General features: G+C 54.2%; 65 protein-coding genes, 1 tRNA gene and 2 pseudogenes (1 of these 68 cut by a window edge). 31 read left to right on the top strand and 37 right to left on the bottom strand.

Features of this window, described 5'->3' with window-relative positions; all coding sequences use genetic code 11:
* The 4 genes from CF161_RS01350 to CF161_RS31905 all read right to left on the bottom strand — a co-directional run.
* Positions 1-134: the start of an arsenate reductase (azurin) large subunit gene (locus tag CF161_RS01350; RefSeq protein ID WP_020294746.1), read on the bottom strand. 2,350 nt of this gene lie to the left of the window's left edge; the window shows 134 of its 2,484 coding nt (coding positions 1-134); it begins with the start codon at positions 132-134; the stop codon falls past the left edge of the window.
* A gap of 13 nt (positions 135-147) precedes the next feature.
* Complete coding sequence (locus CF161_RS01345) at positions 148-666, bottom strand: arsenate reductase (azurin) small subunit (protein ID WP_020294745.1); 519 nt, start codon at positions 664-666, stop codon at positions 148-150.
* A gap of 197 nt (positions 667-863) precedes the next feature.
* Complete coding sequence (locus tag CF161_RS01340) at positions 864-1,949, bottom strand: NAD(P)/FAD-dependent oxidoreductase (RefSeq protein WP_020294744.1); 1,086 nt, start codon at positions 1,947-1,949, stop codon at positions 864-866.
* 37 nt (positions 1,950-1,986) lie between these two features.
* Positions 1,987-2,334 (bottom strand): helix-turn-helix transcriptional regulator, encoded by a 348-nt coding sequence (locus tag CF161_RS31905; RefSeq protein WP_084471594.1) that lies wholly within the window; start codon positions 2,332-2,334, stop codon positions 1,987-1,989.
* A 351-nt stretch (positions 2,335-2,685) separates the two neighbouring features.
* Between CF161_RS31905 and CF161_RS01335 the strand changes: the two genes are divergently transcribed.
* The 9 genes from CF161_RS01335 to CF161_RS01295 all read left to right on the top strand — a co-directional run bounded on the left by CF161_RS01335 (position 2,686) and on the right by CF161_RS01295 (position 9,123).
* Positions 2,686-3,099, top strand: coding sequence for an arsenate reductase ArsC (locus CF161_RS01335; RefSeq protein WP_043228327.1), 414 nt, complete (start codon positions 2,686-2,688; stop codon positions 3,097-3,099).
* 7 nt (positions 3,100-3,106) lie between these two features.
* On the top strand, positions 3,107-3,463 hold the full coding sequence (locus CF161_RS01330; protein WP_020294740.1) for a metalloregulator ArsR/SmtB family transcription factor: 357 nt from the start codon (positions 3,107-3,109) through the stop codon (positions 3,461-3,463).
* Between the two features lie 45 nt (positions 3,464-3,508).
* Positions 3,509-3,979, top strand: coding sequence for an arsenate reductase ArsC (locus CF161_RS01325; RefSeq protein ID WP_020294739.1), 471 nt, complete (start codon positions 3,509-3,511; stop codon positions 3,977-3,979).
* Between the two features lie 17 nt (positions 3,980-3,996).
* Positions 3,997-5,058 (top strand): ACR3 family arsenite efflux transporter, encoded by a 1,062-nt coding sequence (gene arsB / locus CF161_RS01320; RefSeq protein ID WP_020294738.1) that lies wholly within the window; start codon positions 3,997-3,999, stop codon positions 5,056-5,058.
* Between the two features lie 4 nt (positions 5,059-5,062).
* Positions 5,063-5,779 carry an arsenical resistance protein ArsH gene (gene arsH / locus CF161_RS01315; RefSeq protein ID WP_020294737.1) on the top strand — a complete coding sequence of 239 codons (717 nt, stop codon included), beginning with the start codon at positions 5,063-5,065 and terminating at the stop codon, positions 5,777-5,779.
* 13 nt (positions 5,780-5,792) lie between these two features.
* Positions 5,793-6,299: a cyclin-dependent kinase inhibitor 3 family protein gene (locus tag CF161_RS01310; RefSeq protein ID WP_043228325.1), complete on the top strand. Its 507-nt coding sequence runs from the start codon at positions 5,793-5,795 to the stop codon at positions 6,297-6,299.
* A 35-nt stretch (positions 6,300-6,334) separates the two neighbouring features.
* Positions 6,335-7,339, top strand: coding sequence for an ArsJ-associated glyceraldehyde-3-phosphate dehydrogenase (locus tag CF161_RS01305; RefSeq protein WP_020294735.1), 1,005 nt, complete (start codon positions 6,335-6,337; stop codon positions 7,337-7,339).
* 12 nt (positions 7,340-7,351) lie between these two features.
* Positions 7,352-8,587: an organoarsenical effux MFS transporter ArsJ gene (arsJ, locus tag CF161_RS01300; protein WP_020294734.1), complete on the top strand. Its 1,236-nt coding sequence runs from the start codon at positions 7,352-7,354 to the stop codon at positions 8,585-8,587.
* A 74-nt stretch (positions 8,588-8,661) separates the two neighbouring features.
* Positions 8,662-9,123 carry a hypothetical protein gene (locus CF161_RS01295; RefSeq protein WP_020294733.1) on the top strand — a complete coding sequence of 154 codons (462 nt, stop codon included), beginning with the start codon at positions 8,662-8,664 and terminating at the stop codon, positions 9,121-9,123.
* On the opposite strand, the gene CF161_RS01290 is transcribed toward CF161_RS01295, so the two are convergent.
* The 3 genes from CF161_RS01290 to CF161_RS01285 form a co-directional block, all read right to left on the bottom strand.
* The gene (locus CF161_RS01290; RefSeq protein ID WP_043228323.1) at positions 9,111-10,184 is read right to left on the bottom strand and encodes an ArsO family NAD(P)H-dependent flavin-containing monooxygenase; all 1,074 of its coding nucleotides are present in this window, start codon (positions 10,182-10,184) and stop codon (positions 9,111-9,113) included. The two genes, CF161_RS01295 and CF161_RS01290, sit on opposite strands and share 13 nt — an antisense overlap.
* 182 nt (positions 10,185-10,366) lie before the next feature.
* On the bottom strand, positions 10,367-10,531 hold the full coding sequence (locus CF161_RS31900; protein ID WP_020294731.1) for an MbcA/ParS/Xre antitoxin family protein: 165 nt from the start codon (positions 10,529-10,531) through the stop codon (positions 10,367-10,369).
* A 165-nt stretch (positions 10,532-10,696) separates the two neighbouring features.
* Entirely contained in the window at positions 10,697-11,791 is a 1,095-nt protein-coding gene (locus tag CF161_RS01285) for a DUF4238 domain-containing protein (protein WP_020294730.1), read from the bottom strand.
* 449 nt (positions 11,792-12,240) lie between these two features.
* Between CF161_RS01285 and CF161_RS01280 the strand changes: the two genes are divergently transcribed.
* On the top strand, positions 12,241-13,470 hold the full coding sequence (locus tag CF161_RS01280; RefSeq protein WP_043228321.1) for a HEPN-associated N-terminal domain-containing protein: 1,230 nt from the start codon (positions 12,241-12,243) through the stop codon (positions 13,468-13,470).
* 203 nt (positions 13,471-13,673) lie between these two features.
* On the opposite strand, the gene CF161_RS01275 is transcribed toward CF161_RS01280, so the two are convergent.
* The 7 genes from CF161_RS01275 to CF161_RS01250 all read right to left on the bottom strand — a co-directional run bounded on the left by CF161_RS01275 (position 13,674) and on the right by CF161_RS01250 (position 20,619).
* A complete protein-coding gene (locus tag CF161_RS01275; RefSeq protein WP_020294728.1) occupies positions 13,674-14,339 on the bottom strand; it encodes a histidine phosphatase family protein in 666 nt (221 codons plus the stop codon).
* Positions 14,340-14,797: 458 nt separating this feature from the next.
* Positions 14,798-15,826, bottom strand: a complete 1,029-nt coding sequence (locus CF161_RS01270; RefSeq protein WP_020294727.1) for an AAA family ATPase — start codon at positions 15,824-15,826, stop codon at positions 14,798-14,800.
* Positions 15,811-17,376 carry an ATP-dependent endonuclease gene (locus CF161_RS01265; protein WP_020294726.1) on the bottom strand — a complete coding sequence of 522 codons (1,566 nt, stop codon included), beginning with the start codon at positions 17,374-17,376 and terminating at the stop codon, positions 15,811-15,813. The genes CF161_RS01270 and CF161_RS01265 overlap by 16 nt, the downstream gene beginning before the upstream one ends.
* 924 nt (positions 17,377-18,300) lie before the next feature.
* Complete coding sequence (locus CF161_RS01260; RefSeq protein WP_020294725.1) at positions 18,301-18,543, bottom strand: hypothetical protein; 243 nt, start codon at positions 18,541-18,543, stop codon at positions 18,301-18,303.
* A gap of 170 nt (positions 18,544-18,713) precedes the next feature.
* Positions 18,714-19,067, bottom strand: a complete 354-nt coding sequence (locus tag CF161_RS01255) for a hypothetical protein (RefSeq protein WP_156882623.1) — start codon at positions 19,065-19,067, stop codon at positions 18,714-18,716.
* Positions 19,064-19,597, bottom strand: coding sequence for a hypothetical protein (locus CF161_RS32700; RefSeq protein WP_156882622.1), 534 nt, complete (start codon positions 19,595-19,597; stop codon positions 19,064-19,066). Before CF161_RS32700 ends, CF161_RS01255 begins: the two co-directional genes overlap by 4 nt.
* A 71-nt stretch (positions 19,598-19,668) precedes the next feature.
* Entirely contained in the window at positions 19,669-20,619 is a 951-nt protein-coding gene (locus tag CF161_RS01250) for a hypothetical protein (protein ID WP_043228317.1), read from the bottom strand.
* 229 nt (positions 20,620-20,848) lie between these two features.
* Here CF161_RS01250 and CF161_RS01245 point away from each other — a divergent pair, with 229 nt between their 5' ends.
* Positions 20,849-21,160: a hypothetical protein gene (locus tag CF161_RS01245; protein WP_156882621.1), complete on the top strand. Its 312-nt coding sequence runs from the start codon at positions 20,849-20,851 to the stop codon at positions 21,158-21,160.
* An 81-nt stretch (positions 21,161-21,241) separates the two neighbouring features.
* Here CF161_RS01245 and CF161_RS01240 read toward each other — a convergent pair whose 3' ends face one another.
* Together CF161_RS01240 and CF161_RS01235 are read right to left on the bottom strand one after the other, a co-directional pair.
* Positions 21,242-21,667, bottom strand: a complete 426-nt coding sequence (locus CF161_RS01240) for a hypothetical protein (protein ID WP_020294721.1) — start codon at positions 21,665-21,667, stop codon at positions 21,242-21,244.
* The gene (locus CF161_RS01235) at positions 21,664-21,954 is read right to left on the bottom strand and encodes a hypothetical protein (RefSeq protein WP_020294720.1); all 291 of its coding nucleotides are present in this window, start codon (positions 21,952-21,954) and stop codon (positions 21,664-21,666) included. Before CF161_RS01235 ends, CF161_RS01240 begins: the two co-directional genes overlap by 4 nt.
* Before the next feature lie 114 nt (positions 21,955-22,068).
* Between CF161_RS01235 and CF161_RS31740 the strand changes: the two genes are divergently transcribed.
* A complete protein-coding gene (locus CF161_RS31740; RefSeq protein ID WP_156882620.1) occupies positions 22,069-22,587 on the top strand; it encodes a hypothetical protein in 519 nt (172 codons plus the stop codon).
* Positions 22,588-22,625: 38 nt separating this feature from the next.
* On the opposite strand, the gene CF161_RS01225 is transcribed toward CF161_RS31740, so the two are convergent.
* The 3 genes from CF161_RS01225 to CF161_RS01215 all read right to left on the bottom strand — a co-directional run bounded on the left by CF161_RS01225 (position 22,626) and on the right by CF161_RS01215 (position 25,804).
* Complete coding sequence (locus tag CF161_RS01225) at positions 22,626-23,777, bottom strand: relaxase/mobilization nuclease domain-containing protein (RefSeq protein WP_020294718.1); 1,152 nt, start codon at positions 23,775-23,777, stop codon at positions 22,626-22,628.
* On the bottom strand, positions 23,774-24,067 hold the full coding sequence (locus CF161_RS01220; RefSeq protein WP_020294717.1) for a hypothetical protein: 294 nt from the start codon (positions 24,065-24,067) through the stop codon (positions 23,774-23,776). Before CF161_RS01220 ends, CF161_RS01225 begins: the two co-directional genes overlap by 4 nt.
* Positions 24,068-24,424: 357 nt before the next feature.
* Positions 24,425-25,804, bottom strand: coding sequence for a phage integrase (locus CF161_RS01215; RefSeq protein WP_020294716.1), 1,380 nt, complete (start codon positions 25,802-25,804; stop codon positions 24,425-24,427).
* A gap of 76 nt (positions 25,805-25,880) precedes the next feature.
* Here CF161_RS01215 and CF161_RS01210 point away from each other — a divergent pair.
* Positions 25,881-25,967, top strand: a tRNA-Leu gene (locus tag CF161_RS01210).
* A 467-nt stretch (positions 25,968-26,434) separates the two neighbouring features.
* Here CF161_RS01210 and CF161_RS01205 read toward each other — a convergent pair.
* Positions 26,435-27,086: pseudogene (locus CF161_RS01205) on the bottom strand (tyrosine-type recombinase/integrase); the annotation flags it as partial.
* Between the two features lie 59 nt (positions 27,087-27,145).
* On the opposite strand from CF161_RS01205, the gene CF161_RS31890 reads away from it, so the two are divergent.
* On the top strand, positions 27,146-27,598 hold the full coding sequence (locus tag CF161_RS31890; protein ID WP_371106489.1) for an acyl-CoA thioesterase: 453 nt from the start codon (positions 27,146-27,148) through the stop codon (positions 27,596-27,598).
* On the opposite strand, the gene CF161_RS33065 is transcribed toward CF161_RS31890, so the two are convergent.
* Positions 27,555-27,713 carry a hypothetical protein gene (locus tag CF161_RS33065; protein WP_177326740.1) on the bottom strand — a complete coding sequence of 53 codons (159 nt, stop codon included), beginning with the start codon at positions 27,711-27,713 and terminating at the stop codon, positions 27,555-27,557. The genes CF161_RS31890 and CF161_RS33065 overlap by 44 nt on opposite strands.
* A 154-nt stretch (positions 27,714-27,867) precedes the next feature.
* Between CF161_RS33065 and CF161_RS01200 the strand changes: the two genes are divergently transcribed.
* Entirely contained in the window at positions 27,868-28,248 is a 381-nt protein-coding gene (locus CF161_RS01200) for a hypothetical protein (protein ID WP_043228315.1), read from the top strand.
* Here CF161_RS01200 and CF161_RS32690 read toward each other — a convergent pair.
* Positions 28,226-28,399: a hypothetical protein gene (locus tag CF161_RS32690; protein WP_020294712.1), complete on the bottom strand. Its 174-nt coding sequence runs from the start codon at positions 28,397-28,399 to the stop codon at positions 28,226-28,228. The two genes, CF161_RS01200 and CF161_RS32690, sit on opposite strands and share 23 nt — an antisense overlap.
* Before the next feature lie 168 nt (positions 28,400-28,567).
* On the opposite strand from CF161_RS32690, the gene CF161_RS01195 reads away from it, so the two are divergent.
* From CF161_RS01195 to CF161_RS01175, 5 genes are all read left to right on the top strand, one after another.
* Positions 28,568-29,200, top strand: a complete 633-nt coding sequence (locus tag CF161_RS01195; RefSeq protein ID WP_043228313.1) for a hypothetical protein — start codon at positions 28,568-28,570, stop codon at positions 29,198-29,200.
* 155 nt (positions 29,201-29,355) lie between these two features.
* Positions 29,356-29,586 carry a hypothetical protein gene (locus CF161_RS01190; RefSeq protein WP_020294710.1) on the top strand — a complete coding sequence of 77 codons (231 nt, stop codon included), beginning with the start codon at positions 29,356-29,358 and terminating at the stop codon, positions 29,584-29,586.
* Between the two features lie 69 nt (positions 29,587-29,655).
* Complete coding sequence (locus CF161_RS01185) at positions 29,656-30,276, top strand: hypothetical protein (RefSeq protein ID WP_156882619.1); 621 nt, start codon at positions 29,656-29,658, stop codon at positions 30,274-30,276.
* A 480-nt stretch (positions 30,277-30,756) separates the two neighbouring features.
* Positions 30,757-31,227: an anti-virulence regulator CigR family protein gene (locus CF161_RS31885; RefSeq protein WP_084471590.1), complete on the top strand. Its 471-nt coding sequence runs from the start codon at positions 30,757-30,759 to the stop codon at positions 31,225-31,227.
* A 160-nt stretch (positions 31,228-31,387) separates the two neighbouring features.
* Positions 31,388-31,795, top strand: coding sequence for a DUF3224 domain-containing protein (locus tag CF161_RS01175; protein ID WP_020294706.1), 408 nt, complete (start codon positions 31,388-31,390; stop codon positions 31,793-31,795).
* A 149-nt stretch (positions 31,796-31,944) separates the two neighbouring features.
* On the opposite strand, the gene CF161_RS01170 is transcribed toward CF161_RS01175, so the two are convergent.
* On the bottom strand, positions 31,945-32,400 hold the full coding sequence (locus CF161_RS01170) for an isoprenylcysteine carboxylmethyltransferase family protein (RefSeq protein ID WP_020294705.1): 456 nt from the start codon (positions 32,398-32,400) through the stop codon (positions 31,945-31,947).
* A gap of 290 nt (positions 32,401-32,690) precedes the next feature.
* The gene (locus tag CF161_RS01165; protein WP_020294704.1) at positions 32,691-33,617 is read right to left on the bottom strand and encodes a LysR family transcriptional regulator; all 927 of its coding nucleotides are present in this window, start codon (positions 33,615-33,617) and stop codon (positions 32,691-32,693) included.
* Between the two features lie 160 nt (positions 33,618-33,777).
* Here CF161_RS01165 and CF161_RS01160 point away from each other — a divergent pair, with 160 nt between their 5' ends.
* Positions 33,778-34,788: an NAD(P)-dependent alcohol dehydrogenase gene (locus tag CF161_RS01160; protein WP_020294703.1), complete on the top strand. Its 1,011-nt coding sequence runs from the start codon at positions 33,778-33,780 to the stop codon at positions 34,786-34,788.
* 183 nt (positions 34,789-34,971) lie between these two features.
* Here CF161_RS01160 and CF161_RS33580 read toward each other — a convergent pair whose 3' ends face one another.
* The 6 genes and pseudogenes from CF161_RS33580 to CF161_RS01135 all read right to left on the bottom strand — a co-directional run bounded on the left by CF161_RS33580 (position 34,972) and on the right by CF161_RS01135 (position 41,918).
* Positions 34,972-35,727: a methyl-accepting chemotaxis protein gene (locus tag CF161_RS33580; protein ID WP_371106492.1), complete on the bottom strand. Its 756-nt coding sequence runs from the start codon at positions 35,725-35,727 to the stop codon at positions 34,972-34,974.
* Between the two features lie 102 nt (positions 35,728-35,829).
* A pseudogene (locus CF161_RS33575) lies at positions 35,830-36,642 on the bottom strand (cache domain-containing protein); the annotation flags it as partial.
* A gap of 59 nt (positions 36,643-36,701) precedes the next feature.
* Positions 36,702-37,955, bottom strand: coding sequence for an OprD family porin (locus CF161_RS01150; protein WP_020294701.1), 1,254 nt, complete (start codon positions 37,953-37,955; stop codon positions 36,702-36,704).
* Positions 37,956-38,040: 85 nt separating this feature from the next.
* Positions 38,041-39,345: a CitMHS family transporter gene (locus CF161_RS01145; RefSeq protein WP_020294700.1), complete on the bottom strand. Its 1,305-nt coding sequence runs from the start codon at positions 39,343-39,345 to the stop codon at positions 38,041-38,043.
* A 133-nt stretch (positions 39,346-39,478) separates the two neighbouring features.
* Positions 39,479-40,792, bottom strand: a complete 1,314-nt coding sequence (locus tag CF161_RS01140; protein ID WP_043228310.1) for a dicarboxylate/amino acid:cation symporter — start codon at positions 40,790-40,792, stop codon at positions 39,479-39,481.
* 43 nt (positions 40,793-40,835) lie between these two features.
* Positions 40,836-41,918, bottom strand: a complete 1,083-nt coding sequence (locus CF161_RS01135) for a 4-oxalomesaconate tautomerase (protein ID WP_043228308.1) — start codon at positions 41,916-41,918, stop codon at positions 40,836-40,838.
* A 165-nt stretch (positions 41,919-42,083) separates the two neighbouring features.
* On the opposite strand from CF161_RS01135, the gene CF161_RS01130 reads away from it, so the two are divergent.
* From CF161_RS01130 to CF161_RS01120, 3 genes are all read left to right on the top strand, one after another.
* Entirely contained in the window at positions 42,084-42,974 is an 891-nt protein-coding gene (locus CF161_RS01130; RefSeq protein WP_020294697.1) for a LysR family transcriptional regulator, read from the top strand.
* 269 nt (positions 42,975-43,243) lie between these two features.
* Complete coding sequence (locus tag CF161_RS01125; protein WP_020294696.1) at positions 43,244-43,705, top strand: hypothetical protein; 462 nt, start codon at positions 43,244-43,246, stop codon at positions 43,703-43,705.
* 414 nt (positions 43,706-44,119) lie between these two features.
* Positions 44,120-44,935, top strand: coding sequence for a monalysin family beta-barrel pore-forming toxin (locus CF161_RS01120; RefSeq protein WP_020294695.1), 816 nt, complete (start codon positions 44,120-44,122; stop codon positions 44,933-44,935).
* A gap of 375 nt (positions 44,936-45,310) precedes the next feature.
* Here the strand turns inward: CF161_RS01120 and CF161_RS01115 are convergent, their stop codons facing one another.
* Positions 45,311-45,739 (bottom strand): hypothetical protein, encoded by a 429-nt coding sequence (locus tag CF161_RS01115; RefSeq protein ID WP_020294694.1) that lies wholly within the window; start codon positions 45,737-45,739, stop codon positions 45,311-45,313.
* A gap of 161 nt (positions 45,740-45,900) precedes the next feature.
* Here CF161_RS01115 and CF161_RS33060 point away from each other — a divergent pair, with 161 nt between their 5' ends.
* From CF161_RS33060 to CF161_RS01100, 4 genes are all read left to right on the top strand, one after another.
* On the top strand, positions 45,901-46,077 hold the full coding sequence (locus CF161_RS33060) for a hypothetical protein (protein ID WP_020294693.1): 177 nt from the start codon (positions 45,901-45,903) through the stop codon (positions 46,075-46,077).
* 312 nt (positions 46,078-46,389) lie between these two features.
* Complete coding sequence (locus CF161_RS01110) at positions 46,390-46,776, top strand: DUF5329 domain-containing protein (protein WP_020294692.1); 387 nt, start codon at positions 46,390-46,392, stop codon at positions 46,774-46,776.
* Positions 46,777-47,237: 461 nt separating this feature from the next.
* A complete protein-coding gene (locus CF161_RS31735; RefSeq protein WP_020294691.1) occupies positions 47,238-47,567 on the top strand; it encodes a hypothetical protein in 330 nt (109 codons plus the stop codon).
* 176 nt (positions 47,568-47,743) lie between these two features.
* The gene (locus tag CF161_RS01100) at positions 47,744-47,938 is read left to right on the top strand and encodes a hypothetical protein (protein WP_020294690.1); all 195 of its coding nucleotides are present in this window, start codon (positions 47,744-47,746) and stop codon (positions 47,936-47,938) included.
* Positions 47,939-48,198: 260 nt separating this feature from the next.
* Here the strand turns inward: CF161_RS01100 and CF161_RS01095 are convergent, their stop codons facing one another.
* Positions 48,199-48,735, bottom strand: coding sequence for a GNAT family N-acetyltransferase (locus CF161_RS01095; RefSeq protein WP_020294689.1), 537 nt, complete (start codon positions 48,733-48,735; stop codon positions 48,199-48,201).
* A 286-nt stretch (positions 48,736-49,021) separates the two neighbouring features.
* Positions 49,022-49,588, bottom strand: a complete 567-nt coding sequence (locus CF161_RS01090; protein ID WP_020294688.1) for a hypothetical protein — start codon at positions 49,586-49,588, stop codon at positions 49,022-49,024.
* 191 nt (positions 49,589-49,779) lie between these two features.
* Here CF161_RS01090 and CF161_RS01085 point away from each other — a divergent pair, with 191 nt between their 5' ends.
* A complete protein-coding gene (locus CF161_RS01085) occupies positions 49,780-50,301 on the top strand; it encodes a GNAT family N-acetyltransferase (RefSeq protein WP_020294687.1) in 522 nt (173 codons plus the stop codon).
* 140 nt (positions 50,302-50,441) lie between these two features.
* Here the strand turns inward: CF161_RS01085 and CF161_RS01080 are convergent, their stop codons facing one another.
* Positions 50,442-50,915 (bottom strand): hypothetical protein, encoded by a 474-nt coding sequence (locus CF161_RS01080; protein ID WP_020294686.1) that lies wholly within the window; start codon positions 50,913-50,915, stop codon positions 50,442-50,444.
* 289 nt (positions 50,916-51,204) lie between these two features.
* On the opposite strand from CF161_RS01080, the gene CF161_RS01075 reads away from it, so the two are divergent.
* Positions 51,205-51,747 (top strand): sterol desaturase family protein, encoded by a 543-nt coding sequence (locus tag CF161_RS01075; RefSeq protein WP_020294685.1) that lies wholly within the window; start codon positions 51,205-51,207, stop codon positions 51,745-51,747.
* Positions 51,748-51,789: 42 nt separating this feature from the next.
* Here CF161_RS01075 and CF161_RS01070 read toward each other — a convergent pair whose 3' ends face one another.
* Entirely contained in the window at positions 51,790-52,395 is a 606-nt protein-coding gene (locus CF161_RS01070; RefSeq protein ID WP_020294684.1) for a hypothetical protein, read from the bottom strand.
* Between the two features lie 230 nt (positions 52,396-52,625).
* Between CF161_RS01070 and CF161_RS01065 the strand changes: the two genes are divergently transcribed.
* Positions 52,626-53,090, top strand: coding sequence for a VOC family protein (locus CF161_RS01065; protein WP_043228379.1), 465 nt, complete (start codon positions 52,626-52,628; stop codon positions 53,088-53,090).
* A 47-nt stretch (positions 53,091-53,137) separates the two neighbouring features.
* On the opposite strand, the gene CF161_RS01060 is transcribed toward CF161_RS01065, so the two are convergent.
* Complete coding sequence (locus CF161_RS01060; RefSeq protein ID WP_043228377.1) at positions 53,138-53,563, bottom strand: hypothetical protein; 426 nt, start codon at positions 53,561-53,563, stop codon at positions 53,138-53,140.
* Between the two features lie 108 nt (positions 53,564-53,671).
* Positions 53,672-54,217: a DUF4303 domain-containing protein gene (locus CF161_RS01055; protein WP_020294681.1), complete on the bottom strand. Its 546-nt coding sequence runs from the start codon at positions 54,215-54,217 to the stop codon at positions 53,672-53,674.
* Positions 54,218-54,244: the final 27 nt, after the last annotated feature.

The raw sequence follows: 54,244 nt of genomic DNA, 5'->3' as shown, positions 1-54,244 counted from the left end.
GCCCGTCCACCTTCCTGGTTCTCCGGCCATTTGTATACGTGATAGCCGCAACCCACGATGCAGAAGTGGCATGTCAGGTTGGTCTTTTGGGCATCCACAGGAGGCAGTGCCACACGATCTTTATTGGTTGCCATTTTAATCTCCTTATCACAGGAGGTTGGACTGACGCCCGTAGATCAACCCTTCGACGGCAACTGCACGTACCGAATCGTCTTTGGGGTTGTATTCGAGCACTACGCTGGGCAAGTTCTCGGTGGCCTGGCCGGAAACCATCTGACCAGTATTCTCAGGGTCGAAGATGCTGAAATGGCAGGGGCATTTGAACAATCGCCTCTCTGCGTCATAGGCAACGGGGCAGCCCATGTGTGTGCATAGGGTGCTGTACGCGACAATGTCGCGTTCCGGGCCGACGCCACCCGGAACGGGAGTGCCCATCTTGATCAATGCGCAAGGTGAAGCCGCGTCGGGATAGGAAAATAGGACTGGCGTGTTGACCTGCAATTGCTGCGCTTTGGTGAGCGCCTTCACTTGGTAGGGGAGATTGACTCGCCCCTCTACCGTTGGCTTTGGTGTTGCCGCTTGTGTGAGTTCGGGCAGCCCTATCGCCACGCTTGCAGCAACCCCGCCTCCCACTTTCAGGAAGAGTCTTCTGGATATCGATGCCATCTCTGCCTCCGCATTACGCTTGCGATGCAGTCGACCTCGCCTGGTTCGTAAGCGACTTTTCATTCAACCTATTCAGCATAGGATAGAAAGACCTGTTTTGCGGCCAAAGTGGCTTAGATATCGAACGAGTTCACAGGGCCTGCTATTGGCAATGCAAGGATCCGGTCAAGGGAGGTGTGCATCATTGCTTTGGTTGCTCATTGCTGCGCGGCTATCACCTGTTCTGGGTCTGTGGAACGCAGATGGCGTAGTAAATGTGGAAGGATGACTTCAGCGTCAGGCCCTACGCCTCTGAGGGTTGCTGAGGCGAAATTGCGTTGCTTTGGTAACCCCATAAAGTACAGGCCCGGGATGTGCAGTGCTCGTCCATCGCGCTGCATCAATCGCCCTCGATCTTCCGTCACCGCGAGGTCTTCAAGAAAGGAAATATTTGGGCGGAACCCCGTGGCGAAGACTAGGCAATCAACTGCTTCGTGGTGACCATCCGCCCAAACAACACCGGTTGGGGTTACTTGCCCGAACATCGACCGCTGATTGAATAGTCCTGACTTCAGTGCTTTTTTGTAAGTGCCGTCATCCAATACCGGCGTGCTCTGATCATTGAGCCAGCGAGTTCTTTCCAGGCCTGTCCATTTCAGCCAGGCGTGGAAATCCGCGCCGAGTAGCTTCTGCGGAAAGAATCGAATCGCCTCGCGCGTGGCAAGCGTGACCTCGGCCACCTTGGCTATCTCGTAAGCAATCTGCACTGCCGAGTTCGCCGCTCCAATCACTACGATGCGTTTTCTACTGAACATCTCCACATTCCGATACTCGGCACTGTGAAGGCGAACACCTTGGAAGCTTTCGAGCCCAGGAATGTCCGGTGTATAGGGACGACTGAATGCCCCTGATGCCACGATCAGCGCCCTGGTAAAGAAGCGCTGCCCATTGGCAGCCACTATCTGGAACCCCCCAGCTTCCTGATCCACCTTTATGACCTGTATCCCCGGAAGAATCGGTAACTGGAAGAAGCTGGCGTACTGCTCCAGGTAGCGCACTACTTCATCGCGGGAGGGGTAGTGCCCCGGTTCTCCAGGAAACGGCAGCCCCGGTAGTGAGGAGTATGCTGCCGGCGAGAACAGTTCGAGGCTGTCGTAGTAGTTATGCCAGTTACCACCTGGTTGCCGCTGCTCATCCAGGATCAGGAAGTCGAGTCCCTGCTGTTTCAAATGCCAGCCACAGGCCAGTCCTGCCTGCCCTGCGCCTATTATGACAACATCGAATGGGTGATCTATTACGTTCATGTGTGCGCACCTAAACACATATCAAGGTAAGAAAAAATCAGCGAGATCCGCCTGGACAGCACAACGAAGCAATGCTTTTGGTGTGATGGAGGATGTCCTCCAGTCGCTTGACGATGGCTGGGCCGTCCACCTCATAGAACATCTGACGTCCCACCTTAGTGGCGCGCACGATCCCGGCGTCCAGCAGCACCTGAAGATGACGAGATACCACCGAACGCTCCTGGGGTAGATCAGCCGCAATCGCGGTCACATCTGCTCGACCTAATTGCATCACGCGCTTCAGCACAGCGACTCTTGGCGGCTCGCAGAGGGCTTTGAAAAATGCACCATCGAGAGACTCAATTGCAGACTCAATGGCTTGAGAGCGGTTAGGGGTGACGTTCATGCCGAGAATATATGTGCATGTTGATGCACATGTAAAGTCCCGTTTGGAGAATGCACTGCCCCTTTAGCAGAGAACAGCCAGGGTCGGTTTGTTCATCGCAAGGTTCCTGTTTGGGGTTGAGGTGCGGGAGAGCCTAAAGCCACCGCGATGACAGATTAATTACCGAATGCGGATATACGATTAATCAGATGTTAAGCGGCTGGAGATGTGCCAATGGCCGCGATCCAGCTGAGGCTCATGAACGTCTAGGGCTTAAAATTACCTATATTTCATGGTCATTGGTCTTACTGCTTTACTGGATATTCGGAAAAGCGTATATTCGTAAAACCATATCCAATTCGAGACTTGGCGATGACCGATAAGACCCGCGTGCTGTTTGTTTGTGTGGCTAACGCTGCTCGCTCGCAACTGGCTGAAGCTCTGCTGCGGCACACTGATTCCGAACAATTCGACGCCTTCAGTGCAGGTACTGCGCCCAGCGAGATCGATCCCCGTACCTTGGGATCGCTTCAGCACTTAGGTGTAAGTACCGAAGGGTTGCACAGCAAGTCTATCGATGAGTTTGCAGGAGAGCGTTTCGATTACGTCATCACGCTGTGCGATAAATCGTCTCTGGAATGTCACGCCCTTCCAGGCGCCGGAGAGGTGCTGGCCTGGAACTTTGAAGATCCGGTCACCAGCACCAAGCATGATGCATTTCGTCACACCCTTCACGAAATCCATGAACGCATCAAGATGTTCGTGTTGGTGAAAAACAAACGTTGAGACCCCTATGGCTGACCATCTGACACCGACCACCGTATTCAAATGCCTGGCCGACGAAACCCGCATTCGCCTTATGTTGCTCATCACCCGTGAGGAAGAGCTGTGCGTTTGCGAACTGACCTGCGCACTCGATGAGAGCCAGCCGAAGGTTTCCCGCCACCTGGCGCAACTGCGCAATTGCGGTTTGCTAGAGGATCGTCGGCAAGGTCAATGGGTGTATTACCGCCTGCATCCCAGTCTGCCGGACTGGGTGATCGCCGTATTGAAAACCACTCTTGACGCCAACCAGCATTGGCTCAGTCCCGACGCCAAACGCCTCGACGTGATGGGTGATCGCCCTCAGCGCCTAGCCGCTTGCTGCTGAGTTAACGCCTGCCCGAGCAGCGCTCGGCCTTTACGAGATAGCCTGATGAAGATTCTGTTTCTGTGCACCGCCAACAGCTGCCGCAGCATTCTTTGTGAAGCCATGTTCAATCATTTGGCTCCGACGGATATGCACGCCTACAGCGCCGGCAGCCATCCGAAGGGTGAAGTGCATCCGCTGAGTCTGAAAACGTTGGATAAGGCTGAAATCTCGCCCGCAGGGCTCTATAGCAAGTCCAGCGATGTCTACGAGAACCTGGCGCCTGACTTCGTCATCACGGTGTGTGACAAGGCTGCCGGCGAAGCCTGCCCGGTGTTTTTCGGGCCAGCCACCAAGGCCCACTGGGGCTTGGCAGACCCTTCGGAATATCAAGGGACTCAAGAAGAGATCGAGGCGGCTTTCGAAGCCACTCTGGAACAGATCAGAACCCGAATCGAAGCCTTCCTGGCTTTACCGCTCAAGCAGTTAAGTGCCGAACAACTCAAGGCCGAGTTGGCCCTGATCGGCACCCTCTGACACTGGAGACCATGACGATGAGTAAAAGCCGTCTTTCTTTTTTGGATCGCTATCTGACGGTCTGGATCTTTCTCGCCATGGCGATTGGTGTCAGCTTGGGCAATCTGTTCGAGGGGCTGCCGGCCTGGCTTAACAGCCTTTCGGTGGGTTCGACCAATATCCCGATTGCCATTGGCCTGATCGTGATGATGTATCCGCCGCTGGCCAAGGTGAAATACGAAGAGCTCCACGAGGTGTTCAAGGACAAGCGCATTCTCGCGCTGTCGCTGATCCAGAACTGGGTGATCGGCCCGGTGCTAATGTTTGTCCTGGCCATCGTGTTCCTTGCCGATCAGCCTGAGTACATGACCGGCCTGATTCTTATCGGTCTGGCACGCTGTATCGCCATGGTGCTGGTGTGGAATCAGATCGCGGGCGGCAATAATCAATACGTCGCCGGGTTGGTAGCCTTCAACAGCATCTTCCAGATCCTGTTCTTCAGTGTGTATGCATGGATCTTCCTTGGTCTGCTGCCGCCACTGTTCGGTCTACAGGGCAGCGTGATTGATACCAACTTTGTCAGCATCGCCGAGTCCGTGCTGATCTATCTGGGCATCCCATTCCTGGCTGGTTTCCTTACGCGCAAGATCCTCATCAGCCGCAAAGGTGAGACTTGGTACCGCCAACGCTTCATTCCGCGCATCAGCCCCCTGACGCTGGTCGCGCTGCTCCTGACCATCGTGGCGATGTTCAGCCTCAAGGGCGACATGGTGTTGCAGCTTCCGCTGGATGTACTGCGTATCGCTATCCCGCTGACTATCTACTTCGTGGTGATGTTCTTCATCAGCTTTTGGATGGGCAAGCTGCTCCGCGCTGACTATCCACGCACTACCGCGCTGGCCTTTACCGCTGCCAGCAACAACTTTGAGCTGGCCATAGCCGTGGCAATCGCGACTTTCGGCCTCGCCTCACCGGTGGCCTTCGCCACGGTGATTGGCCCACTGGTGGAAGTGCCGGTGCTGATCTCCCTGGTTGGCGTGGCCCTCTGGCTGAAACGCCGCTGGTTCGATCAGCCCAAAGGCGCCCTCGCTCAGGAATAAATCTATGACTGAAGAACTGATCCCCAACCTCGATGCCGAACTGGTTGATCTGCCGACACTCGATAAGCTCGGCAGTACGTTGTCGGCTACACACAAGCCACGCATCCTGCTGCTCTACGGCTCGACTCGCGAGCGTTCGTTCAGCCGCCTGCTGACCGAAGAAGCTGCGCGCCTGTTGCAGCACTTCGGCGCAGAAACACGCATCTTCAATCCATCTGAGCTGCCGTTGCCAGACGATGTGCCGGACAGCCATCCCAAAGTGCAAGAGCTACGCGAACTGGTGCTCTGGTCAGAAGGTCAGGTCTGGTGCTCCCCGGAGCGCCACGGCTCGATGAGCGCGGTGTTCAAAGCGCAAATCGACTGGATTCCGTTGACCATGGGCGCGGTGCGCCCAAGCCAGGGTAAGACGCTGGCGGTGATGCAGGTCTGTGGTGGCTCGCAATCCTTCAACGTAGTCAACCAGCTGCGTGTGCTGGGTCGTTGGATGCGTATGTTCACCATTCCCAACCAGTCCTCGGTGCCGAAGGCCTACCTGGAGTTCGATGAAGCCGGGCGGATGAAGCCCTCCGCATTCTACGACCGTGTCGTGGACGTGATGGAAGAGCTGGTGAAATTCACTTTGCTGCTGCGTGAGCGGCAGGACTATCTAGTCGACCGCTATTCCGAACGTAAGGAATCGGCGGAAGAACTCTCCAAACGCGTTAATCAACGCTCTATCTGAAGGACGCCTGATCGTGCACCAACATCCGTACTCCGTGCTCACCACTACAGCTGTGCAAGGCCAACTAATCTTCACGCCTTGCCCAGGCACCAAAGACGCGTCGGTCGCTGAGGCGCTGGACACTTTGAAGGCAGCAGGTGCTTCGGCCTTGCTGACGCTGATGCCCACCGAAGAGTTGAGCCAGAACGAAGTCGGGAATCTGCCAGAGCAATGCCAACAGCACGGCATCGAGTGGTTTCACCTGCCTGTGGAAGACGATCAAGCACCTGCTGAGCCGTTTCAGGCTGCCTGGGAGGCCAATCGTGAGCGGATCAAGCAACTGCTCACCGAAGGCAAGAATATTGCCATTCACTGTAAGGGCGGCTCGGGCCGTACCGGATTGATTGCAGCGCAACTGCTGATCGAATGCGGAGTGCCGTTCCGCGAGGCGGTAAGCGAAGTACAAGCGCTGCGTCCGCGTGCGATTCAGCACCCTGCGCATATCAACTACATCAGTCAATTCGACACCGCCAAGTCGTAATTGCCCCCAGACAGCAGTCCCAAGAGAACAACAGCATGAGCATCAAAGTAGGTATCAACGGTTTCGGTCGCATCGGTCGTCTCGCCCTGCGTGCAGCCTGGGGCTGGCCAGAGTTCGAGTTTGTGCAAATCAACGACACGGCAGGCGATGCAGTAACCCATGCGCACCTGATCAACTTCGACTCTGTGCATGGCCGTTGGCACAACGAAGCCAGCGCCGAAGGCGATCATGTAGTGATTGGCGGCAAGCGCATCAAGGTCACCGCGAACAAAGCGATTGCCGACACCGACTGGTCGAGTTGCGATCTGGTGATCGAGGCCAGCGGCAAGATGAAAACAGTGGCGGTGTTACAGGCCTACCTGGATCAGGGTGTTAAGCGTGTGGTGGTCTGTGCGCCGGTCAAGGAGCAGGGCGCCTTGAACGTGGTGATGGGCGTTAACCAGCACCTGTTCGACCCGGCGCAGCACCGTATTGTCACAGCCGCCTCCTGCACCACCAACTGTCTGGCACCAGTGGTCAAAGTGATCCACGAGAACCTAGGCATCCGCCACGGCTCGATCACCACTATCCACGACCTGACCAATACCCAGAGCATTCTCGATCAACCGCACAAGGATCTGCGCCGCGCTCGCGCTTCAGGCATGAGCCTCATCCCGACCAGCACCGGCTCGGCCACCGCCATTGCGGAAATATTCCCCGAACTGCGTGGCCGCTTGAATGGTCACGCGGTGCGTGTACCGCTGGCCAACGCCTCGCTTACCGATTGTGTGTTCGAAGTGGAGCGTGCCACCTCGGTGGATGAGGTTAATGCGTTGCTCAAGGCGGCGGCAGAAGGCCCGCTGAAAAATATCCTCGGCTATGAAGTACGCCCACTCGTGTCCATCGACTACCGCACCGATCCGCGCTCATCGATCATCGATGCGCTGTCGACAATGGTGATCAATGGCACTCAAGTGAAGATCTATGCCTGGTACGACAACGAATGGGGTTACGCCAACCGCGCTGTTGAGCTGGCCAAACTGGTCGGTTTGGCCGATTAACAGGGAGAGATCATGAACGCGTTGTCAGCCCTTTCACCGCAAGTGCGCCAGTACCTGTTGGTAACCGGCAATTACTGGGCCTTTACCCTCACCGACGGTGCGCTGCGCATGTTGGTGGTGTTGCACTTCCATGCGTTGGGCTACAGCCCGCTGCAGATAGCGTTCCTGTTCCTGTTCTACGAGATCTTCGGGGTCATCACCAATTTGGTCGGTGGCTACCTCGGTGCCCGCCTGGGTCTCAATCGCACCATGAACATTGGCTTGGGACTCCAGGTGGCGGCCTTACTGATGCTGACGGTGCCTGCCGCTTGGCTGACCATTCCCTGGGTGATGGGGGCCCAGGCGCTGTCTGGTATTGCCAAAGACCTCAACAAGATGAGCGCGAAGAGCTCCATCAAGCTGCTGGTGCCCGACAACCAGCAAGGCACCCTTTACCAATGGGTGGCAATTCTCACCGGCTCGAAGAACGCACTCAAAGGCGTGGGTTTCTTCCTGGGCGGTGCGCTGCTGGCATTGCTGGGCTTTACGGTTGCCGTGCTGGCGATGGCCGCAACTCTGGCGCTCATATGGATAGCCAGCCTGTTCCTGCTGAAGAAAGATCTGGGCAAAGCCAAGGCCAAACCGAAGTTTCGCGACATTCTCTCCAAGAGTCGGGCGATCAATATCCTCTCGGCGGCGCGGATGTTCCTCTTTGGTGCCCGCGATGTGTGGTTCGTGGTGGCGTTGCCGGTATACCTGAGCACGGTGTTTGGCTGGGACTTCTGGAAGGTTGGTGGCTTTCTCGCAGCTTGGGTCATTGGCTACGGCATCGTGCAGTCCTTCGCACCCAACATCACCGGGAAGAAGCGTGGGCACATACCGGATGGTCGTGCGGCATTTCTGTGGGCACTTGCGCTGGCAGGGCTGCCTGCGGCAATCGCCCTCGGTCTCTCGGCTGGTTGGTCACCTCACGTTGTACTGCTGGGTGGGTTGATGGTGTTCGGCGCGTTGTTCGCGGTGAACTCTTCTCTGCACAGCTATCTCATCGTCTCGTATGCCAAAGAAGACGGGGTGTCGCTGGACGTGGGTTTCTACTACATGTCCAACGCCCTGGGCCGACTCCTCGGCACCGTGCTGTCCGGCTGGATTTATCAGGGTTACGGATTGGAGACCTGCTTGTGGGTTTCCTCGGTCTTCGTTCTGCTGGCCGCTCTAATTTCCATCGCCTTACCCAGGCATGCCGAGGCGATTTTAAACCGTCAGACATAACGAAGTGACCCTCTTCGCGCTGCGCGCCGTGAGGGAGTTGGCAGAGCCTGAACTACACATGTCGGAGGCACGTCATGAACAAGTTTATCGGCATACCTGCACTGTCTTTTGTGGTGCTTACCGCTGTTGTACTGGCCGCCTGTGATCAAGGCGAGACACAAGCCAAGCGTCCGTCCGGTATGGATAAGACGATTGAAGGGACATGGTTTATAGGTGAGTGGCGCAATAATCGTAGGGATGCTTTGGCGCCACCGGCATTTCGGCTTTCCTCCGACAGTCTGCAATGGGGTGATTGCACGGCAGAGATTGGCAGCCTGATCAGCCGCGACGAGAAGCGAGCATCGCTAGTGGTAAAAGAGGGCAGCACCTGTCCAGCCAACAGCCAAGGACTGCTGAAGGACATCCTCCTTCAGCGAGTAAACGACTGCATGGTCAGTATCCAGCTATACGCTTCAGCGGAAGATATCAAGCAAGGCCCCCCTCAACAGTCAGCGGTATATAACAAGGCCGGCTGCAGTCCGCATCAGGCGGACTGATCGGCGAGAAAGGCCACGATCTCATCGACTGTGCTGCGTGCTGTGCGTGTTACACCGATCAGCGTGGCGGAAGCCGAACCTGTCCATTCGCCGTAACCGACCAGCCACAACCTTGGCTCTTCGGTCGAGTGGGTGCCTTCGACCTCAACGCGGCCCTCGGTGTTGATCACCCCCAGCGTATCCAGATGCTGAAGGGCTGGCCTGAATCCGGTACACCAGATCACTACATCCACGGCATATTCAGATTCATCGTTCCAAATCACGCCATCGCGAGTGAAACGTTCAAATGGACGTACAGACTTGAGGACGTTGCGCTCACGAGCTTCGACAACTGGGGGCACCATGACGATGTCACCCAACCCGCCAACGGGCTGCTCAATGACGCGTCCCTCCTGTTGAGCTTTCCAGCGCTCAGTTGCGCGCTCGAACAGTACCCGACCATCCACTTCATCCGGTAAGAACAACGGTTCAACGGGGGTGACCCAAGTGGTCTCTGCGACCTTAGAGACCTCGGCCAGAATCTGTGCACCTGAATTACCACCACCCACCACCAACACCTTCTTGTCCGCGAACGTTTGGGCGTCGACATAGTGAGCAGAGTGCAACTGCTGACCGTCGAATAACTCTGCATTGGGGTAGTGAGGGATGTATGGATTGCTCCAGGTGCCTGTGGTGCTGACCACAACCTTGGCATCCCAATACTTGTCGTCAGAACGTACTCGTAAGCCAGACTCTGTACGTTCCACAGAAGCGACCCGAACTGGACGCTCAACCGGAAATTGGTAGCGCTGCTCATATTGGTTGAGGTAGTCGACCACATGATTTCGTGAGGGGTAACCTTGCGCGGGCGGCATCATCCAGCCGGGGATCGAACTCCAGGTGGACGGGGAGAATAAACGCAGCGAGTTCCAGCCATGCCGCCAGGCACCACCAGGTTCTTCCTCCGCATCGAGGATAACGAATGAGAGTCGAGTTCGGCGTAGGAAATACGCTACCGCCAAGGCTGACTGGCCCCCACCGATAATGACTACATCTAGCTGGCCACTGGGCGAATGAGTCACAGGGGAAACCTTAGGTTGGTGCTGGGCGGTAGCCAGTATAGCGACACGGGTTTGAATCCAACTGATCTAGCTCATATTTTGAGGATGCTGATCGACATTGATTGAATGCTCCGAATGACGACTTACAGTTGTGGATTCAACCGGTGCGAAAAAATGGGGAGGTAGTAGCAGAAACCATAAGGCTATAGGTGCCAATTCACGGCAACGCACCCAGCTTCACTACTTGAGAACGGTGTCGAAGTCATGCCTTCCAGCGCGGGTTGCGGCTTATTCAGCCAGGCCGCCGCTTTCTCTTTGTCTGCAAACACCTGCTCGGCTTGCAACTGAATCAGCTCAACATAGTTCACGATTCTGGTTCCTGTGAAATAACTTTCCTAGTGAGCGACTGGATAAGGACGCGCCCAAAGAGCTATTCACGTACCTGAGCAACGCCCACGACTGAGTCGGCGTTTCTTCCTTTGCCCTCCCTGTGTCTTTGGCCGGGGAGAGCGGCTTTGTTGCCAGGCCTGTCATTACCCATAAGCCGCAACCTTGTAGAACGGAATGTTGCTTCTACCCTCGGTGTGGACGTTTCTCAAATACCCGGCCCCCGTGCCATTGAAATAGGCAACACCCTTGTTCTTTCGGAGCAGGAAGCTTGGCCACGCAGTCGGGCGAGGGTGAATAGTCTGGGAATGCATGATGCCGTCGGCATAATCTCTGAACTCTGCCTTCGGAACGACCCTGTACCTTTTGTGACTGTCCGTCTGCTCACCATCGAACACTGCGAAGTTTACGAGGTGTCTGACGGAGGGGCGCTGGTGCTCAAACTTGGTAACAAATTCGTGCAGTGCTTCAGAGTAGGACTCGTCCCCCAAAAAAAGATTTGCTCGGCAATGGAACAGCTGAAATTGATTCAATATCTCCACATCGGAAGGCTTACGAACTGTCATCCATCCAGCCTCGTTTGCAATGCTATAGATGTCAGGGTCGTAGCATAGGCAGTAAATTTTAGGGGACAGGGGGAGCAGCAGCAGAGCCCCGGCGGCCCGCATTCCAAACGAACGACCACGAGTCCTTTTGTCTTCGAGATGCCATCGATTCGTGAGGATTGCAGGGTCATCTGAGGTGATGAAAGGAATGTCTGTTGCGTTCTTGATCAGGCACACCTTCAGGTCGGAGAGCATCCACATCGAATCGGCGAAGATCCCCATCGCGAGTTGGACAGCCTCCTTGATATTTATGGCAAAGCTCGGGTCGGGTCGCACCACCTCGAACGTGTCGTCTGACATTTCTACGGCACGTTTACATGCAGCCTCGGTTCGCAAATTTTGAAGCATCCAGAATATTCTGAGCACATCATGGTGCCCCTGATTCAAGCGACAGCCTGGTGTCAAAACATCTCGCAGGACGGCCCCATAGGTACTCTCGGTGTATTGGATAGCTGACTCGAGCTCCGCGTCCTGTCCGTAAAAGTAGTCGCGAGAGCACTGGTTTTTTACCGGTGCCCCTGGGATAAATCGATGTCTATCAATGTTGTACAGATTGATCGCTGCGTTCTCGCCGTTGACCGTGAACGGTCTCAGATAGCAGCGAGGTACGAAGTGCTGATTCTTGTTAGAGGCCATCTGGATTCCTGCCAGGATGAGAAAAAACGAATGGTTTCAAAGAAAGCTGATCGATGAGATTGAGGCGGGGTGGATGGTTCCTAGCCGACCTCTGCCGATCATTACCAGCAGCAGGTTAGAGCAGACAGCGTGTGCCTCAGCTCTAAGCTTGTATACGTCATACCTTGCCCCACGGCCTACGTCGACCAGATCTACGACACGATATCTCTTGCTATCACCGCCCAACCGGGTGGTCTCAATCCGCCTTAAGTCGTGGGCCCATGGTGAGTCCTCTGCTTAATAATACGGCCCTAGAAGGCTGGCAACACGGCATCATTTAAATTCTAACGTAGCGAGAAGATGCGACAATTTATGACGCCGGGTTCGGATTATCACCCTCGGAACCACATTAGGGGTTGAGGCTTCGCCAAGCCGTCCTATTACGATCAATACAGTGCGAGGCTACCGAGATGGGTGGAGTCAAAAGGATGTGGGAAGAGGACATGGGGCGTGGTTATTCGAGCGTTGAGGACACCTATGTCTGCGCGAGATGCATTCAAGACCAGGGCCTGAAAAAATTCATAAGGAGGGATCGTAGTCCCGGTACCTGCTCCTACTGCCATAAGTCAGTCAAGGTATCCGCCATGGATAGCGTGATAGAGCACGTGGTGAACAGCTTGTGCTTGGAGTGGGGTGATCCAGCCAATGAAGGCCTCCCTTATGAGCCCCGTGAAGGTGGGTGGCAGGGCGATGTTTATAACATTTGGGAGTTGCTTGACGATGTAGGCCCAGACTGCCCTGAAGAAATTCTAGATACCATTGCCGGGGCAATTCATGACACGGGATGGTGCGAGAGAGATCCGTATTCTCTCCCTGTTGACAAGATATTGGTTTACGGTTGGCAGAGTTTCAGTAGATTCATCATTCACACCGCACGGTTCGTATTCTATAAGGCGGTCAACCCTGCATACGATGGTGACCAGCATGACGAGATGAACCCGGTCGACATCCTGGAAACATTGGGCCGCGTTGTGAGAGATCTAGGTCTTATCGATACGGTTCCGGCTGGGGAAAAAATTTATCGAGTTCGGATTGTCAATCAGGATGAGGTCAAAACGCAGGCAAAGGATCTAGGCCCGCCTCCTGCAGAACGAGCAAATATGCCTAATAGGATGAGTCCAGTTGGCATTCCGATGTTCTATGGCGCATTCGATCTAAATACGGCCATTCGTGAAACTTACGAACCTAGCGGTGCAGAGGGGAAGAAAGCTGCCTCGGGTGAATTCACTGCTGTTAGAAATCTGAGAGTGGTGGATCTTTCGAAGTCGTTTTTTATACCCAGTCTTTTCGATCCGGAGCTTCAGAATCTGCGGAACTATTACCGGTTCATGAGTAACTTTATCAGCGACTTCACCAAGCCCATTGAGCGTAGCGAAAGGGCACACGCCGATTATGTGCCGACTCAGGTGGTGACCGAGTATTTTCGACATGTGTACCGGACGGACGATGGGGCTCAAATAGACGGGATCATCTATCCCAGCTCAAAAACAGGGCAGAAGGCGATCGTTATTTTCGCTGATTCGGCAGCCTGCATTAATGCTGGCGAGACGCCGGGGAATGGGACACTTCTGAGGTTGGACAAGGCGGTCGATGTCAGTTTGGAAACGCGTGTAGCTTTCGATGACGACGAGATATTCTGACCGCCGTCGATGCCTCGCTTCCAGGCGCATTCTCTTGCTCTTACAAGGCTATAGCCCAATACGCTATGCATAGCCAGCTTTCTGCGTGCCAAGGTTTATCCTTGGCCCGTACTTCCGCTTGTTTGGTCGGGTACCCCATTACGCACTGCTGAATACTAGGCTGCTAGCTCAAGCGCGGTAACTGATAGCCATAGGCGAGAGCGCTATCTCGTGCAGAACTCGTCGATAAATCTCACTTGGCCAGATGGATCGAGTTGGTATTCGACTGTCCATCCGCCGTCGTCAAACACAAGCTGGTAACTCCAGCAGTTTCTCAGCGGTTCCCGAACATCGATGGCCCGAAACTCACGCATCAGCTCGTGTGAGCTAGTGTGATCTCCATGCTTGATCAGCCAAGCAGCAGCTCTGATGAATTGCCCATGACTGAAGACCAGGATGTCCTGAGCATCGTGATCCGCAAGTTTGGCCAACATCGCATCTGCGCGTCCGAGTAGATGATCGAACGACTCAGCACCAGGCCCATCAGTCATCGTCGCGTCACCGCTCTCCCAGTAACTTTCCGCATGTGGTTTTCGGTCGGCCTGGGTGCTGCCGGAAAATCGGATTGGGTTCAAATAAGTGAATTCCTCGACGGCCCACAGCTCGAATGGCACCTCGGGGTAGCGCCGTGCGGTCGGTAATGCCGTGGCCTCTGCGCGCACAAACGGCGAAGAGACGATCAGGTCTGGTATTGAGGTAAGCGATTGAGCAAGTGCCTTGGCTTGGCGCTGGCCTGTCTCCGTCAACGGTATGGAATCGGGGGCGGTCGTGGCCAGACCGACGTTCGCGGCGCTCTCGGCGTGCCTGACCAACCTGACCTGCTTCGACATTTACTTTCTACCTTAAAAAAATGAATGTGTGGCCGGCTGGATCGTCTCGTGGATCTCATCGGCCACGGAGTAATGGAGGAGGTGCCAGCCGCGAGGTGTCGGAGTGATGAAGCGAGATATCTCTGAAGATGAGAACGAAAAATCATTCCCCAGTCCCAATGATTTTTTGGCTGACGGGTCAGCGGAATTGCATTGCTCGCATACAACGGTTGGAGCGAATCGCGGTGTGTAGCGTGGGTTGCTGAAAAGTCTCACTCCAAACGCATCCATCCCGTGATCATGATGCTCATGGACGCCAGCGGCCCATCCCATATGCCTGTTTGGTCGGTTAGCTGTGTCCGCCTTCAGCGTTATGGGTCGGCACGTCACATCCTGTCTCCTTGGTCGAATACCGGAGGAGGGGCCTGCTTCAGCCCGTTTTGAATGCTTTCCAGGCGCTATTTAGCTCAAACGTGCTGCTAATGCTTGTAGGCTTTAAAGAATTTTTCATGAACGAGGTACAGGTTTCCCCGTGCTCGAGAGCAAGCTACGTATAGCTTATTTTTTGTCTGTGGTTTCACCTCGTGCAGCTTGCCATTTTGGTAATGGTTCCAGTGCGTTGTGCCCATCACGATGCAGACGTCATTGTAGTGATCCAGCCCCTTACTGGCTCCCCAGTTTTTGGAATGGCAGCCGTACTGATGATGAGTTTGATAGAACAATTTCACGATGTTCGGATCAGCATGGAGCTGGTCGGCGACGGCTTGAGTCTCAACGTTGATGATTTCTGTATGACGATCAGCTTGGGCATGAATATCGATATTCAGGTTTGCCCGGATAAAGTCACAGACCGTGGTGCCGCATCTCCAGCTTTTACCGAGCGAGGTTTTGTCTACCGTGAATCCAGCGGCCTGGAACCTTTTCTCATACTTCACGATGTCATCGTGCAGTGAACAATTTATGTTGCCGTCCCTACTGGTGTCGAAGGTGTGCTGATAGAAGTCTCCGACCAACAGCATTTCAACGTTGGCCTTGGACAGCGCGATCAACAGGTTGAAGTCATTGCCAGCAAAGTCCTGTACTTCGTCCACAAACATGTTGTCGTAAAACCGCTCCAGCCGAGCGATCACATCAGGGTGTGCGTTTGTTTGCTCCAAAAGCTTCGCGAGCCGATTGTAATAGAGCTTCCCACTCCTGTGCCGGTAGTGCGCGAGCTTGTCACGAGCTCTGGGCGCTGAGTCTGGGGGCTGTTTGAAGTACAGACCATTGGTGCTCAGCTTCGACTGAAGAAGTGGCCTGTAACAAAATCCGTGCAGGAACGCGAAGTAGGTCAGTACGGTGATGTTGCGCGGCATGTAGCCGAATTTTTTGATCACCTTGTTGCGTAGGTGCTCGTAGTTATTTTCGGTGTAGGTGACGATCAGGGCCCGCTTGTCGAGAGAAAGCCTGCTGATCACCTCGGTCGTTTTTCCTGAGCCTGCTACCGCAAAGATCACTCTCTTATCCATTCGATCGCCTCCTTTATGTACTTAGGAGCAACCAGTTCTGCGGATTTTTTCTGCAGGAGCTCAAAAGCCACGTCCGCCTTGTTCTTCAGCATGTACTCCTGGACGGTCAGTTTCTTGCGCCCCCCGGCGAAAAGGTCGTCGCAAGCAGCTTGGTTATCCTGGTAAAGGCCAATCTCAAAGGTGGATCGGGCATTGTCCGGGTCGGCGAATATCTTTGCCTTGTCGGAGGTATGTTCTTTGTAGTTTTCAACGCAGTTTTGCTGGTAGTCGTGATCGTTATCTCGGATCGCAGCTACCTTGATGTTGAGCAGTTTTGCGAGCTCTAGGTAGCGTTTGAAGCTGGTGCCACCGATCGAGATGATATGAACCTGATCCGCTTGCGGCGTGTTTCCACCGGAGACCTTCTTGTACAGCTCCTCAATGAGGATGTACTCAGCATCGCCTTCAACCAGGATGACTTTCTTGGAGAGGGCGAATTCCAGCACGTTGTTGTCTGGTGCCTTCATGAAGAAGCCAGCTGTCTTTTCTGATAGTGCCTTCAGTTTGCCGGCGTTTTGGTTTGTGCCAAGCAGCAGAGCGTGTCGGAGGTCGAGGCGGGAGCAGATGTGACTGCTGTGAGTAGCGATGAAAAGCTGGGTATCTGCGGTACTCGCCAGGCGCTCAACCAGTCGTTTCATATTGGTGTGGCTGAGGTGGTTTTCCGGTTCCTCTAGCAATAAGGCTTGCAGGCCGCCCTGGGCCTCATGTTTGCCAAGTGCGAACTCGGTCTTGATGAAGCATTGCTCGCCCTTACCTCGGTTCTCGATCGGGATACCTTCTTTAGTGATGACTAAGTCGGTCTCAAGGTTGGATCGAATGCTGGTTCTCAATCCGAATTCGTAGGGCGGGAGCTTCTTGTTCAGCTCCGCGAGTTGATCCTCACGGAACACCTCTTTGCCCCTTCGATAGAGGTTCTCCAGCCGGTACCTCTCGCCTACCTCTGCATGGAAGCCGAACACAGTCCTCGTGTACTCCCTGGCCGCGTACTCACCATCGATACGAGAGCTGTCCAAGTGGAGATGTTTCACCGGGCGCCTGTAACTTGTGAGCGGTGCCCCGGAAAAAGTGAAGAAGGTTACAGCGTAATATTCGTATGGAAAATTCTGTGGATCGTCCGCAAGCACCTGCAGGATGGCGGGGTGATACTCGTCCACAGGCGCGATTTTCATCCGCAAGCCATCTGTCGATGTGTCGGTGAGATTCTGTGCACCGTAGAGGTACTCTTCATCACCTTCTTGCAGAAACACGTCCACGATCACCTTCGGTAGATTGTCTATACCTCTAGGGCCATTCAGAAACGCACGGACAGCCTCTCGGTTGATTAGCGCTTCAAAGCCTATGGTTTCGATTCGGCTTCGGCTGGCACTCATAGCTAAATCGAGGGCAATCAGCACTGTGCTCTTACCTGTCTCGTTGTCCCCGATCAGCACGTTGGTTCCTGAATCGAAATCCAGGGTCAGCGAGCCGAACTGCTTAAAGTTTTGGAGCATGAGTTTTGTAATGACTGGCATCTTAAATCCTTAGATTGGTGCTTCCGTAAGCTGTGCAATTTGATGCTCTGGCATTGTCCAGGCTGTCGCTCTTCTGAAAGGGGACGTTGCGGTGAGATCTGCTCCTTGAGGTAACGCACAGGTGGAGGTGCAGGGCCAAACGGTACCGTCTGTACCCAACAAAGCGGCAACATGATGATAGCCAATTGATACCGAATTATTCAGGAATAGGCGAGGGACTTTTCGCATGCTCCGTCATCCAGGGATGCTCAGGAAGGGGAGAGCGCAGTCGTTGGGATGGAGCGCTGTCTGCTGAGACGAAGGGGGGCGGACAACATCAGGCATATCTTGTGTAACCTGACTCAGTTGACTAGGCCCTTGTCCAGCTACGGCTAATGCCCTTCAAGTGGGGGGCGATCTGGATACCGCCTTAACCCATGCCGCTTGCGCACTCCTGTAAATTTTTCAGGCTGTATTGGCTTGCTGTCGGCCCGTTTCGGTGGTCTTTCAACCGCTACTGAAAAAAAGTGTAAAAATAATTTCGTCGGCCCCTTGAAAAGAAAAAAAGAAAACGGAGCTGTTATGTTTGAAAACAAAAAAAAGCAAAGCTCTCCAATACCCTGCCATTTATGGAATTTCCCTGGCTTTAGGGCAATCGATTCGATTGCTTCGATGTTGCTTTTACTTTTGTGAGAATTTCAGGACAAATAACAACGATACACAGGGCAGCAGTCTAGACTTGCACAGCTCTGCTGGGCTGGGCTGGGGAGGTCGCTTCTTTGCGACGCAGTCGCGGCTATCTCGCTTTTTCGCGACGAATGTCGCGGCTATCTTTTGATTACAAAGCAACCCGGATTGGTTTAAAAAAATTTCGTATGAATTGGCTTTTGGCGCCAAATTAAAAGATGGGGCATCAATCGAAGTGCCGTTGACACATTCGGCGGCTCACAGCCCAAGATCCTGCTCTAGCCTCATTCCCTTCATCAGATTTTCATCTGCGAACATCTCAAGAGCTATTTTTTTTACTTTGTTTGCAATGTCGACTACCGGGGTTCCATTTGCGATTGCTTCCTGCTGTGTAGTTGTGGCCCGTTCGACGACTCGAAGATAGATGTGTTGACCATGTTTTTCGATTGCCTGGTGAAAAGGGCTTTCTGATACGAGGTTAGATTCGATTTCCTCGGTCATTGTGAGTCTACTCCTTTCGATGATGAGCAAAGTCTGAACGGAGGGATCTACTTCAAGGCCCTGACCTTTGCAGTCGTTGCACAGAAAGCTGGGTTCGCGGATTCGCCATTGATTTCGATCAGCGTCACACGTTAAGACACAAACCCCAGGTGGGCCTTTTGACATGGCTATCAAGCGGCCTGGAGTGATTCGGCCTGCTGGCTGGAACGGCGAAGAAATGAGGGCGGGTACGTCGTACACACAAAGAGAAAAATCGCTAGAACTGCAAAATCACCGACGACCATCTGGAACATGGTAAGTACATAGTACGAGTCGTTTGGGAGCAGGCACGTGATAAAACCAAGGGGCAAGTATAAGAGGTACGCCAACCATTCTCCTGCAACGCCAGCGATGGTGCCGAAGACGTAGTTATACGTATCGCTTGCCGATAACTCTCCGGTAGCGAAGCTCATCACGAGGCTTGGGGTAAACACGCACAAAAGAAACAAGTACCAGGTGCCATCACTGATTGTGATCTTTTTCATTTTCGAGCCCATTCGTTGAAGTGCATTTTTTGAGCGTAACCCACCATCAAGCCGCGATCATTATTCATCTTCAGCCTGCCAACCATCGCTTTACCTTTGAAGCTAACATCTATCTCTGACCAGCCCTGTTCAGCACGTATACCGATGAATGAGCACAAAGGGTTGTCGTAGTCGGCATCCCAACTCCCGTAGCCTTTAGAAAGCTTTAGATACTTGTTATAGATTGGGTTGCTGCTGGTGCCAGTGTCAGAAACAGAGCAGATGATTTCATTTGTCGTCAGTCCGTAAGAGGACAATACAGATGAAGGCCCGGTGAAGCGCAGAGAGAGCGCGTCTTCATTTGCGTTTTTAACGTGATGCTCGAAGACCCTAAGATCAAGAGTAATCCCGGTGCCAGTAAAACGATCTGCTGACTCTAATACTGGCCCAGACCAAGTGTTATTAAGTGGCGATGCTATTGCTGCCACTACAAGCTTTGATGCTAATAAACCCATCCCAAGTATTATCGCGGTCTTCTTAAAACTTTTCATCTGGTCAATTCCGTTAACTTGTTGATGGAGAAAGCATGCTGCAGTATTTTTTGTTGTTCAAACGTTTTTTATTAGGTCGAAACATAGCCAATTGTAGTTTTTTTGATTACTCCCAAAGCCTCCGCGTTTCTAAAGATCTCACACGCCCGCAAATTCCCAATCCTAGATTTTTTTGCGAAATCCTTGAGCTTGATTGGCGTGCCAGGTGAGGTGGTTTTCGCCTGGTCGACTAAGGTTTTCAGGATTTCCGCGTTTGTATCCAGCAGGGTTTCTAAGGTTTTTGCGGTTTCTAGCGTCCCGACCTCAAGTGGTGGCGAAGCGCTGTCTTTCGAGTCTGCAACTGCCGTGGTAGGGCCTCTAGAGCTGCGAACCCCGGACAGGATCAAGGCAGGAACGATCTCCAAAGACATTGCAAATCCCAGGCACAAGAAATGAGCAAGTAGTTCTGGAAGGCTCGACGCTTTGGCTACAGAAGATTTGATGTGAGCGATCTCCAATGACCCGTCGTTTATTCGGGCTAGAGCAGAAGCTCGCTGTGACGCTGCACGTGCGGCTACGGACTCCTCCAACTCCAGAGCCTTGGAAACCATTCCGCGAGCCCTCAAGTCATTAGCCTGGGCAGTCGCATCGGTTATCTCCTTGTCCAGATGGTTTATTAGCGACGAGTCCTTCTGAGCCATTGCTGTAATAGTCTGCACCCGGTCTGTCGACATAACATCATGAGTAACTTTGCTGGCAGTAATTGAAGACATCAATCGATCATAAGTGGCCCAGCCGCTGACAACTGAAAGCATCAATGCGCAAGCGATGGTAAGGGCTGCTGTAGAACCGCGCAGAATTCGAATAGCCACCGGCCATGCAAGATATTTAAATATATCCAGAAGCACCGCCGCCGAAGCAAATAGTAGTGCCAGGCGTTTATCATCAATCAGCGCATATATCGCAAGCGCAACGGAAATTGAAGTTACGCTAGACAATAGGAATGCGATTGCGACAAGTAATGCCGACAACTTTCTGCTCATGGGGTGCTCCGGAAATCTCTCTATAAGCCCATTATATAAGGGGTGTGGGGCAGTGCAATAGGTTGGCCGGGCTATTTGACTTCAAACTAACTTTATATGGATTGTATTTACTTATTGGGTTGGCGGGTCTAATACAATATTATGTTTATATTGAGCTGCCAAAAAGGAAAATAAAATGAGCGGTAAGTTTGCGTTCCGTATCAATCACTAACAAAATGCCAGGGCGTTTATGAAGTGTGGCGACTTACACAGAAATGGCTGTGCATGTGGCCTGGAATATGAATATGAACATGACCAGGCTCAAGAACTTGAAGAGTTGACTGATCTAACGTTGGATGTAATCGAAGTATTCGGCGAAGCCGGCTTACGCGCTCTCGTAAATCAGGCAGAGAAACGTGCGGATGAATTGGATATCAAAGTTCGAGCGAAGCTGGCTAAGGAGGCCGAGGCGAAAATAATGGCCCAGGCGAAACTCACAGAGTTCGACCAGATCGTTCTACTAAGCGCTGTGGGACGCATTGGAGGTGACATGGATGCCTAGGACTTGGCATCTGGACTGCTTCTCAGCGGAGCCTATACAGCTAGTGAGCTGTGCCGCCTGTCGAAAGCACAGCTGAGAGAGCTACTGATGTAAAAAAGCATCGGCGAGTAAAGGGGCCAGGGCTGCGGAGTCTTGGCCTTTTTCAAATGATTTGACGAGGAACGTCTTACCGTCAGACGTCTGAAGCACCAGGCCTTCTTTAGCTAGGCGAGTCCGTACATGTCGCTCAGCGAAGAGCCCCAAAGCTGTCTGGTCGCTGTCCACTTGGCCAAATATCCATCCTCCGTGGTCAGCTACGACGCCACTCAGCTCATGATCGCTCGGACTCATAGATCTCTTGATCATCCTTCCGACGCGCTTTGCACCCTTGATGATCATCACGAATAGCCAGATGACCGGAATCACGGGTATCGAGATGATGACACCACCCCATGTATTTATCTGGCCAATAAGCCAGCGCAGGAAGCTTATGAGCAATCGTATCGGCACTAACCAATTGACTCTCATGCTTGATCCTCAGCGCTGGTCAGAAATGCCATGGCAAATACTTGAGGTAAACCACTCATGAGCGTTTCCGACTTCTCATCAAAGCTAAGAATCATAAATTCGCGTCCTTTGCTATCTAGAATGCCAATACCCAACGCATCAACCCATGATTTGCAAACAAAATCAGTCATCGTCTGCTCACCATCTACTGGCTGGCTATCTATAACGCCATAGGCAAGGCCGCTGATGGCGATTTTATTATCAGTCTGGACGACTAAAGCTTCGTATAAGAGGGCAGATCTAGCCATGTTTATATTCCAAAAATAACTGCCTTCAATATACATCTTGATAGTTGAACATACAAATAATATGATTGAGCGATGCATTTGGTCTTGCGCTGCTTTTACATGGGTGGAGTGAATATGTTTTTAAAATTTGGCGATCAATATTCGGATGGTGAACTTGGCAGGCTCTGTGAGTTATTAGAGTTGCTTGATCTAAAGTTATCTGACGTACACAACAAAATCTCCGATTCTACCGATCCTGATAGCGAGGGTTTACTCGATAAGGGTGAATACTTTATTGGTGTCGGATTTGTGGCCATGCAGCAATACATGATCGAAACACTTTTATTTACTGGAATCGATAAAGGTAAAGCTTACAGCCTTGGGCCTGTACATTCCTCGAACATGCCTTATGCGTCACTCATCAATGCCGCCGCCAACTGGTGGAAGCATGAGGCTGAGTGGTGGAACGCGGGTGAAATTGCAGAGAACAATCGCACATACCCTAAAATCTCGCTGGTCGCAGATAGCAATGAATATCAACTCTCAAATGTGCTGGCGTCCATTTGCAGCTCCAGTGGATTTTCTCTGATGGGCGTCGTGCCATTTTTGATTGAGTGGCGTAAATCTGTGGATGAGGCTCGCTCGCCAAGGTAGGAATAAAGCCATTGCCGGCACCACAGGCATGGCTTCACTCAGGCGCCAGGCTCAAAAAGGTCAAGCTCGTTCTCGATAATCAGCGGCCTCCCAGGAATGAAGTCAATGTAGTGCCTGACAGGCTTCGACTCCTTAGCTTTGAATCCACCTCCAAAGATCTTATCGATGATCGCGAGAATCTCCTCAATCAGCTTGAAGACTTCGATCTGCTTTGCTGTGAAGCGGATGTAGAGACGTTTACTTCTGTTTGAGAATTCAAAGAAGTAAATTCTAGCTCTTTTCTGTTCCTCGCTATCTCTTCTTGCAATTTCTTCCTGAAGCTCATGAATGGTTTCGGGGTCATATTGAATTCCTTCCTGTGTGATTAGTTTGTGCCAAGTGAGCCTGGAGCGCTTGAGTTGCCTGCCGCTGATGTGTTTGCCGTCAAACTCGAAGCTGATGCCTTTCGGCTGGCCTTCCTCGTTGAGTGTGAGGTGGATGAAGACCTTTTGCTTTCTTAGCAGCCTGGTGAACGTGAACATATCACCATCGACCGCGTTGGTAGCCTCAATGGCCCCGGCAATTTTGGCGATCATGCGATGTTTGAATGGCAGCTCGTCATCCTTCAGCGAGGCCTGGAGCTCCGCGTGAGTGATTGAGACGCCCCAAGTGTCCTTAGGTCTTGGTGCTTTTGAGAGGCCGAAGCGGTCTTCAATCTCTGACACAGAGTCCATGCTGACAGCGCGCTCGTTGCTGTCTTTGACCATGCTGAAGTTGTCATCCAGGTGAATACGGTTGGCAACGATGTGAACGTGTTGGTGATCTTTATCCTGATGCATGACAGCGACGTACTGATTCGTTTCGTCGAAGCCAAGGTCGTTTAGATACTTACGCACTGCTGAGCGCCATTGTGATGGCGTGAGGGACTCGCCAGGTCGCAGGGAAAGCATGGCGTGGAAGACCGGCTTAATTGCCTTCTCTGAGTCGATTGTCATGCGTCTCATCATCTCAACGCTGTCGAACTCCTTGACCATCTCCAGCACGTCGTCTTCGCATCCCGCAAGGATGCCTGGAAGCGGGTCTGGGCTTAGGCAGTTCGAGTCGATTGTCAGGATGCCGGTGATTTCGTGATCGTGCTTGGTGCAGCCGAAGATGTATCGGATTCGGCCTTTGAATGAGCCTGAGGATTTGGGAAAGATCTTGCCGATCATAGAAGACCCCCAACGTTAATCTTGGCTATGTGCTTTACCTTGGCTAGAAGTTCGCAGCCTGGCTTCTCAGCATTGACCATCGCCGCCAGATTCATGAGTTCACGTGCGATCTGAACCACATCAGGGCTGACCTTTGGCTTGACGCTATTGTTCGCTACGAAGTCCCTGATGAATGCACCTGCGGCCTTGTAGCCAGCCTCGGACATCTTGCTCTCAAGTGACTCCATCTCGGATTTACTAAGCCTGATAGTGATCCTGGTGTCCTTGTGTTGCTTCTCAATAATTTTCATCTTGTCTCACCTTTTATTATTGTTTTAGGGGAGCCTTTAGTACGCAACACCCGAAGGGGTGTGAGTAGCCGCTTAATTGTCTGACATAGACACAACTGGCTATAAACAAGCTCTAGACCTATTATGGAAAATGAGGAAAAGGTGGTTCAAGTAGATTAGTAAGTTATTTAAGATTATTTGTCTATATACCTAATGTTTCGCAAGGTGTGAATGCGAAGTCGCAGTATGGTAGTGCGAAATCGCAAACGACTAGAGCGAACTCACAGTCATGTAGAGCTAAGTCACAAGGCGTAGTTGTGCTTTCGCTATAACATGTTGCGAATTCGCAGTGGTTGTGTGCGATATTAGGGGAGGGCGTTACAAGTGTACGGATTTAGATTTCAATGCTCGGGCATCCAGCTCGGTCAAAGTGGACAGTAAACCGCGACATACGAGATCTTTGTCAAGCTCGGCATTCTTAAAGATCTCAGTCTCGACCTTAGATGTTGCATCTCGAATTTCAGAGAGATATGCAGTCTTATACCCGTCAGTAACGTCTACAGATTGACCGCCACCATCGTGATTGCAGAGAACCTTGATGTAAAAGGCGCCAACTCCAGCACGCTCTGCTATGGAAATAAAGCTGGCTCTGAGGATTTTTCTTGGCAAGTGCTTGTTAATAATCGTTGAAATCCTCGCAAGAAAATCTCTCACATTAGATTCGCTGACCTTTTCTTGTTGTACTCCGGAGAAGACGTAATCACCAGTTGAATGCTTCATCGCGTACAGCAACTGACAATAAGCCGAGTCATTAAGTACCAGGTGGAATTCCTGGCCATTCTTCAGTGTATTCGCCTCATTTTCTTTGTTCCGCTTTGGAAAAACAATCGAGCGGGTTTTATGGCAAACATAGCTGCGACGAATCTTGATGATTTCTCCCGGCCTGACACCAGAGAACAACATGAACAGCACGGCAGCTGACACACTCTTAAAAGAAGTTGGGACATCTCTTAGAGGTGGCGTTTCAGCAATATCGATACAACCGTTAATGAAAGCCTTCAGCTCATCAGGATTGATGCGGATCTTGTCTCGCTTGTTTTGATGCCAGGTTTTAATGGTGGTCATAATATCTACCGGGTTATAGGTGTAGATTCGATGACCAATCTCATCAGTGTAAAAAGCAATGCAGAATGAAAAAATGCTACCCAGTAGCGATACGGCCTTGTTCGCAGATCTCTCCCTAGGTGGTGTGACCTTGCCATTAGGGCGAACTGCAGGCTTAGTAGTCTCAGTATGAAGGTTCAGAACGTCATCTTTTGTAATGCTTGAGATTGGGCGTTCACCATACCGGGCCTGAATGTAGTTCTTATAGGTGCGACGATAATCAGCCACAGTTGTCTGGGTCAGTTTTACCTTACGAGAGAGCATGCATTCAAATGCCATATCGAGAGTAACACTATCGCGTAAACTCTTGGCCTGCTGGGCTTCCAGAATGACGTCAAGGTTTGCGTAGGTCTTCATCGCTTTTTCGCGCACCAATGGCAACTTGGTGTTTTTCACGTCAAAAGCGTCGAGCTTAATCCTATGATCTTTACCACGAACTTTTCTTACTACGAAGAAAGTCTTGCCACCTGCCTTCGTAACTCGAATAGCAAGGCCTTTGGTCTCAGAGTCATACACCAGCATGTCGGCCTTACCTTCCGGGCATACAAGGGCGTCGAGTGAAGACTTGTTGAAGTTGATTTTTTGAGCGGCCACGGGGGTTCCTTAGATTCGTCTTAACCTGTTGATTTGCTCTGTCTTTTCGTGTCTAATCGTTGGCCTGCTGCCCACCGCCCTGATGGTGAAATTGGTAGACACACCGCACTTAAAATGCGTCGTCCTTACGGATGTGCCGGTTCGACTCCGGCTCGGGGCACCATCTTCAGATTCACCCCTTCGTTCCACACCCTTGACTACAGCCATCTATCATCTGCGTCTAACGCCCTTGCGATGATTTATGGCCGTCTTGTGTCTATTTTTTAACCAATTTCCTCATCGGTAGCATCTGGTAGCTCTTGGTAGCTGCTTGGTAGCTGCGGCTGAAAGCTCCCAATTTCTGGAGCATTCCGAGCTCAGCTCTCGGCATCCCCCGCCAACACGGCAAGATTCACTCTAAGTGCCTGATTTGACAAGTTTTCCAGCCCAGAAACACGGCCCAAAGCTGAGCTCAGCTCTCGACTGCTGTCCGGAAGCGACGTAGGGCAGAGTGACTTAAAATCCCCCGCTCGTAAGGGCGTGCCGGTTCGATTCCGGCTTCGGGCACCATATTTATCAAGGGTTTGCGGGCGAAAGCTGATGCAAACCCTTGTTTGTTTCTGCTCCGCAATTTTGGTGGTGGTCCGCAATTCACTTCGTTGGCGAAACTTTTTTACCTTTTCGGTTACGGATGTACTGCTCAGTCATGACCACAGTGTTATGCCCAAGTTGATCTTTGGTTTGCATGATGTCACCACTGGATTCAGCCTTGTCCGTTCCGGCCTTTGCGCGCAAATCACGCATTTGGAACTCTGGTTTTGCAACTCCAGCGGCCTCCCTCACCATGTCAAATTTCCTGCGCAATATCTCCCTCGTCATCGGTGTGCCATCCTTTGATTCGATCAGCCGCATTGATCGGACTTTGTGCGTCGACTTCTGATTCATGATTCGATCAATCAAAGCCTTGAGCTCCCTGATCACCTCGATTCGTCGCTTGGCTTTTGTTTTTCCCAGCAGAACCCAGATTTGGTCTTCCCGAACATCACACTCATCGATGAGTCGAGTGTCTGTCACTCGCTGACCGGTCAAATAGGCCGAATCCATGACGTCACACAGACCGGCGTCCGCCTTGTCATGCACACGCTTGAATAGTTCGTCCTCGACGTAGATATCCCGGCCCTTCTCCTTGTTGCCCTTGATTCCTGAGCAAGGATTGGCCAGCGGTGTGTAGCCCCTTATCCCGGGCGTAGTTCCAGATAGCGCTCAACAGCGCTTTTTCCCGATTTGCGCGGGTGGCCGCTGTAGCGGCTGACTTTGAAGGGAGAGGAAGGTATCGTCCGTCCCGAACACGCTGAAGCTGCGATGTGGTCTTGCGATCTACGTCACTCAATATTAAGGATTGATCTTGTGCCGAACGCTGTGATTGTTAAGAGAAAGGTATTGTTCGGCGACTGTGATCCGGAGGGGATAGTCTATACACCTAGGTTTTCGTACTTCGTTGTTGAGGCTGTTCATGATGCACTTACAGTGTGGCTTTCCGGTCCCGGATTAAGAACCCTGTTGGGCTTTAATCTACTGCCTCCAGCAAGGGCTTTCTCGCTAGAGTTTCTTCGTCCGGTCACTTGGGATGAAGAACTCTCGATGAAAGTAAGTGTTTCCAATGTTGGGCTTCACTCATTCACATTTCTAGTCGAGGGTCATGTAGCGCCAGATGTCATAGCATTTACTTCTAGTCTTACACACGTTTGCATCTCGCCGGTTACCAGGGAAGTTATTGAGGTTCCTGAGCAACTGAGGGCGCTACTTCTGTCTTGAGAGCTGTAGTAGCTTGGACAGGGCAAAGCGCATCGAGGTGTGGCATGCCGGCAATGAACAGCTTCGTCACTGTCGAGCGCTCAACCTTCAGCGCTTCAGCGATTTTGTTTTCCATGGGCATTACCTGTCCTTGTCGCTATAGCGGCTGACTTTGAAGGGGGGGCAATTGTTTTTTTGACTTAGAGTCAGCTCGCCCCCCCCGCATCAACGATGCTGGGTAAGCCGGCGACGCGGACAGCTATATCAATCGGTTGAAAGGGCAGGGCCTTATGGAAAGCAACGTCATGGAGTTTTTTAGGCGCTATCGGTACTTGTTGCTGTCGTTGATGGTGGCTGCTTCGTTCGCGAACGCTTTTGTACGTTTTTCTGGGGATTGGCGTAATTTCTTTGGGGCGTTATTCGTGCATGGATGGTTCATCCAGGCAGTATTTGCTTACTTCCGAGGAGGCTGGGTCGGCATTGGGCCGGGCGGATTGCCCAAGGATGGGAACCCCATGGGCAGGGCAGCGTTAGCCGCAACGGCGTTCGCGTTTTACCTTTTGATGTTCACCTACAGTGGATACAGTCGCGATGAGTCGGTCCATGAAAGAAAAGCTTCTGACTGGACGATGCCTACTCGAGAAGAGTTCAGGCGAGCGCCAGAGCATTAGCCAACTCGTGTGAGCAAAGGTTACTCACCTTGAAGTCTCCCTCGTTCGTAAATTTCTCCACGCCCAATGCTGCGTCCTTCGCCGCTGCCTTCTCGCACTTGCGGCGCTGTTTGAGCGCCTCCGCCGTCGGCTCTTGCTGTTCCTCGGCCATGGCCAACCTCTACAATTCCGGTGTGTGCGCCCATTCGTTAGCGCCCTGATTGCCTGGCGTTTGCTTTTGGGTACTGGGGACGGCGTGAAAAAGCCTGATGCCTCTGGGCCAGATTGTCTGGTAGTAGAGTGGTGGTACCGTCTGCGCAGTCATCCTGGAGCCCGTTAGATGCCTCGTCAAAGTCCAACTCATCTCATCGCAACACCTCTAGCCGCGCCAAGTACTGAAAACCCGGGTACTCATCCACCTATTTGGCATCAAGGCCCGGACTTACCGATCATTGGCAGCGCTGGTTGGGCCATTTGGGGTTTCTGCTTCATGTTGCTTTGGTCGTTGCCGGGCTTAGGGCTGACGATATTGCTCCTCCTCGGGTTCGAAGCGATGCAAGGTGAATCCCGCAGCGATGGGTCGAGTTTCACGTTGTCGTTGCTCATCCAACTCCTGCTTGTTTCTGTTGTGCTAATGGGGCTGGTCTTCGCGTGGATGTTCTCTGCGCCTAAAGTTCTGGCTTTCACGTTCGATGAAAACCAGCAGCTGCTTACCCTCACTATCACCCGTCGCGGCCGTATGCCCACCGAAGTGCAGGTGCCATTCAGCGACATTAGTTGCATCACCCCTTACGTGTTCGCCAGTTATGACCGCGATGGCCATTTTAGCGTCGTGTGTCAGGGACCGAAGAACAAGCAGTTCGTTTATCGATTGGCTGAGGGTACTTCTCTGGAGGAAATGGAGTTTCATGCTGCGTGGCTGCGAGGAATAATTGGCTCACGGATGCACGGAATAGTGAATCAGGACAAATGAATGGCTACGTCGCTTGATACCGGGCTATGCGGCGCACGCACTGGTGCCCAAGTTGATCTTTGGCTTGCATGATGTCACCACTGGATTCCGCTTTATCCATATCAAAGTCATAGCGGGGAAAGGTATCGTTGCCACCTCAGATAGGGAGGTGCGCTGTGGTCGTACACGGAGTTGAATACACGTTTTTTACCGCCTCACACGTGACAAAGGGGCATGACGGCTTGGGGATTGAGTGCTGGCGCGGCAACGATATGGTCTTTGAGATATTCAGGAATGACGAAACGCTGCGTTTTGAGGTGAGCCTGTTCGAGCAGGATGTCCCTCTGGAATTGCTTGAGTACGCTATCCCGACTGCTCGCGAAAGCCTGGGCGAATATGCGCCGTAGAACCTCTCCTTGCCGCTATGGCAGGGGGAGGGTTATTGCGTCTACGCTGCAATCCCTTGAGACAGCCAGATGAATCATCAAAGACCAGCTAACGACTTAGCAACACCTCCTGGCGAGCCAAGCACTGCCCACCCGCCTATTTGGTATTACGGCCCTGAAATACCCATTATCGGCAGCAATGGCATGGGTGTTTTTGGTTTCTCTCTTGCGCTGATTCTGCTTTTACCCGCCTACGGGCTGGCGACGTTCCTTTTCACCGGGCCGGATGTCATACAGGGTGTGCAGCCTAGCTATGGCGATAGCCTCACGGCGTCATCCTTCATTCTGTTAATGCTGGCCATTGCAGTATTCATGGGTGCGTTCTTTGCCTGGATTGTCTCTGAGCCTCAAGTGCAGGCTTTCACGTTCGACGAAAACCAGCAGCTACTGACCCTTACGATCACTCGTCGTGGCCGAAAAACCACTGAAGTGCGCGTGCCATTTAGCCAAATCATTTCCATCCGTCCTTACGTGCTCGCAACGTTTGATCACGATGGCCATTTTCTCGTCGTTTATCGCGGGGCGAAGGGCAAGCTGTTCGAATATCGATTAGCTGATGGTACTTCTCTGGAGCAAATGGAATTTCATGGTGCGTGGTTGCGAGGAATGATAGGAGAGCGGATGCGCGAGTTGATAAATCTCGACAAATGAAAGTAGCCATTAAATTCAACTACTAAACGCTGTGATTCAACTCGACTGCGCAGCTAATTATTGGATTTCAGTACGCACTCTAAATCCGGTCTGAGCGAGCCTTGTCCAGGCGGTGGGTGCTACGAGTGCGCTTCACTCAAACGAGCAGGCCCATGATAAAGCACGGTATTTATGATGGGAACGAAGGCTTTCAGCTCTGGAACTACATGGTGTGCGAGAAAGTCGAGCAGGGCCGGGAGGCCTGGCGGCTCAACGTTTAAGTGAAGCGGGGCGGCTAAGTGGCGGTGCCGGTTGTCGCGGGTGATCGCCCCTTTCCTGACGGTGGTCTGGCACAGCTTGCCGGGCGAGAGAGCTGTCCCGATACCGGACTAAGAGCTGTCCTGCGTTACTGGGTGCAGCGAGTAGTGTGGATTATGCGGAACTAAAGTCGGCAATACCGTCTACCTTTCAAGGGGGTATTCCCTTTCAGAGAAGACGGTCATGTTTAAATCTCGTTCTCTTGTAGCTGCTGTTACCTGTCTTGCTTTGGCCGTAGGCTCAGTGACGGCCCTGGCCGATCCTGGCAACGGGAAAGGCCAAGGAAGTGGGAAGGGCAACTCCCAAGGCGGCCAAGGCGGCCAAGGCCATGGCCACCAGGGCAACAAGGGGAAAGGTTCCAGCGCAGATGATTGGGATAGCGGGCCCAGCATTGACCGGGGCGGAGTACTGGGCGTGGTCGGTGGCTACCGTGACTATTGGCGCCCAGGTCCTTCACTACCGCCTGGGATACAAAAGAACCTAGCTAGAGGAAAATCTCTTCCTCCAGGCATTGCAAAAAAGCTGGATGGTCGCCTGTTGGGCAGGTTGCCCCACTACGACGGCTATGAATGGCAACAAGCGGGCACTGACCTGGTACTTGTCGCAATTGCTTCCGGCATCATTTACGAAGTTCTCAACGGAGCCTTTGATTGAGCTGCTCTGGGATCAATGATCTCGTCGCCCGGGTCGCGCCTCAACTCGCTTAAGCTTTGAGATGGAAATAGGCTTAGTTGCGCAGAGCGTTTTGGCTCTGTACGTGCTGTGCTGTGGAGTAAAATTAGCGCCTCACTCATTTGGATAGAGACAGATGCGAATGGAAGCGTTAGCTACTTTTTCTACTAAGAATTTCAAGCCAACAGGCCTGAGCCCAACCCCTGAGATTACTACCTCCCTGCCCGTGTCTATCAGCACCATGGAGAAATGCTACTCGGGTGCTATCGACGGTGTTTCCTCAACAGTTTTTACTGCGGCGTTCGACCAGACGACTAGGACGGGCAGTTACATCGCAATTGAAAGCTTCAAAGGTGCGGTGAATGGGAAAGAGGGCGCCTTCAACTTCATCCACTCCGCCTCCACTACAGGCACTGATCGGGCAGATGAGTTTTTCTGCATAGTCGGAGGCAGCGGTATAGGCGATTTGAGAGGGATATCGGGGTCAGGAGGGATCAGAATCGACATCGATGGCACGCACCATATTTGGTTGAATTACCAAATCGAATAGGTCAGAAATAGTTTCGGGTAGTGCCGTGAGGGCATCGTTGCTCTGATTACTGCATCGGATTAGGTGTGTTCACCGGCCGCTTACGGTGTACCAGTCTATGGGGGCTGGTTTCCACGGACATAAAATAGGCCCCCGATCCGCTCCCCTTTCTAGAGCCAACGCCTAACCCGGCTGCAGTATTGCGTGAAGTCTCTCCCGAAAAGACTGGCAAGGGCTCGTTCCTCCGGCCCGATCTGGAAGAGGTTCATGTAAATCACGAAGCCCAGCACGCCCAGGAGTGCCGGCGGCCAGGCAAGGAAGATTGACCAGGCTATTAGAACTGTGGCGAAGCCTAAGTACATTGGGTTGCGTGTGAGTTTGTAGACACCGGAGCTGACTAGGGCCGAAGCAGTTTCCGGCTTGAGTGGATTGACTGTGGTGCGGGCGTGGCGGAAGGAAAGCACGCCGGCTAGACAAATAGCTACGCCTGCCAGCAACACCACCAGCGCCAGGCTAATGCGCCACCCGATAGTCAGCTCCAGGGCTCCCGGTAAGTGTCGAGCAGCAAACCACATCAGCAGACCGAACAGGGCAGCAACCAGCGGCGGAGGGATACGGTTGTCCATGATGAGTCCCTATTAAATGCGAATTTGCGGCCAGAGTGAGGGTTATAGCCACTATAGGGTCAAGCACCATGAGCATGATTGAGACTGCGGGGCGGGGCAGCCTGTATCACCGAGATCAAAACAGTGAACATCCGTTACGAGAATCACTGAATCGTCCTGGGTTTCTTGGGTAGTGGGCAATCGCTTTTGGCCGATAGCAGACGTTTGCGAGCGTCTGCCATCGGCCAGGAGCAGTCACTCCGAACCATCAGTCTCGGTTGCACCCTCTCAGCATCTATCGAAAAGCCTTTCTAGCGCTCTTCCTGACTCTCTAGCCAGCGTCCATAAAGGTTGGGGAATTTTTCGCGCACCCAATACACAAAGGCCTCGACCTGCGGCGCCAGGTGCGAGCGGCTGGGGTATAGCACCGATACGGGTCTTGGATGCGGACGATAGGCACGCAACACCTCCACCAATGTGCCGTCGGTTAGAAATCGGTCCAGAGTAATGCCTGGAGCCTGAAGTATGCCGAAGCCCGCGACGCCACATTCGACATAGGCATTTGACTCGTTGACAGTGATGCCCTGGCGACTGATGTGGGAATGCTCACGTCCTCCATCCATAAATTGCCAAGCCAGCGGGCGCTGGTTCTGTCCGGAGAGAAAGGTCACGCCGCGATGTGCGCTTAGATCCTCCAAGGTTTTGGGCTCGCCGTATTCTTTTAGGTATCGCGGCGCTGCGCAGGTGACCATTGTGGCCATACCGATACGACGGGCGACGAGGCTTGAACTTGGTAACTCGCCGATTCTCAGCGCACAGTCCACACCTTCTGCGACCAGATCGACGGTTCTATCGGTGACTCCCAAGGCCAGCTCGATTGCAGGATAGCGGGTTGAAAACTCTCGCAAGCTCTCGATCAACCCAGGCTGCGAAAGCGCGGTAGGGATATCAACCCGTAGTCGGCCACGCAAGGTTGAACCAGGAGAAGAGAACATCGCCGTGGCATCAGCAACCTCACCAAGAATCGTTTTAACACGCTCGTAGAATTGCTCTCCTTCTGAGGTGAGTCTGACCGTACGAGTTGTGCGCTGGAACAACCGAACTCCAAGAGAGGTTTCCAATTCCTGTATCGCGCGGGTTACTTGCGGGCGGCCGATCTGAATGTCATCCGCCGCACGGGTAAAACTGCCAAGTTCGGCCAACCGGGCAAAAACTTGCATGGACTGGAGCAGTTCCATTACGTCTTCTCACTTAGTATTTTTGTTGCCGATTTATAGCGAGCTCCTAGTCTGATTGTTGCATTATTAAATAACAATGCTTTGCCTGCCCGGGTATTTATTGAACGGCCCGGAATGGGAAGAATGTCGCCAGTAGGTCACCCTCACTGGAGATAGACACATGAAAGCATGGCTTTTGAACGATTTCGGTCTCAATAACCTGACACTCGGCGAAACAGTTACGCCCGCTCCCAAGGCCGGCGAGTTGCTGGTAAAAATCGGCGCGGTTTCCTTGAATTTTCGCGATAAGGCCATCGTCGATGGCTTCTACGAACCGCATCTGGTACCCAGGCCACTGATCCCGGTCAGCGATGCATCGGGCACTGTAGTCGCCGTGGGCGAAGGCGTAAGCCGATTCAAGATGGGCGATCGCGTCAACTCGCACCTCTACTCGCGCTGGATTGATGGTGAGCCGGGGCCGGACGAACCTGCCTACTGCTTCGGCATGCCGCTGCCAGGTGGTTTGGCCGAGTACATGATCATTCACGAAGAAAGCGCTGTTCGTGCACCAGACAACATGTCCGACGAAGAAGCTTCGACGCTGCCGATTGCAGCGCTGACCGCATGGTATTCGCTGGTCGACTATGGCCAGATCCAACCGGGTCAGACCGTTTTGGTGCAAGGCACCGGTGGCGTATCGATTTTCACCGTGCAGTTGGCCACCGCGCTCGGCGCCAGGGTAATCGTTACCTCCAGCAGCGACGCCAATCTAGAGAAGGTGAAAAAGCTTGGCGCAGTGGCTGGTGTGAACTACCGGACCTTCCCGCACTGGGAAGAGGAAGTTCTGAAACTCACCGACGGCAAAGGCGTAGACCTGCTACTGGATGTAGCCGGTGGTGAGGGCTTGAACCAGTCCATCCTCGCAACCAAGGCTGCCGGTAAGATCGCACAAATCGGCTTTCTGACCGGTCAGACCACCACGCTGAGTCTGATGCCGTTAATCTTCCGCCAGACAACTATTCGTGGTATCGCAGTGGCGCCTCGTTCGTCGTTCGATCGCATGAACGAATTCCTGAACGAACACTCGATCCGCCCAGTTATCGATCAAACCTATTCGTTCGACGACGTCCACCAGGCGTTCGAGCATCTAGCCCGAGGCGCATTCGGGAAAGTGGTTATCAAGGTTTCCTAACACGTCAGGTCAAGCCATACGGCGGTGCCCCGGTATGTCGCCTGATTACCTAATTCGGGTGTACAGATCGCGTTGATCGCCTTTCTGGTCTCGGACGGTTGAATCCACAGCCAAGAGCAGTCACGGAGTGTCAAGCCAGAGGGAATTCAATTCGATTGGCATTGTCGGTCACGCGTAGCCTGGTTAAATCTTGAATTGCCTTAACAGACCTTCAAGGCGATGGCCTATGGCGTAGAGCTCATCGACGGTTTTCACGCCGTTTTGGGTCTGGTCCGCGACGCTTTCAATCGCGCGAGCAATTTGATGGACGCTACGGTTGATTTCTTCGGCCACTGAGGTCTGCTCCTGCGCGGCACTGGCAATGTGCGCGTTCATCGTATTGATGGTAACGATCAGTTCGACCGCTTTGCCCAACGACTGGCCAGCCTGCTCAGCGTGCAGGCTGGCGCCATTGCCCGCTTCGCCGGAGTGGCTCATCGCGGTGACGACCTTGGTCGTGGCCTGGTTAAGCCGCTCGATCATGGCTTGAATTTCCTGGGTGCTTAGCTGCGTCCTGCTTGCCAATGCGCGTACTTCATCGGCGACCACTGCAAACCCGCGCCCCGCGTCCCCGGCCCGTGCCGCTTCGATAGCCGCATTGAGTGCCAGCAGGTTGGTCTGCTCGGCGATTGAGCGGATGACATCCAGCACCGTGACAATGCCTTCTACATCGCCTTGCAGACTTTTTAACGACACGCCGCCCGTGGACAGGTCAGCGGTCAGCGCGTCCAGGCGGGCGATGCTTTCATTGACGACCTGCCTGGCATGCTGGGCCTGCTGATCGGTTTCGGCTGCTGCATCTGAAGCACTCTGGGCACTGACGGCCACCTCATGCGCCGCGGAGGACATTTGATTGATTGCTGCGGCGACCTGGTCGGTTTCCTGGCGTTGTTGCGCCATGACGTGATCGATGCATTTGCTCTGTTCCGCGACTTGGGTGACCGACTCATTCAGCTCCCGGGCCATGCTAATGATCTGGCTGACCAGCCCGTGAATCTTGTCGGCAAACGCATTGAACGACACCGCCACCTGTCCGAACTCATCGCGACTGGTGGGTAAGCGTCGCGTCAGGTCGCCTTCACCCGCCGCGATTTCATCGAGGTGCTCGCGAATTCGCGAGAGGGGGGTCAGGCTTTTTTTCACCAATAACAACCCGAGCACGCCGATGATTCCCAGCGCGATCAGGGCTATGACGGCTGTCCCATAGACGAGGCTGCGCACACGCTGATGGATTTCTCCTCGCACCTGGGCCACCTGGTTTTCGATGGTGTCGAGGTTAATGGCCGTCACCACCACCATGTCCCAGGCCGGCAGGTAAAGACTGTAGGCCAGTTTTGGAACAACTTTATCGGTGTTGATCAGGGCTCCGGAATAATTGACGAAGTGGCTGCCGTTCTTCGCTGCGGCAACCATTTCCCGATTCAGGTAAATCCCGTTTTTGTCTTTGCGGTCACTCATATTGGTGCCGACGCCTTCGCTGCTGTCGCCACGAAACAGGCGCACGACCTGACTGTCGTAACCGATAAAATAGCCGTCGTCGCCGAACTTCATTTTGGACAGTCGCGCTATAGCCCGCTCACGTGTTGCCTTGTCTCCTGCCTCAGCCTGCGCATACAGTTCCGCGACAGAGGTTTGCGCAAGCGTGGCGTAGTCTTTCAAGCGTTCCCGGCTTTCATCGAGCAAGCGCTCGCGGGTCACCGTGACTTCGCGCTCGGCGCTCGACAGCAGGGTGGCGCTTGTTGTCAGTGCCAGCACCGAGGACAACAGCACCACGGGGGCCAGCACCAGGATCAGTACTTTGTTCTTGAACAGCATGTAGGGGCTTCCTCACCTGAACCTGTAGGAAAGCGGCCGCAAGGGCCGCAATCGTCGTCTTACCAGAGGGCGATGTCATAGGTGAGGTAGAGGCGATTGCTGTCGCGCCCTCGGGAGAACTCAGAGCGGTAGACATAGTTGCGCATGCGCACACCCAGCCCCTTGAGCGTGCCGGCCTGGACAACGTAGGCCAGCTCAGCATCACGCTCCCATTCCTTAATTGTGGTTGTGGACTTGCCGTCATTGCCGCTCAGGTAGCGCGTAGAGAAGGTCAGGCCGGGCACGCCGACGGTGGCGAAGTTGTAGCCGTAATTGAGCATCCAGGTCTTTTCGTCTTCCTCGATGAACTTGCCAATGCCGGCATTGCTGAACGAGTACACGGTCGCGCCACTGATGTAGGGCAAACCGGCGTCGCCACGCAGGCTCTGGTAGCCCCCGCCGACGGTGTGGCCCGCGATCGCGTAGGACAATTGGCCGCTGAGCATGTCGTTATCGATTTTACCTGCGTAGGCAGAGCCGCTATCCACGCTGGTGAAATAACGCAGGTCAGCGGTCAGCACCCCGCCGGCCAGCGGCAGGTCGTGCTGGATGCCGGCGAAGTTCTGCCGGTAAAAGTTCTCCAGTTCCCCGTAGAAATAACTCAAACGGGTGTTTTTCCCCCATTTGTACTCGGCCCCTGCATAGTTGAAGTCCCCCGATTTCCCGCCGCTGTAGCCGTCAGGCACGATCGGCACGCTGTCGGTGGAGTCGCGTAATTTGAAACGGTCCAGGTGCCCGCCGGTGACGGTCAGATTTTCAATGTCGTTGCTGCTGATCTGAGTGCCCTGGTAGGTCTGGGGCAGCAGGCGTGCATCGTTGTAAATCAGTACCGGCGTTTTGGGCAGCAGGGTGCCGTACTTGAGGGTGGTTTTGGCGAACCTCGCTTTGGCGGTGGCGCCGGCGCTGGCAAATTCGCCGGCTGCGCGGCCATCGTCATGAACCGGCATCAGCCCGGTACCGCTGCGACCGCGTCCTGAGTCAAGCTTTACGCCATACAACCCCAGAGCATCGACGCCGAAGCCGAGAGTGCCAGCGGTGAATCCGGACTGATAGTCCAGCAAGAATCCCTGGGCCCATTCAGTGCGCTCGCTTTTCGCCGTTCTGGCCGCTCGTGCACTCAAGCCGTGCTCGTCGCGAAAATTCTCGTTGAAATACACATTGCGCAGTTGCAGTTTGAGTGTGCTGTCATCAATAAAGCCTTCGGCACTGGCGCCGGCGAATGGCACCAGACCGAACACGCAAAACAGGGCCCGACGGGTATACACAGGGTTCATGGCAAATGTCTCATTGTTGTTTTTTGGAGTGCAGGGCAGCACGCGCCCCGAGGGGAGGCGCGTTGAAAGGCAGCAGGGAGGTGAGTCAGGTAAACAGGCTGATGGCCCCGGTCAGCAAGGCCAGCGCGGTGACGACCAAGGAGGTCAGCACCGCCCATTTGACGGTGGCTTTCTGGAAATCGCCGATGTCGCGGTCGACCATACCGACCAACAACAGGGTCGAGGCAACCAACGGGCTCATCAGGTGCACGGGCTGCCCCAGGATCGAGGCCCGCGCGATTTCTACCGGATCGATGCCGTAAGCCGCTGCGGCATTGGCCAGGATCGGCACCACACCAAAGTAGTAGGCGTCATTGGAAAGGACGAAGGTCAGCGGCATGCTGGTGATCGCAACCACCAATGGAAACAAGTGGCCCCAAGACGGCGGGATCCAGTCGACCAGGGTTTGGGCCAGGGCATCGACCATTTTGGTGCCGGAAAAAATCCCAGCAAAAATCCCGGCGGCAAACACCAGTAGCACGACAGTCATGGCATTGCCCGAGTGCGCCAGGATGCGTTCTTTCTGAATATCCAATTGCGGGTAGTTGATCATCAGCGCGAGCACAAAACCGATCAGGAACAGGATCGCGGAATGCATCAGCCCCATCACCAGGGCCGCCATCACCGCGATAACCAGAACCAGGTTGACGTAGGCCAGTTTCGGACGCTTGTGGGGGGTGTCCTCAAGAATCGCGTTGATGTAGCAGTTGCCGCCACCGCTTTGCAGTTGCACGTTGCCGATACGCTTGCGCTCGGCTCGCCCCAGTATGAAGGCCGTGAAGACCACCCACATGGCGCCGCCGATCATGGTCGGCAGCAACGGCACGAAGTATTCGCCGGCATCCAGGCCCAGCGCGGCGATGGCCCGCGTGGCGGGGCCGCCCCAAGGTGTCATGCCGCTCATGATGCTCAGCGACAGCATGGAGATGGTCGCCAGGATCATCGGGTTCATGCCGATACGCTTATACAGCGGCAGCATCGCCGCGCAGGTAATCATGTAGGTGGTGGTGCCGTCGCCGTCGAGTGCGACCAGCAAAGACAGGAGTGCGGTGCCCACCGCGATTTTCATTGGGTCACCATTGACCCGCTTGAGGATCTTGCGGATCAGCGGATCGAACAAGCCTGCGTCGATCATCAGGCCGAAGAACAGGATCGCAAACAGCAGCAATGCGGCAGACGGTGCGACCATCTTCAGGCCGTCGAGCATCATTTTGCCGGTGGTGCCGCCGAAACCGCCAATCACCGCGAATACGATAGGTACAACGGTGAGCGCGACGATTGGCGACAAACGCTTCGTCATGATGAGGACGGTGAATACGACCACCATGGCCAGGCCAAGGAAAGCGAGCATAGGACGATTCTCTTGTTGTTATCGTAAGAATGGCTAACGCCGAGGCGCACGAGTCCTGACCCGCCTGGCTGCACAATGGCGCCTGGCGGGGAGGGGGTTCAGTTAAGTGAGGGGAAGCTGTTTGCGGCTTTCGCTAGATGCGTTTGGCGACCTTCAGGTCTTGCCAGGCTTTTCCGGTTGCAGGTTCGGGTTTTGCGTCGAGCACCCGGGACAGCGTTTCGCGGTGGCAGGCATTTTCAGACATCGAAATCACCACCGTCGCAACAGCGTTACTGGCCAGGCTGGTCAGGGCTCGCGCTTCAGACATGAAGCGGTCAACGCCGATCAGTAACGCCAGGCCGGCCAACGGGATGTCGTGAATGACCGTCAGTGTCGAGGCCAGTGCCACGAACCCGCTGCCGGTAACGCCGGCGGCGCCTTTGGAGGACAGCAGCATGATCGCCAGCATGGTGATGATTTGCGTCAGGCTCAGGTCAATATTGCAGGCCTGGGCAATGAAGATCGCTGCCAACGACAGGTAGATGGCCGTGCCGTCCAGGTTGAACGAATAGCCGGTGGGCAGTACCAGGCCCACGACCCCTTTTTTGCAGCCCAGTGCTTCGAGTTTCTCCAGCATTCGCGGCATGACAGGTTCCGTGGAGGAGGTCCCGAGTACCACCAGGAACTCTTCGCGAAAGTAGCGAAGCAGTTTCCACAGGCTGAAGCCGTTGGCGCGGCAGATGCTGCCCAATACTACGAACACGAAGAAGCCGCAGGCGATGTACAAGGTCATGATCAGCTTCGCCAGCGAGCCGAGCGATGTGATGCCGTACTGGCCGACGGTGAACGCCAGGGCCCCAAAAGCGCCGAACGGTGCAAAACGCATCAGGTAGCCGAAGATCTTGAACACCATGTGCGAGGCGGACTCAAGTAAGTCGAGTACCGGCTTGCCACGCTCGCCCAGTGATGACAAGGCAAAGCCGGACAGCACGGCGATAAACAGCACAGGCAGCACTTCTCCTTTACTGAAGGCTCCGATAAAGGTCTCGGGAATGATGTGCATGAAAAACTCCACAACCCCAAGCTTTGCGGCCGACTCCGTGTACTGGGCCAAGCCTTTGGTGCTCAGTTGGCTGGGATCGATGTTCATGCCAGCGCCCGGCTGGAACACATACACCGCCACTAGGCCAATGATCAGGCTGATCACCGTCAGTACGAAGAACAGCAACATGGTTTTGCTGAGGAGTCGGCCGAGTGAGCGTTTGTCACTCATCCCGGCGATGCCGGTGACGATGGTGCAGAACACCACGGGGGCAATCATCATCTTGATGAGCTTGATAAAGGCATCACCCAATGGTTTCAGCGCGATGGCCTGCTGGGCCCAGAAGTGTCCGACCACGATGCCCAGTACCACGGCGCAGAGAATCTGGAAGTAGAGCGATTTAACAACTTTCATGGCATCACCCATTTTTAGAATTGTGCGGATGCAAAAATGCCAACGACCGCCGGGGTTATCCGGCGAGACGCTGAGAGTCCGCGGCATAGACGAAGCCGGAGAAAAGCCTGCGGGCAGTGCGTACGACAGAAGCCTGGATTGTCTCACCGTTGACGCCGGTGTATGACAAAACGACATCGATTCCGCCGCTTGGGTGCTCGATACGCACCGCTTCAAGACGTGGTGTACTGATCCCGCCGAGCATCTGTGCGACGACGCTGCCTTCTGTCACGCACGCGGTGGCCAAACCAATCGAGCCGGTAATGGCGAGGGCGCGGTGGCAGCTATGTGGCATGAAGTAGCGAACCTGGATCGTACCGCCGGCTTTGGGGAGCGAGACCAGTACCGGCTTTGGAATCACTTTGTCGCCGACATCACCCAGGCCCATGGCCCGGCCCGCCTGAAGCCGCAATGACTCAAGGCGCTGCAGGAAGTCCTTATCGGCGTCCAGTTCTGCGGGACTTTCATCGCCACGCTTGCCCAGTTGGCTGGCCTCGATCAGCACCATAGGCATTGCCATGTCGATGCAGGTCACCGAAACACCATCGATGACGTCTTGCGTATTGCCGGTAGGGAAGAGCTTGCCGGTCTTGCTGCCGGCCGCATCGAGGAACGTCAGTTGTACTGGAGCGGCGGTACCCGGCACGCCGTCGATGGCGGTGTCGCCCTCGTAACTGACCTTGGCATTGGGTGTGTACACGTCGGAATTGACAAAGGTTCCTGTGTTTACGTTGCGAATGCGGACACGGGTGCGGCCCGGGGTGCCTTTGACCAGGCCCTGCTCGATAGCGAAGGGGCCGACGGCGCACAGCATGTTGCCGCAGTTGGGCGCGCTGTCGACCCGGCGTTGCGAAACCATCACTTGGACGAACAGGTAGTCAACATCCGCGTCCGGGTGCAGCGAAGGGCTGACAATCGCAACCTTGCTGGTTTGCGGGCTGCCACCACCGATCCCGTCGATTTCCAGCTCGTGGCCGGAGCCCATCAGGTTGAGTAGCAGTTCATCACGGGCCTCAATGGCTGCCGGCAAATCCCAGTCGAGAAAAACCGGGCCTTTGGAGGTGCCACCGCGCATCAGCACACAGGGAATTCTTTGCATGAGACTGACTCTTGTTGATCAATCGAGGTAATTAATGCTCTGGAGGCAAGAGTCTCAAGCTTTCAAAAATGTTTCCAATGCAAAGATTGACGTGATTATTGCGTTTTACGAATGATAAATTTGCGTTAAATTGCTGCCCGACTTCTTCTGCTGATGAGGCAAGACATGGACTATGAGCTCAACGATATTCGATCTTTCGTGAAAATCGCCGAACTAGGCAGCTTCCACGAAGCCGCCGATGCCTTGCACTTGTCTCAGCCTGCGCTCAGCCGCCGCATCAAAAAACTCGAGGAAGGGTTGGGCACCGCATTGCTCGACCGCACCACGCGCAAGGTCAGCCTGACGAGCGTCGGCCGCGATTTCCTGCCTAAGGCACGTCGCTTACTGGATGACTTCGATGAGTCGATTCTCAATATCCGCGAACTTGCCGAGCGGCAGATTGGCCGAGTGACCCTGGCGTGTATCCCTACGGCCGCGTTCTATTTCTTGCCTTCGGTGATTCGCCTGTACAACGAGCGCTACCCCCAGATTCGCATCCGCCTACTGGACTTGAGTGCCAACGAGGGGCTTGAAGCGGTGTTGCGAGGGGAAGCTGATTTCGGGATCAATATGATGAGTGGGCAGCATCCGGACATCGAGTTCGTGCCCTTGGTCATCGAGCCGTTTGTGTTGGCCTGCCGACGTGATCATGAGTTGGCTGGACGCACGTCGGTCACCTGGTCTGAGTTGAGCGACTACCGCCTTATCGGGGTTGGGCGCCTGAGCGGCAACCGCATGCTGCTGGATCACGCCTTGTCCGGCTTGAGCTGGCGCCCACAGTGGTTTTACGAGGTTCAACACCTCTCGACCTCCCTGGGTTTGGTGGAAGCCGGGTTGGGCGTCTCGGCCATGCCAAGCCTGGCCATGCCGGCACAGGATCATCCCACCTTGGTCAGCGTGCCCTTGGTCGAGCCGGTGGTGAACCGTTCTTTGGGCCTCGTCTACCGCCGCGGGGCATCGCTTTCGCCGGCGGCGGAGAAGTTCGTCTCGATCCTGCTTGAGCAATGGCCGCAATGAGCCGGCGATAATCTACTTCAATAAAACCAGCGACACGTGATTGAGTGAACATCACATCCGGGAGCTGTTTCCGACGAATCTTGATCCCGATTTGTCTGATCTGGATATCAGACTCTGTACGAAAACTGGCTGATCGACACTCGGCGACTTTTCGTATGGGCGCACATTTACACAACAGCACTTATGTAACCCGACACTACGCCGATACCTTGCAACGGCACGCAAGTACGCAAACAGCACTGACTCCATAGAACGCAGGAACCCGAACAATGTGGGAACACATCTGGCGCAGCATCCATTCCCCTGGCTATTTCCCCAACGTAATGGACTGGATGATCAATATTCTCCTCAACCCTTTCATGGTGATTATGTGCCTGATGGTCGGAGCGCTGGCCGGTAGGTGGTGGAGAGCCGCCCCCTATGGCAGCCTCATTTGTTATGTGGTGTTCCTGAGCCGCTCGCCCTTCTATGGGTGGGGGAGCATTTTCCCCGAAGCCGGCTTGCCCGCGATGTTGATCGATGGCGCACTGCTGGCCCTCCTTGGCTTCTATTTGAAAGGCGTACTCAGAACCCGCTCAGAAGCAAAGCCCGAAGGCCATTGGTTGCGCTGGCTTTATCAAAGCCTGAAGGTCGTCATGCTGACTGTCGTGGTGATGTTCTGGGTACTCGTCGTGCTGTTTATCCTGACCTTCACCATCTCTGTCGCTACCCAGCCTTCAGTGGCGCACTGATCGACATTGCCGTGGCGATCTGAGTGGCGTTGGGGCTTTTTTCAGCCTGCTTGCAGACCTCCGGGGGCCAGGCGCACCCATTCGGCCTGGCGGCTCGGTTTCGCGACGATGGCATCGCGCAAGTTGGCCATCGGTATACCGCTTATTGCTGGACACCATAGTGGGCGCGCACTGCACCTGGTCATGGCATTCAGTCAATCAGGCGAGTTACCAGGGGGAGGACGTGCCTAGCGCCCCTGAGATAGAGCCCCATCCAAGTCATTGAATTTAAGCGCTGTGTGCTTTTTGCTTACGCCTGACGGCGGCAATCTCCTCTTCAGCGGCACGAACAATCCGCCTTGAACACCCATTGAAATGCTCAATACTTCGCAGCGCCATCTGGCACTTTGTACACACCCAACGAGGGATGCGAGTATGACGATCAAGGAAGAACTGAACCAACCCCAAAGTCATTCGATTGAACTTGACGACCTGAACAGCGAGCAAGGAAATGCCCGCGCCATTTTGACATCCAACTTTGCCGGCAGCTTCGATCAGTTCCCGACTAAGCGCGGCGGTTATGCGATCGACAGTTACCTGCTGGATTACAGCGCGCCCAAACAAGGCTGCTGGGTCGATGGCATTACCGTCTACGGCGACATCTTTATCGGCAAGCAGAATTGGGGCACTTACACTCGCCCGGTCTTTGCCTACCTGCAGTACATGGACACCATTTCCATTCCGCAGCAGGTGACACAGACTCGCAGCTACCAGTTGACTAAGGGGCACACCAAAACATTCACGACCAGTGTCACTGCCAAATACAGCGTTGGAGGCAGTATCGGCATCGTCAACGTCGGGTCGGATATCTCCGTTGGATTTAGCAGCAGTGAGTCCTGGTCTACTACGCAGACGTTCAGCGAAAGCACTCAACTGACGGGGCCTGGCACCTTCATCGTCTATCAGGTTGTTCTTGTTTACGCGCACAACGCCACTTCGGCGGGCAGGCAGAATGGTAATGCGTTCGCCTACAACAAAACCCAGACGGTGGGCTCGCGCCTGGACCTGTACTACCTGTCGGCCATCACTCAGAACAGTACGGTCATTGTCGAGTCCAGCAAGGCCATCGCGCCGCTGGATTGGGATACTGTCCAGCGCAATGTACTGATGGAGAACTACAACCCAGCCAGCAATAGCGGGCACTTTAGTTTCGACTGGAGCGCCTACAACGATCCTCATCGTCGTTACTGATCTATTCTGACGCGTTGTTCGATGGCCCCTTGTGATGAGGGGCTGTCGTGCGCGGGATCTTTTTTGCTCTGCCTGCCTAATTATTTTTCTTATTCCAAGCGTTCTGAGCCATCAGATTGGCCAAGGCCTGGCGGCGTTTTCGTTGCTGAATGCGGGCTATGTGGCGCATGAGGTGGAATGGCTATTTAGGGACAACGATGTCGGTCTACTCAGTTACCATCCCTTGTTTCGCGCAGATGCTGCGAGCGTTGTTCTTCTGTTTTGTCTAAGGGCGAAGCACTGCTCTAGAGCGTGGTTACGACCCGAAAATTTTGCTTGAATCTCGACTCGCACCTAAAAAAGCCCGCGATCGAGGCGGGCTTCAAGTACTGACTTTTAGAGGCAGACGGACTTGTCTATCTGAAAGACCGCAATCGGTGAGTTGCTGGAGTCGTTGAAGGTGTAATAAACCGACAGTCCTGACTTCACGAAAGTCCCTAGCCCTTTTTCAGCGCAGGATACAGACGCCGCAATGGCTTTTCTTTCCTTCGTAAATGCATCGGCATCCACGTCGTTTTTCGAGACAGTGGTGAGCGTGTATGAGATCCGCATGATCCCATCTTTGTAGGTTACTGAATCGAGGCGATTTGATTCATCGAGCATCTTTGGGGCCCCGGCATTCATGATCAGCGCGGTCCCTCTAAGCTGGCGTTCTTGCTCTTGTTTTTTCTCTTCCGGAGCAGACTGTGCATGCCACACCTGGGCCAGGACAAAGAGTAGAGTCGCTGCCGAAAAAAGAATGATTAATCCGCGGTACTGCTTCAACTGAGAGATCCATATCAAAATGCCATCATCTATTTGACCATGGCACCGCCAGCATCTCAAGTTGGAGGAATGCCGGTTAGGTCTACGGCGCCGAAAGTGGCTGTCAGTTGAAATGATGGCTAATTGCAATTACGCTCGCGCTCTTTTAAAGGAGTCATTCGATGTTTCCAAGATATTTCCGTTGGATTTCGGTGCTGGGCATTCTTGCCGCAGTTGTAGTCTTCATAATCGCCAGCCTGCAGATAGTGACCGGCTCGGCGCCAGCAACAGACCTGATACGGCCCAGCATTGCCGCTATCGCATTTGGCTGGGCTTTCACCCAGTCAACCAAGGTCTGATCTAGACCACCGACTGTATTGGCAGAGCCATGTTTGAGCTCGCACAGCGTTCATTGCTTAAGTCCCGCGTCACGTTGTCGCTAATTACAATGACGTTGTGGAACAGCTCAAGCAGGCGACCACCTGTTCGTCGAACCCGGGTGGCGTCAAGTCGATACGCTACGGCTTCTAATAGTTGCAGCACGGCGCTGCCCGAGATGAGCTACAGCGAAAGCGGAAGTCGATTCAGGGGGGAAGAGGAACAGTGACTCTGGGGTTCTTGCGTTGCCCCCGCAGTGCTACAGTCCCGCCAAATCAAGATGAGGGAGCGGTATGCGAATTATGAGGCTCGGACTGGCGCAATGGCTAACGGCAATGGGTCTTGGCGCAGTTCTAACGGTTAGTAATCTACAGGCTCAGACGACGCCGCAGGCCACGCAGGAAATAAACGGCTTGCTGAGTTTTGTTGAGCGCAGCGATTGTTTGTTCGTACGCAATGGGACCGAATATCCAGCACCGCAAGCACGGCAGCATCTCGAGAAAAAGCTGAGTTATCTCGAAAACAAAAATATGGTGAGCAGTGCCGAGGACTTCATCAATCTCGCCGCCAGCAAAAGCAGCATCAGTGGAAAAGCTTATGAGGTGCGATGCCCTTCAGGGACGCAACCTGCAAGTACTTGGCTACAGACCGAACTGCAGCGCTTACGCCAACCTCAGTAGTTGCAGCGCAAATAGCCCAGCCTCCTTGGCAAGGGCGGTAATGCTGAATTTGCGGTCGTTCCACGTAGTGAGTTTCAGAATTTTCTGATTTCCACCGCTGCGACGCCTCGTTATGGTTCCTGCGCTCTCCCGGCCCATAACTTGCCTACTGCCTATGGTTCAACGTTGCAGGGCCGGGCGAGCTTCTCAAATGAGCTGAGCAGCAATACTGACTGCGATGCGCTCCGATGTTGACGATAAGTGCAGCTGGCTGGTTCAGGTAACCTTTTGGTCTTACTTATCATTTCGCTCCATCGCTGGCCGTTACCTGCAATCCGCGCCTCTATAAATTGGATCTGCCTCGCGCTTGCCGTCGAGAACGGCAGGGCACTGCCTTTAAATGCCAACGTGAATTGACGCACAATAATGCCCGTCTCTAAGGCAGACGCTCGATCGCGTCGTCACAACTAAGGATGGTGACCATGAATTACAAACATCTGCTGCCTGTAATCCTGTTGACCGGCTGTGTTTCGCAACCCAATCACCATGGGGTCAATTGGGGGGAGGGCGCTTGCCCTAAACCGGCCCCGGAAAGCATCTCAGCCACCCATCATTTGGTGATTGAGGACGGTAAAACGTTGAAGTGCCAAATCCGCCCTTATGTCTGGAACATGGCGTGCCAAGGGATTGTCGACAGCGAGAGTGACGGCGTTGTTTGCCAGGATGGCGCAGGGAACCAAATGATTTTCCTGTTTGATAACAATGGAATGCTGACTAATCATCGCAGCCTGAAGGCCGGTCGGGGGACCTAGATAGCGGGTGCTGGCGCTCGGGCCTTGGTAAGACTGCCGCCAGCGTTTTAATCGCAAAACCTCTATGTCCAAGCAAACTCAACCCTGTGTGACGGGCATAGAGGATCTCCGCCGGCTGGCGTGAGTTGTTGCGGTGGATGATATGCTTCGCGGCTTATCAAACAAGGAGCGTAATGATGGCCAGTGAAAAACCTGCAGCCTTTCAGGAGTGGTTCACCGCCAAACGTCGGCGTCGAGTTGGCGGCGTTTTACTTGTCGCGTGGATCGTCGGGCTGGTTGTGCATCCAAGTACTAACTGGATCTACTTAATGATTCCCGGGATCCTATTTTTCTTCAGTGCCTGGCCGGCTGAAGTTCACGATAAGCGTTGAGGCGTTCGAGGGCTGCGAGCAGCGGGCGATCTGTGGCGGCACTCAGAACCTCGACTGCCATTTTTTGATAGGCGTGTTTTCGCAATCGAACTGAAGTCATCGAACAAAAATATCCGAATCGTAGGCTGTGCCGGGATCGTCGCAGGCGCGGCCATGATTGCCTGATTGCGGGTCCTGGCTTCATCGGGTACCCCTGGCTTTGCGTCATCAGCGTACGCGCAATCAAACTCGAGACGCCTCGTTCCAGAGCGTTTGAATGTTCAATCGGTATTCAAAATGGCATACATTTCAAAGTTGCCAGGGCGTCCGCGCACCATACGAAACGCTCTCAGTTTTCCTTCGTATTGGAATCCACACTTCACAAGAACCTGGGCTGAACCACGGTTGGTTTCAAGAACGGTGCCTTGCACCCGTACAAAGCCGTACTCCGTGAATGCCCATTGCGTAACAGACGAGCAGACGGCGCTCGCAATGCCTTTCCCCCAGTACGCAGGCGCTAGATCATAAGCAATTTCCGCGCTTCGGTTTGCTTCAGAAATGCTGTGGAACCCTATGGTCCCGATCAAATCACCACTGGCTTGATTGATGATTGCCAGTCGTCTTATTGAAGTGGGGTGTGTCGACTCTATCTCGTCAAACAGAGGAAGAAGATCTTCCTCGGAGCGCAAATTCCAACTGGTATGTTGAGTCACCTCCCTGTTTGAAAGGTAGGCGTACCAGGCTGTTATATCCGTTTGCTCCAGTTGCCGGAGAGAGATATTCAGAAAGTCCACTGTGGGCGCTGTTGGAATCCTCATGCTGGGTAACCGATCCTTAGTTTGAGTGGAAACGTATTCTATGTGGTTCTTGGTCACGACCTGAGTTCGGGAGCTGCAACTGGCCGCGATTGAAATCCGGATGCCACGTGCTGAGTTCGGTATCTGAAACTCATTTCAGTTGCAGCTGGCTCTCAGGCACGCTGGCGTCGAACTGCACCCGCGCGTTCACCGCCGAACAGCAGGCCTGGGGTATTTTTCTTCATCGCAGCACTCCAATGGCCAAGGGTTTTCCGGGCGGTCTATCCGTAAGGGTTACAACCATCAGCTATTCCTGGCGCTGCTCCTGCTGGCACTGCTCGGAACCAGGGCCTGAAATGGACAGGCCGATGCTGATAGGGTCGACATCGCGCCTGCCCACCGTCAGTACGGCCTCAGACGCACCTTCCAGGCTCGCTCCCCGGGATGCCAGCCACTGGGATACTAAAACCTGCTGGCGCTCGTCATCGACGGTTTGGTCGATGGCAACCGAAGGCGGGCCATATCGCTGGGCGAGTAACCGGGTGAGTTCTTCGAATCGGGTGCGGATAGCCGAGTCCTGCGTATCTCCAGGGATCTCGACCGCCGTGTAGATTTCGCAGAGGCCGGCCTCTTTAGCAAATTTGAGGGACAACGCTTCAAATCCGGCAATAGGCCTTGGTGGTCGTTCGACCAGCAGAATGTTGCGGCGAGTATTGCTACCCAACACCTGGGTGACGGCCCGGGCCTGCTCGATGGTCATTCCCATCTGCAGGCCGAAAGGCCCGTTGTAGGTTGCCGCCGGCTCCTGTTTGCAGCCGGTCATGGCCAGGGTGAGCAGCGGCAGCAGAATCAGGGGCAACGTGTATTTGTTCATGGGAATTCCTCTTTCCAATGGCAGGTTAGCCGTTGCTTGGCCGGGCCAACCCGGCATTTTGCTTTGGACGTTGTACACGGCTACGTCAACCCTTGCTCGACACACTCCTTTGTTCCCTCGCTCAGGCAAGGCTTGAATGAGGGACTGGTTGCGAGTATTGCTTGGCGTCAAGCAAAGGCAGGGAGCAGGCAGTGATCACTATTCGAGAAGCGACTACCGACGATATTCAAGCACTGAGTGATATTGGCAGAGAGACCTACCGCGAGCATTTTTCGGACATCTGGACTACCGCGGGGATGCATGACTTCCTGAATCAGGACTTCTCAATCGACGAACTTCAGCAGTCACTGCAGTTGCCCGCCGAGCATTGCTGGCTCTTGGCATCCGACGCAGAGGGCCGTGTTCTAGGCTTTGCAAAGGTCAACTGGTCTAAAACGATGCCAGTGTCTGCAGAGGTGGGCGCGGAACTGCAGAAAATCTACTTCCTGAAGTCTCAGGCGGGCAATGGCTATGGGAAGCAACTTCTGCAGGTCATTTGCCAGATGGCAAAAGAGCGTGACGAAGGCTGTATAGCGTTGGACGTGCTGAGGACCAATGCCAATGCGCAGCGCTTTTATGAACGCTTCGGATTCGAGGCGGTGGGCGAAATACCCTTCAGTACCGACAAGGCTGAAATCGGAATGGTGGTGATGCGCCGCGACCTTTCCCGGTAGCGTCGAGCATTTCCTGGCCTTGGTTGGGCAGTCGTCATGAAAGCCGCCACGCGGGTACGCCGCTGGCGGCTTTTTATTGGATTCAACGTGAGGAATAGGGCAGGAGGATGAAACGCCAGTCATGGGCCTACGGGCAGGGCTCAACCATGGGCAATGAGCTGCTGCTGATAGCCGCCATTATCGACCGGTGCAGGGTATCGGCTTTCATCGATCAGTGAGCGCAACTGCTGTGAGTGACTGGATTGCCTGAAGGCGACCTGACATTCGGCCGCGTCGAAAAAGCGTCGCAGGTAAGGCAGGGCCAAATGGAGCACGGTTGGCTCGATTTTCAATGAGGCGGTCACGATGTCCAGTTGATCGGTCAGATCACGATATAGATCAATGACCAGGAAACTTTGCTTATCAGCGCAAGGGTAAATATGCACGTCACCCGCGCCAGCAGGCGTGTCGTCGAAGTAGGTATCGTAAAGCTCGGTAATGTTCAGTGAGATTCCCGCGGCATTCAAAGCGGCCGACAGATCGGCGTTGGGGATGTGCTTGTCTTCGATCCATGTGACCAGGTCGGGCATTGAGACGCAGATGTCGAACTCATTGGCACAGATGATGGGTGTCATTGAAGGCAGATCCTCGCGGTGAAAGCCGGTAATCGTAACACCTTGAGAGAAGCGCTCTTTTGCCAATCACGTCGACGGGGTTATTGGGTCGGGCTTGTGCTGCGTGCTCAAGGTAACGTCAGTCTCAATCGGTAATCCATTGCCATCTGACGGTCCGAGGGGGCGGGGGGGTCGCTCAATGCGGCCGCGACTCCATAGGTTTGCCCACAGCTCATCTGTTAGTGTGTGCACGCTTTTCTCGATCTGCTCATAGCCTGATGTCCGTCGGCTCTCACAAGGAATTTCGCGCATGGCTGCGTCCAATAAATGGCTGATGTCGTCGCTGGCTTATTACCTCGATTTTTTCACCGCGCCTTTGTTTGTCTTGCTGGCGCTGTACCTCGGGCCCTTTCATGTTGGCCAGGCGCTAGTCGGCCTGCTGGCCTGGTCGCTGGTCGAGTATTGGGTGCACCGCTCCCTGTTTCACTCGCTGTACCGCCGCGAGCACTGGACGCACCATGTCGACGTCCTGGCTTACATCGGGGTGTCCAGCTGGAAAACCAGTTCGGTGTACGCGCTGCTTTTGCTGCTTGCGTGGTGGACGGACTTGACGTCAGTGTTTGCCGGGGTGGTGGTGGGTTACTTCTGCTACATCTCGTTGCATTACGTGATGCACCGTCCGGAGCATTGGGCCTACCGCTTTATTTCAGGGTTGGTGGCCAATCATGACCTGCATCACCGCAAGGGCATCGAGAAAAACTTCGGGGTGTCCTCGCCGCTCTGGGACCACGTGTTCCGCACCTATATACAGCTCGATGCGCTGCCATCCAATGGGGAGCGCACGCAGTCTTGAGCGTGATCCCCGTTGTGGCAGCCAGCCGGGAATGATGGGCCGTCAGCAGTTGAACACCGGCGCGTAGCGTTCTTCGCGTTTCTTGAAGTGGATGGGCGCCATGGGGATTTTCTCGCCGTTGATGAAAAGGTCGGGGAAGGTCAGGGTGAAGTCGTCCATGTCGCCTTTGCCCAGGGGTGTTCCCTTCCACCCACTGTGGAATTGTTTTCGCGGATCAAAGCCGGTTTTCAGCTGTTCGATACTGACTTGATAGCGTTGCCCGGTCGCCAGCGTCACCGTGACTTGCGGCGATGCAGCGCTGAGCCACAGTGCGGGTGGGGTCTGTCTGTAGGCCGCTCTGCGTTGCTCCGGGGTGTTGAGGTTGCGCAAGTAGGGAGGCGTGTACAGGCGCCCAAACAGGCGCAGCTCAGTGTCGGTCGAACGTTGCTTGCCAGGCCAGCTTGAGGTTCCTGGCGGCGCCACATAGACCAATAGGTGCACCCAATTGAGCTCCTCCGATAGTGGGGCAAAGCTCATCGCTGCCTTGGGTCCCGGGCAGGTGCGTGACAGCAGCGCGTTTTGGCCCAGGGTCGATTCCGGATGTAAGTAAGGCCCCGTGCTGCATCCGGCAAGCAGTGCAAGCAGCGGATACAGGATGTACTTCTTCATAAGGGCAACTCCATTTGCTGTAGGCGACGTTACTTTGGAACGCGCGGGATTATTGCACGTGTCGGCGACAGCGTTATTCCTATGCCTAAGGTTTCAGGTGGGCGGGCCCCAGGCATTTCGAGGGTTGAGGAACGCCTGCCGGGCCGCAATCAGTGATAGGTTTGAGCACGTTGGTCAGTGGCTCCGGGCCGAAAACCGATGAATCCCATCTCAGGAAAAGGGTGAGGCCGTTGAAATTAAAGTTCAGCCACGTGGATGTTCTGGTCAAGGATCTTGAGGAAGCCTGCCGGTATTACGCTCGAGTCTTTAGCGCAAGGATTTCAAAGACCCTCGACTGGCAGCGTGGCGACCTGCACGTGCGTTTTGCGATTGTGATGTTTGGAACGGAGCGCCTTATGCTCGTGCAGCCGTTTACCGGCAATCTCAAGGTGCTGATGGACGCTAACGGCGAAGGCATGATCTACCGCCATTGTTATTCCACGCCCGACATCGAGGCAGCCTACGACGAGTTGGTCGAGGAAGGAGTCCAGCCGGAAGATGAAAACGGCCATCCGCTGTCTCGCGATAATCTGCAGTCACCCAGTGGTACACGCATCATCTGGTTGCCGAAACGCTTTGGGCATTTTTCCATTGAGTTGCTTGAGGAGAAGGAACTGGAGGCATTTATCAAGGACGCGTTTGCCGAGGAGGCATGAGGCGTAACCGCCTACTCATGCCCGTCCAGGGTGCCCCAGGTGCCGTGTTACCCCATCGTGATCAGCATTATGGCCAGGTTCACCACGATGCCCAGGATCACCCAGCCCGCGGCGATCAGTACCTCGTAAGGCTGGCGTGACGGTGTGACGCTGGCGAGCAGTGCTCCCACCAGCACGCCAGGGAAGCTGAACAGGTAGAACAGCCATGCCATGGACTCGGTGGCCCAGCTGTCGAAAAGGTACAAGTACAGCGCCATCGTCAGCGCGACGCCACCGAGCACAGCCCGAGACGCCTTGAACAGCATGGCCATCGCCAGCACTGCCGCCTGGGGTAACCAATAGCCTGCGAAATTACTCCAGAAGTACGGACCTTGTGCGCTGATCCAGAGTGCAACGGCCAGGCCCAGCGCAACGCCGATTACAGCGATCGAGAGGCGAGGGGATACTGGGTTGGTGTTTTCTGCTGATTTCATTCCTTTGACCCAAGTGACTACCCAGTGACTCTGTAAGCCCTTGCCTGTGCCAAACAAGGGCGACTGCCTGAGGCCACAGCGTATCGAGCTGCCAGCCTCGAGGGTTTATTACCCGGCCCAGGTGGCTTGCCAGGCCTTGTATTCCTCGACAGTGGCGGGCGAGTTCAGGCGGCTGAGATTGGCCAGTTCGACGGCGGGATCCGGGTCGTCATCCGACACCGCGAATACCAGCAGGAAGTCCTCGCCGAAGCCGGAGAAAACCCCTTGGTTGCGCAAGTTCTCCAGGGCCTGGACGCAGGTCTGGTACAGCTGGTCGCGGAAAGCATCGAAGCCGGGGTCGTCCTCGATATCCAGGGTGTGTTCCCGCAGTCGGGTGCAGATCTGGCCGATTTCCTGATCGGCGCCCTGGCCTTCGAAACACCACTCTGCCGGGGAGAATTTGTAGTAGGCCTGGTCATCGGGGTTTTCGGCCTGATGCCGCTGCTGGTGGCTCCGGGTATTGCTGGCGATGCAGGCGGTCATGGCCCCGCAATCGCTGTAGAGGGCGAAGCTGCACAGTGTTTCTTCGGGATGGGCGTTGGCGATCTGGAGCAGCGCCAGCCTCGAGGCGGACTCGAGGTCGGCCTGCAATTGGGTAAAATCAAACTCACTCATGGGCGCGGGATCTCCTTATGGGCGGCC

The organism is Pseudomonas sp. CF161, assembly GCF_000416215.1.
Lineage (GTDB): Bacteria > Pseudomonadota > Gammaproteobacteria > Pseudomonadales > Pseudomonadaceae > Aquipseudomonas.
This window is presented reverse-complemented; position numbering and strand designations above follow the sequence as displayed.

Bases quoted from the DNA above. Each gene is read 5' to 3' on its own strand.
- CF161_RS01345 (WP_020294745.1), bottom strand. From the start codon at position 666: ATGGCATCGATATCCAGAAGACTCTTCCTGAAAGTGGGAGGCGGGGTT.
- CF161_RS01340 (WP_020294744.1), bottom strand. From the start codon at position 1,949: ATGAACGTAATAGATCACCCATTCGATGTTGTCATAATAGGCGCAGGG.
- CF161_RS31905 (WP_084471594.1), bottom strand. From the start codon at position 2,334: ATGAACGTCACCCCTAACCGCTCTCAAGCCATTGAGTCTGCAATTGAG.
- CF161_RS01335 (WP_043228327.1), top strand. From the start codon at position 2,686: ATGACCGATAAGACCCGCGTGCTGTTTGTTTGTGTGGCTAACGCTGCT.
- CF161_RS01330 (WP_020294740.1), top strand. From the start codon at position 3,107: ATGGCTGACCATCTGACACCGACCACCGTATTCAAATGCCTGGCCGAC.
- CF161_RS01325 (WP_020294739.1), top strand. From the start codon at position 3,509: ATGAAGATTCTGTTTCTGTGCACCGCCAACAGCTGCCGCAGCATTCTT.
- arsB (WP_020294738.1), top strand. From the start codon at position 3,997: ATGAGTAAAAGCCGTCTTTCTTTTTTGGATCGCTATCTGACGGTCTGG.
- arsH (WP_020294737.1), top strand. From the start codon at position 5,063: ATGACTGAAGAACTGATCCCCAACCTCGATGCCGAACTGGTTGATCTG.
- CF161_RS01305 (WP_020294735.1), top strand. From the start codon at position 6,335: ATGAGCATCAAAGTAGGTATCAACGGTTTCGGTCGCATCGGTCGTCTC.
- arsJ (WP_020294734.1), top strand. From the start codon at position 7,352: ATGAACGCGTTGTCAGCCCTTTCACCGCAAGTGCGCCAGTACCTGTTG.
- CF161_RS01295 (WP_020294733.1), top strand. From the start codon at position 8,662: ATGAACAAGTTTATCGGCATACCTGCACTGTCTTTTGTGGTGCTTACC.
- CF161_RS01285 (WP_020294730.1), bottom strand. From the start codon at position 11,791: ATGGCCTCTAACAAGAATCAGCACTTCGTACCTCGCTGCTATCTGAGA.
- CF161_RS01280 (WP_043228321.1), top strand. From the start codon at position 12,241: ATGGGTGGAGTCAAAAGGATGTGGGAAGAGGACATGGGGCGTGGTTAT.
- CF161_RS01275 (WP_020294728.1), bottom strand. From the start codon at position 14,339: ATGTCGAAGCAGGTCAGGTTGGTCAGGCACGCCGAGAGCGCCGCGAAC.
- CF161_RS01270 (WP_020294727.1), bottom strand. From the start codon at position 15,826: ATGGATAAGAGAGTGATCTTTGCGGTAGCAGGCTCAGGAAAAACGACC.
- CF161_RS01265 (WP_020294726.1), bottom strand. From the start codon at position 17,376: ATGCCAGTCATTACAAAACTCATGCTCCAAAACTTTAAGCAGTTCGGC.
- CF161_RS01260 (WP_020294725.1), bottom strand. From the start codon at position 18,543: ATGACCGAGGAAATCGAATCTAACCTCGTATCAGAAAGCCCTTTTCAC.
- CF161_RS01255 (WP_156882623.1), bottom strand. From the start codon at position 19,067: ATGAAAAAGATCACAATCAGTGATGGCACCTGGTACTTGTTTCTTTTG.
- CF161_RS32700 (WP_156882622.1), bottom strand. From the start codon at position 19,597: ATGAAAAGTTTTAAGAAGACCGCGATAATACTTGGGATGGGTTTATTA.
- CF161_RS01250 (WP_043228317.1), bottom strand. From the start codon at position 20,619: ATGAGCAGAAAGTTGTCGGCATTACTTGTCGCAATCGCATTCCTATTG.
- CF161_RS01245 (WP_156882621.1), top strand. From the start codon at position 20,849: ATGAAGTGTGGCGACTTACACAGAAATGGCTGTGCATGTGGCCTGGAA.
- CF161_RS01240 (WP_020294721.1), bottom strand. From the start codon at position 21,667: ATGAGAGTCAATTGGTTAGTGCCGATACGATTGCTCATAAGCTTCCTG.
- CF161_RS01235 (WP_020294720.1), bottom strand. From the start codon at position 21,954: ATGGCTAGATCTGCCCTCTTATACGAAGCTTTAGTCGTCCAGACTGAT.
- CF161_RS31740 (WP_156882620.1), top strand. From the start codon at position 22,069: ATGTTTTTAAAATTTGGCGATCAATATTCGGATGGTGAACTTGGCAGG.
- CF161_RS01225 (WP_020294718.1), bottom strand. From the start codon at position 23,777: ATGATCGGCAAGATCTTTCCCAAATCCTCAGGCTCATTCAAAGGCCGA.
- CF161_RS01220 (WP_020294717.1), bottom strand. From the start codon at position 24,067: ATGAAAATTATTGAGAAGCAACACAAGGACACCAGGATCACTATCAGG.
- CF161_RS31890 (WP_371106489.1), top strand. From the start codon at position 27,146: ATGTGGTCTTGCGATCTACGTCACTCAATATTAAGGATTGATCTTGTG.
- CF161_RS33065 (WP_177326740.1), bottom strand. From the start codon at position 27,713: ATGGAAAACAAAATCGCTGAAGCGCTGAAGGTTGAGCGCTCGACAGTG.
- CF161_RS01200 (WP_043228315.1), top strand. From the start codon at position 27,868: ATGGAAAGCAACGTCATGGAGTTTTTTAGGCGCTATCGGTACTTGTTG.
- CF161_RS32690 (WP_020294712.1), bottom strand. From the start codon at position 28,399: ATGGCCGAGGAACAGCAAGAGCCGACGGCGGAGGCGCTCAAACAGCGC.
- CF161_RS01195 (WP_043228313.1), top strand. From the start codon at position 28,568: ATGCCTCGTCAAAGTCCAACTCATCTCATCGCAACACCTCTAGCCGCG.
- CF161_RS01185 (WP_156882619.1), top strand. From the start codon at position 29,656: ATGAATCATCAAAGACCAGCTAACGACTTAGCAACACCTCCTGGCGAG.
- CF161_RS31885 (WP_084471590.1), top strand. From the start codon at position 30,757: ATGTTTAAATCTCGTTCTCTTGTAGCTGCTGTTACCTGTCTTGCTTTG.
- CF161_RS01175 (WP_020294706.1), top strand. From the start codon at position 31,388: ATGGAAGCGTTAGCTACTTTTTCTACTAAGAATTTCAAGCCAACAGGC.
- CF161_RS01170 (WP_020294705.1), bottom strand. From the start codon at position 32,400: ATGGACAACCGTATCCCTCCGCCGCTGGTTGCTGCCCTGTTCGGTCTG.
- CF161_RS01165 (WP_020294704.1), bottom strand. From the start codon at position 33,617: ATGGAACTGCTCCAGTCCATGCAAGTTTTTGCCCGGTTGGCCGAACTT.
- CF161_RS01160 (WP_020294703.1), top strand. From the start codon at position 33,778: ATGAAAGCATGGCTTTTGAACGATTTCGGTCTCAATAACCTGACACTC.
- CF161_RS33580 (WP_371106492.1), bottom strand. From the start codon at position 35,727: ATGGCGCAACAACGCCAGGAAACCGACCAGGTCGCCGCAGCAATCAAT.
- CF161_RS01150 (WP_020294701.1), bottom strand. From the start codon at position 37,955: ATGAACCCTGTGTATACCCGTCGGGCCCTGTTTTGCGTGTTCGGTCTG.
- CF161_RS01145 (WP_020294700.1), bottom strand. From the start codon at position 39,345: ATGCTCGCTTTCCTTGGCCTGGCCATGGTGGTCGTATTCACCGTCCTC.
- CF161_RS01140 (WP_043228310.1), bottom strand. From the start codon at position 40,792: ATGGGTGATGCCATGAAAGTTGTTAAATCGCTCTACTTCCAGATTCTC.
- CF161_RS01135 (WP_043228308.1), bottom strand. From the start codon at position 41,918: ATGCAAAGAATTCCCTGTGTGCTGATGCGCGGTGGCACCTCCAAAGGC.
- CF161_RS01130 (WP_020294697.1), top strand. From the start codon at position 42,084: ATGGACTATGAGCTCAACGATATTCGATCTTTCGTGAAAATCGCCGAA.
- CF161_RS01125 (WP_020294696.1), top strand. From the start codon at position 43,244: ATGTGGGAACACATCTGGCGCAGCATCCATTCCCCTGGCTATTTCCCC.
- CF161_RS01120 (WP_020294695.1), top strand. From the start codon at position 44,120: ATGACGATCAAGGAAGAACTGAACCAACCCCAAAGTCATTCGATTGAA.
- CF161_RS33060 (WP_020294693.1), top strand. From the start codon at position 45,901: ATGTTTCCAAGATATTTCCGTTGGATTTCGGTGCTGGGCATTCTTGCC.
- CF161_RS01110 (WP_020294692.1), top strand. From the start codon at position 46,390: ATGCGAATTATGAGGCTCGGACTGGCGCAATGGCTAACGGCAATGGGT.
- CF161_RS31735 (WP_020294691.1), top strand. From the start codon at position 47,238: ATGAATTACAAACATCTGCTGCCTGTAATCCTGTTGACCGGCTGTGTT.
- CF161_RS01100 (WP_020294690.1), top strand. From the start codon at position 47,744: ATGGCCAGTGAAAAACCTGCAGCCTTTCAGGAGTGGTTCACCGCCAAA.
- CF161_RS01095 (WP_020294689.1), bottom strand. From the start codon at position 48,735: ATGAGGATTCCAACAGCGCCCACAGTGGACTTTCTGAATATCTCTCTC.
- CF161_RS01090 (WP_020294688.1), bottom strand. From the start codon at position 49,588: ATGAACAAATACACGTTGCCCCTGATTCTGCTGCCGCTGCTCACCCTG.
- CF161_RS01080 (WP_020294686.1), bottom strand. From the start codon at position 50,915: ATGACACCCATCATCTGTGCCAATGAGTTCGACATCTGCGTCTCAATG.
- CF161_RS01075 (WP_020294685.1), top strand. From the start codon at position 51,205: ATGGCTGCGTCCAATAAATGGCTGATGTCGTCGCTGGCTTATTACCTC.
- CF161_RS01070 (WP_020294684.1), bottom strand. From the start codon at position 52,395: ATGAAGAAGTACATCCTGTATCCGCTGCTTGCACTGCTTGCCGGATGC.
- CF161_RS01060 (WP_043228377.1), bottom strand. From the start codon at position 53,563: ATGAAATCAGCAGAAAACACCAACCCAGTATCCCCTCGCCTCTCGATC.
- CF161_RS01055 (WP_020294681.1), bottom strand. From the start codon at position 54,217: ATGAGTGAGTTTGATTTTACCCAATTGCAGGCCGACCTCGAGTCCGCC.